The organism is Pseudomonas bijieensis (assembly GCF_013347965.1).
Classification (GTDB): domain Bacteria; phylum Pseudomonadota; class Gammaproteobacteria; order Pseudomonadales; family Pseudomonadaceae; genus Aquipseudomonas; species Aquipseudomonas bijieensis.
Window position 1 is genome coordinate 5706866 of the sequence record NZ_CP048810.1, and the last position, 56183, is coordinate 5763048.

Annotated in this window: 56 protein-coding genes and 1 pseudogene (2 of these 57 running past the window's edge); 29 read left to right on the forward strand and 28 right to left on the reverse strand. The window is 60.6% G+C overall.

The window, feature by feature from the left end:
* Positions 1–61 carry the final stretch of a lipopolysaccharide kinase InaA family protein gene (locus GN234_RS25215; protein WP_163857060.1) on the forward strand. Its footprint begins 650 nt before the window's first position, so 61 of the gene's 711 nt are visible here — the last part of the coding sequence; the start codon falls outside the window, past its left edge; it ends in the stop codon at positions 59–61.
* Between the two features lie 2 nt (positions 62–63).
* Positions 64–291 (forward strand): hypothetical protein, encoded by a 228-nt coding sequence (locus tag GN234_RS25220; RefSeq protein WP_109753868.1) that lies wholly within the window; start codon positions 64–66, stop codon positions 289–291.
* An 85-nt stretch (positions 292–376) separates the two neighbouring features.
* On the opposite strand, the gene GN234_RS25225 is transcribed toward GN234_RS25220, so the two are convergent.
* From GN234_RS25225 to GN234_RS25275, 11 genes and pseudogenes are all read right to left on the reverse strand, one after another.
* Positions 377–3403 carry a multidrug efflux RND transporter permease subunit gene (locus tag GN234_RS25225; protein WP_163857063.1) on the reverse strand — a complete coding sequence of 1009 codons (3027 nt, stop codon included), beginning with the start codon at positions 3401–3403 and terminating at the stop codon, positions 377–379.
* Between the two features lie 13 nt (positions 3404–3416).
* Positions 3417–4565, reverse strand: a complete 1149-nt coding sequence (locus tag GN234_RS25230; RefSeq protein ID WP_163857065.1) for an efflux RND transporter periplasmic adaptor subunit — start codon at positions 4563–4565, stop codon at positions 3417–3419.
* Positions 4566–4720: 155 nt separating this feature from the next.
* A complete protein-coding gene (locus GN234_RS25235) occupies positions 4721–5818 on the reverse strand; it encodes a DUF1513 domain-containing protein (RefSeq protein ID WP_176689227.1) in 1098 nt (365 codons plus the stop codon).
* 2 nt (positions 5819–5820) lie between these two features.
* A complete protein-coding gene (locus GN234_RS25240) occupies positions 5821–6885 on the reverse strand; it encodes an imelysin family protein (protein ID WP_116833304.1) in 1065 nt (354 codons plus the stop codon).
* 28 nt (positions 6886–6913) lie between these two features.
* Entirely contained in the window at positions 6914–8341 is a 1428-nt protein-coding gene (locus tag GN234_RS25245; protein ID WP_109753873.1) for a di-heme oxidoreductase family protein, read from the reverse strand.
* Between the two features lie 278 nt (positions 8342–8619).
* Complete coding sequence (locus GN234_RS25250; RefSeq protein WP_109753874.1) at positions 8620–9960, reverse strand: sensor histidine kinase; 1341 nt, start codon at positions 9958–9960, stop codon at positions 8620–8622.
* Positions 9961–10026: 66 nt separating this feature from the next.
* Entirely contained in the window at positions 10027–10464 is a 438-nt protein-coding gene (locus GN234_RS25255) for a Spy/CpxP family protein refolding chaperone (protein WP_109753875.1), read from the reverse strand.
* A 290-nt stretch (positions 10465–10754) separates the two neighbouring features.
* Positions 10755–11433, reverse strand: a pseudogene (locus GN234_RS25260) (response regulator transcription factor).
* Positions 11434–11440: 7 nt separating this feature from the next.
* Entirely contained in the window at positions 11441–11851 is a 411-nt protein-coding gene (locus GN234_RS25265) for a translation initiation factor 2 (protein WP_109753877.1), read from the reverse strand.
* A gap of 106 nt (positions 11852–11957) precedes the next feature.
* On the reverse strand, positions 11958–12257 hold the full coding sequence (locus GN234_RS25270; protein ID WP_109753878.1) for a YciI family protein: 300 nt from the start codon (positions 12255–12257) through the stop codon (positions 11958–11960).
* 1 nt (position 12258) lies between these two features.
* Entirely contained in the window at positions 12259–12855 is a 597-nt protein-coding gene (locus GN234_RS25275; RefSeq protein ID WP_109753879.1) for a septation protein A, read from the reverse strand.
* An 87-nt stretch (positions 12856–12942) separates the two neighbouring features.
* Here GN234_RS25275 and GN234_RS25280 point away from each other — a divergent pair, with 87 nt between their 5' ends.
* From GN234_RS25280 to rluB, 5 genes are all read left to right on the forward strand, one after another.
* A complete protein-coding gene (locus GN234_RS25280; RefSeq protein ID WP_109753880.1) occupies positions 12943–13806 on the forward strand; it encodes a PHP domain-containing protein in 864 nt (287 codons plus the stop codon).
* Positions 13807–13819: 13 nt separating this feature from the next.
* The gene (locus GN234_RS25285; RefSeq protein WP_109753881.1) at positions 13820–14449 is read left to right on the forward strand and encodes an L-threonylcarbamoyladenylate synthase; all 630 of its coding nucleotides are present in this window, start codon (positions 13820–13822) and stop codon (positions 14447–14449) included.
* 132 nt (positions 14450–14581) lie between these two features.
* The gene (locus GN234_RS25290; protein ID WP_165826070.1) at positions 14582–15280 is read left to right on the forward strand and encodes a segregation and condensation protein A; all 699 of its coding nucleotides are present in this window, start codon (positions 14582–14584) and stop codon (positions 15278–15280) included.
* Between the two features lie 11 nt (positions 15281–15291).
* Positions 15292–16287, forward strand: coding sequence for an SMC-Scp complex subunit ScpB (gene scpB, locus GN234_RS25295; protein ID WP_176689228.1), 996 nt, complete (start codon positions 15292–15294; stop codon positions 16285–16287).
* Positions 16288–16623: 336 nt separating this feature from the next.
* On the forward strand, positions 16624–17859 hold the full coding sequence (gene rluB / locus GN234_RS25300; protein WP_109753884.1) for a 23S rRNA pseudouridine(2605) synthase RluB: 1236 nt from the start codon (positions 16624–16626) through the stop codon (positions 17857–17859).
* 225 nt (positions 17860–18084) lie between these two features.
* On the opposite strand, the gene GN234_RS25305 is transcribed toward rluB, so the two are convergent.
* Together GN234_RS25305 and GN234_RS25310 are read right to left on the reverse strand one after the other, a co-directional pair.
* A complete protein-coding gene (locus GN234_RS25305) occupies positions 18085–19050 on the reverse strand; it encodes a M29 family metallopeptidase (protein WP_176689229.1) in 966 nt (321 codons plus the stop codon).
* Between the two features lie 92 nt (positions 19051–19142).
* Positions 19143–19280 (reverse strand): hypothetical protein, encoded by a 138-nt coding sequence (locus tag GN234_RS25310; protein ID WP_003178782.1) that lies wholly within the window; start codon positions 19278–19280, stop codon positions 19143–19145.
* Positions 19281–19927: 647 nt separating this feature from the next.
* Between GN234_RS25310 and GN234_RS25315 the strand changes: the two genes are divergently transcribed.
* Both GN234_RS25315 and arfB read left to right on the forward strand, forming a co-directional pair.
* A complete protein-coding gene (locus tag GN234_RS25315; RefSeq protein WP_176689230.1) occupies positions 19928–21349 on the forward strand; it encodes an amino acid permease in 1422 nt (473 codons plus the stop codon).
* 111 nt (positions 21350–21460) lie between these two features.
* Entirely contained in the window at positions 21461–21874 is a 414-nt protein-coding gene (gene arfB / locus GN234_RS25320; protein WP_025215135.1) for an alternative ribosome rescue aminoacyl-tRNA hydrolase ArfB, read from the forward strand.
* On the opposite strand, the gene GN234_RS25325 is transcribed toward arfB, so the two are convergent.
* From GN234_RS25325 to GN234_RS25340, 4 genes are all read right to left on the reverse strand, one after another.
* Positions 21871–23070, reverse strand: coding sequence for an MFS transporter (locus GN234_RS25325; protein ID WP_116833299.1), 1200 nt, complete (start codon positions 23068–23070; stop codon positions 21871–21873). The genes arfB and GN234_RS25325 overlap by 4 nt on opposite strands.
* Before the next feature lie 102 nt (positions 23071–23172).
* Positions 23173–23367: a hypothetical protein gene (locus GN234_RS25330; RefSeq protein WP_109753888.1), complete on the reverse strand. Its 195-nt coding sequence runs from the start codon at positions 23365–23367 to the stop codon at positions 23173–23175.
* A 77-nt stretch (positions 23368–23444) separates the two neighbouring features.
* On the reverse strand, positions 23445–23588 hold the full coding sequence (locus tag GN234_RS25335) for a hypothetical protein (protein WP_162893862.1): 144 nt from the start codon (positions 23586–23588) through the stop codon (positions 23445–23447).
* A 142-nt stretch (positions 23589–23730) separates the two neighbouring features.
* Entirely contained in the window at positions 23731–24753 is a 1023-nt protein-coding gene (locus GN234_RS25340; RefSeq protein ID WP_176689231.1) for a transporter, read from the reverse strand.
* Between the two features lie 263 nt (positions 24754–25016).
* On the opposite strand from GN234_RS25340, the gene GN234_RS25345 reads away from it, so the two are divergent.
* Positions 25017–26642 (forward strand): methyl-accepting chemotaxis protein, encoded by a 1626-nt coding sequence (locus GN234_RS25345; protein ID WP_163857079.1) that lies wholly within the window; start codon positions 25017–25019, stop codon positions 26640–26642.
* A gap of 79 nt (positions 26643–26721) precedes the next feature.
* Here the strand turns inward: GN234_RS25345 and GN234_RS25350 are convergent, their stop codons facing one another.
* Positions 26722–27027, reverse strand: coding sequence for a PepSY domain-containing protein (locus GN234_RS25350; RefSeq protein WP_053124450.1), 306 nt, complete (start codon positions 27025–27027; stop codon positions 26722–26724).
* Between the two features lie 151 nt (positions 27028–27178).
* A complete protein-coding gene (locus GN234_RS25355) occupies positions 27179–28306 on the reverse strand; it encodes a glycerophosphodiester phosphodiesterase (RefSeq protein WP_109753891.1) in 1128 nt (375 codons plus the stop codon).
* A gap of 245 nt (positions 28307–28551) precedes the next feature.
* Between GN234_RS25355 and GN234_RS25360 the strand changes: the two genes are divergently transcribed.
* On the forward strand, positions 28552–28878 hold the full coding sequence (locus GN234_RS25360; protein WP_163857086.1) for a DUF2025 family protein: 327 nt from the start codon (positions 28552–28554) through the stop codon (positions 28876–28878).
* Between the two features lie 269 nt (positions 28879–29147).
* Here the strand turns inward: GN234_RS25360 and GN234_RS25365 are convergent, their stop codons facing one another.
* Complete coding sequence (locus GN234_RS25365; protein WP_176689232.1) at positions 29148–29858, reverse strand: CTP synthase C-terminal region-related (seleno)protein; 711 nt, start codon at positions 29856–29858, stop codon at positions 29148–29150.
* 14 nt (positions 29859–29872) lie between these two features.
* Between GN234_RS25365 and GN234_RS25370 the strand changes: the two genes are divergently transcribed.
* Entirely contained in the window at positions 29873–30820 is a 948-nt protein-coding gene (locus GN234_RS25370; protein WP_176689233.1) for a LysR family transcriptional regulator, read from the forward strand.
* 92 nt (positions 30821–30912) lie between these two features.
* The gene (locus tag GN234_RS25375; RefSeq protein ID WP_109753896.1) at positions 30913–31446 is read left to right on the forward strand and encodes a DUF1003 domain-containing protein; all 534 of its coding nucleotides are present in this window, start codon (positions 30913–30915) and stop codon (positions 31444–31446) included.
* A gap of 15 nt (positions 31447–31461) precedes the next feature.
* On the opposite strand, the gene GN234_RS25380 is transcribed toward GN234_RS25375, so the two are convergent.
* On the reverse strand, positions 31462–32070 hold the full coding sequence (locus GN234_RS25380; RefSeq protein WP_109753897.1) for a TetR/AcrR family transcriptional regulator: 609 nt from the start codon (positions 32068–32070) through the stop codon (positions 31462–31464).
* A gap of 189 nt (positions 32071–32259) precedes the next feature.
* Between GN234_RS25380 and GN234_RS25385 the strand changes: the two genes are divergently transcribed.
* Positions 32260–33318, forward strand: coding sequence for an MBL fold metallo-hydrolase (locus GN234_RS25385; protein WP_116833291.1), 1059 nt, complete (start codon positions 32260–32262; stop codon positions 33316–33318).
* A gap of 17 nt (positions 33319–33335) precedes the next feature.
* Here GN234_RS25385 and GN234_RS25390 read toward each other — a convergent pair whose 3' ends face one another.
* On the reverse strand, positions 33336–33653 hold the full coding sequence (locus GN234_RS25390) for a helix-turn-helix domain-containing protein (RefSeq protein WP_060740988.1): 318 nt from the start codon (positions 33651–33653) through the stop codon (positions 33336–33338).
* A gap of 70 nt (positions 33654–33723) precedes the next feature.
* Positions 33724–34512 carry an AraC family transcriptional regulator gene (locus GN234_RS25395; RefSeq protein ID WP_176689234.1) on the reverse strand — a complete coding sequence of 263 codons (789 nt, stop codon included), beginning with the start codon at positions 34510–34512 and terminating at the stop codon, positions 33724–33726.
* A 112-nt stretch (positions 34513–34624) separates the two neighbouring features.
* Here GN234_RS25395 and GN234_RS25400 point away from each other — a divergent pair, with 112 nt between their 5' ends.
* Both GN234_RS25400 and GN234_RS25405 read left to right on the forward strand, forming a co-directional pair.
* On the forward strand, positions 34625–35437 hold the full coding sequence (locus GN234_RS25400; RefSeq protein WP_176689635.1) for a sulfite exporter TauE/SafE family protein: 813 nt from the start codon (positions 34625–34627) through the stop codon (positions 35435–35437).
* 126 nt (positions 35438–35563) lie between these two features.
* Positions 35564–36757 carry a DUF3298 domain-containing protein gene (locus GN234_RS25405; RefSeq protein WP_176689235.1) on the forward strand — a complete coding sequence of 398 codons (1194 nt, stop codon included), beginning with the start codon at positions 35564–35566 and terminating at the stop codon, positions 36755–36757.
* On the opposite strand, the gene GN234_RS25410 is transcribed toward GN234_RS25405, so the two are convergent.
* The 4 genes from GN234_RS25410 to GN234_RS25425 form a co-directional block, all read right to left on the reverse strand.
* Entirely contained in the window at positions 36758–37747 is a 990-nt protein-coding gene (locus GN234_RS25410; RefSeq protein WP_176689236.1) for a hypothetical protein, read from the reverse strand.
* Positions 37748–38049: 302 nt separating this feature from the next.
* A complete protein-coding gene (locus GN234_RS25415) occupies positions 38050–39297 on the reverse strand; it encodes a ribonucleotide-diphosphate reductase subunit beta (RefSeq protein WP_024776511.1) in 1248 nt (415 codons plus the stop codon).
* 490 nt (positions 39298–39787) lie between these two features.
* Complete coding sequence (locus GN234_RS25420; RefSeq protein WP_109753903.1) at positions 39788–40003, reverse strand: hypothetical protein; 216 nt, start codon at positions 40001–40003, stop codon at positions 39788–39790.
* Positions 40004–40034: 31 nt separating this feature from the next.
* Positions 40035–40298 carry a DUF2790 domain-containing protein gene (locus tag GN234_RS25425; protein WP_053147209.1) on the reverse strand — a complete coding sequence of 88 codons (264 nt, stop codon included), beginning with the start codon at positions 40296–40298 and terminating at the stop codon, positions 40035–40037.
* A gap of 431 nt (positions 40299–40729) precedes the next feature.
* On the opposite strand from GN234_RS25425, the gene acs reads away from it, so the two are divergent.
* The 13 genes from acs to astE all read left to right on the forward strand — a co-directional run bounded on the left by acs (position 40730) and on the right by astE (position 55859).
* Positions 40730–42685, forward strand: a complete 1956-nt coding sequence (gene acs / locus GN234_RS25430) for an acetate--CoA ligase (RefSeq protein WP_176689237.1) — start codon at positions 40730–40732, stop codon at positions 42683–42685.
* A 710-nt stretch (positions 42686–43395) separates the two neighbouring features.
* A complete protein-coding gene (locus tag GN234_RS25435; RefSeq protein WP_109753905.1) occupies positions 43396–44169 on the forward strand; it encodes an ABC transporter substrate-binding protein in 774 nt (257 codons plus the stop codon).
* Between the two features lie 90 nt (positions 44170–44259).
* On the forward strand, positions 44260–44949 hold the full coding sequence (locus tag GN234_RS25440) for an ABC transporter permease (protein ID WP_109753906.1): 690 nt from the start codon (positions 44260–44262) through the stop codon (positions 44947–44949).
* Complete coding sequence (locus tag GN234_RS25445; protein WP_109753907.1) at positions 44946–45644, forward strand: ABC transporter permease; 699 nt, start codon at positions 44946–44948, stop codon at positions 45642–45644. Before GN234_RS25440 ends, GN234_RS25445 begins: the two co-directional genes overlap by 4 nt.
* 56 nt (positions 45645–45700) lie before the next feature.
* On the forward strand, positions 45701–46465 hold the full coding sequence (locus GN234_RS25450; RefSeq protein WP_109753908.1) for an ABC transporter ATP-binding protein: 765 nt from the start codon (positions 45701–45703) through the stop codon (positions 46463–46465).
* A gap of 113 nt (positions 46466–46578) precedes the next feature.
* On the forward strand, positions 46579–47559 hold the full coding sequence (locus tag GN234_RS25455) for a GlxA family transcriptional regulator (protein ID WP_109753909.1): 981 nt from the start codon (positions 46579–46581) through the stop codon (positions 47557–47559).
* 385 nt (positions 47560–47944) lie between these two features.
* Positions 47945–49165, forward strand: a complete 1221-nt coding sequence (locus tag GN234_RS25460) for an aspartate aminotransferase family protein (protein WP_109753910.1) — start codon at positions 47945–47947, stop codon at positions 49163–49165.
* 232 nt (positions 49166–49397) lie between these two features.
* Positions 49398–50417, forward strand: coding sequence for an arginine/ornithine succinyltransferase subunit alpha (aruF, locus tag GN234_RS25465; protein WP_047228784.1), 1020 nt, complete (start codon positions 49398–49400; stop codon positions 50415–50417).
* Between the two features lie 54 nt (positions 50418–50471).
* Positions 50472–51497, forward strand: a complete 1026-nt coding sequence (gene astA, locus GN234_RS25470; RefSeq protein WP_058543460.1) for an arginine N-succinyltransferase — start codon at positions 50472–50474, stop codon at positions 51495–51497.
* Positions 51494–52963, forward strand: coding sequence for a succinylglutamate-semialdehyde dehydrogenase (astD, locus tag GN234_RS25475; protein WP_176689238.1), 1470 nt, complete (start codon positions 51494–51496; stop codon positions 52961–52963). Before astA ends, astD begins: the two co-directional genes overlap by 4 nt.
* 172 nt (positions 52964–53135) lie before the next feature.
* Entirely contained in the window at positions 53136–54482 is a 1347-nt protein-coding gene (gene astB, locus GN234_RS25480; protein WP_176689239.1) for an N-succinylarginine dihydrolase, read from the forward strand.
* A 69-nt stretch (positions 54483–54551) separates the two neighbouring features.
* Positions 54552–54839: a hypothetical protein gene (locus tag GN234_RS25485; RefSeq protein WP_003178862.1), complete on the forward strand. Its 288-nt coding sequence runs from the start codon at positions 54552–54554 to the stop codon at positions 54837–54839.
* Between the two features lie 12 nt (positions 54840–54851).
* Complete coding sequence (astE, locus tag GN234_RS25490) at positions 54852–55859, forward strand: succinylglutamate desuccinylase (protein ID WP_109753913.1); 1008 nt, start codon at positions 54852–54854, stop codon at positions 55857–55859.
* Between the two features lie 136 nt (positions 55860–55995).
* Here astE and GN234_RS25495 read toward each other — a convergent pair whose 3' ends face one another.
* Positions 55996–56183, reverse strand: the end of a protein-coding gene (locus GN234_RS25495; RefSeq protein WP_109753914.1) for a 6,7-dimethyl-8-ribityllumazine synthase. It continues 322 nt past the right edge of the window; 188 of the gene's 510 nt are visible here — the last part of the coding sequence; its start codon lies beyond the right edge, outside the window — the gene reads right to left on this strand; its stop codon occupies positions 55996–55998.

The window sequence follows — 56183 nt, forward strand, 5'->3', positions numbered from 1 at the left end:
TTGGAAAAAACTCGTCTACTTTTATGAGGCGGCGTTTGGCAGCGCTATCAAAGGTTTATAGCGATGAAACTAGAAATTGCTAGAGGTTTGTTTTTAGTCGGAGCCCTGGCAGTTGCATCGATGGCGGTGGCTGTGTGGGAACAGCCACGCTCGCAGATCCTCAGTGCTTCGAATGCTGATGCGCATTGCCCTTTGCCGCGCGTGGCAAAGGCCAGCGAGGCGATCCGACCGGACAATGATCTGCTGCTGTTCATGTTCAGCCTTTCCCAGGGGATGAGGCCGCAAAGTTGAGAGACATGAAGCCAAAATAAAGGCCTCGCTTGTGCGAGGCCTTTATTTTTGGACTTGTACAAGTGTTCAGTCGAACACAACTGCCTCAGGTTTTGTCCGGCTTGGCCAGCAGCGTGTAGACGCAGGGCAACACGAACAGCGTGAACAGGGTGCCAATCGACATCCCGGTAGCGATCACCGTACCGATGTCGAAACGGCTCACAGCCCCGGCGCCCGTGGCGAGGATTAGCGGCACCATGCCGAACACCATTGCCGCAGTGGTCATCAGCACCGGTCGCAGACGAATCGACGCGGCTTGTTCCACGGCTTCGCGCGGCGTCAGGTTCTGCTCCCTGCGCAACTGGTTGGCGAATTCGACAATCAGGATCCCGTGCTTGCTGATCAGGCCAATCAGCGTCACCAGGCCCACCTGGGTGTAGATGTTCATGCTCGACCAGCCGAGGAACAGCGGAATCAAGGCGCCGCAAATCGACAGCGGCACCGTCACCAGGATCACCAGCGGGTCCCGGAAGCTTTCGAACTGCGCGGCCAGCACCAGGAAGATGATTGCCAGGGCCAGGGCAAAGGTCACCCACAACGCGCTGCCCTCCTGTACGAATTGGCGCGAAGCCCCGGCGTAATCGAAGGCGAACCCTACCGGGGCCTCCTCCCGGGCTATCTGGCGGACGGTCTCGATGGCCTCGCCCATGCTCACGATGGGGAAGCCTGAAATCGTCACCGCATTGAGTTGCTGGAACTGGTTCAGTTGTCGCGGTCGCGCCCGGTCGCTGACCTTGATCAGGGTCGACAGCGGTAGCGATTCACCCTTGGCATTTTTCACGTAGTAGTTGTTCAACCAATCCGGGTTGTCCCGGAAAGGACGCTCGACCTGGGCAATGACCTTGTAGCTGCGCCCCTCGAGGGTGAAGCGGTTGATCTCGGCTTCACCCAACAGTGTCGCCAGGGTGCCACCCAGGTCCTGCATCGAAACGCCCATCTGGGCAGCCTTGGCGCGATCGATATCCACCACGACTTCTGGCTTGTCGAACGCAAGGTCAATGTCCATGAAGGCGAACTTGCCGGATTCCAATGCACGCTTTTTGACCCGGTCGGCAATCTCCAGCAGCGTCGCGTAGTCCTTCGGCGAGTTGATGACGAACGCGAACGGCAAGCCTTCGCCGGTGCCTGGCAGCGAAGGCAGGTTGAAACCGAAGATCTGCAAGCCAGGCACGCTTTCCAGCTTGGCCTGGACCTCTGGCAGGATTTCCATCTGGGTGCGGCTGCGTTCGTTCCAGGGTTTGAGCAGGAAACCGCCGATACCCGACTGCACGCCGTTGTAGCCATTGATCTGGAACGAGGAGTAGTACTCCGGGAACTCCTTGAAGATGGTAATGAAGTGATCGGTGTATGTGTTCAGGTAGTCGAGGTTGGTTGGCTGCGGGGCGTTGGCCATCATGAAAATGATGCCCTGGTCCTCGTCGGGGGCCAGTTCGGACTTGGTGAACATGATCAGCACCGGAATCAGCAGCAGGACGATCACCGCGAACACCAGCACCACCGGCCGGGTGTTGAGAGTGCCGTGAAGCATGCGCTGGTAACGGCTCTTCAAGCGTTCGAAGACCGTGTCCAGCCGATGAGCCAGGCCCGAGGGGTTCTCGTCGTGGCGCAGGAGCATGGCGCACATCATCGGCGACAGGGTCAGGGCGACGATCCCGGAGATCACCACCGCCCCGGCCAGGGTCAATGCGAACTCCTTGAACAAAGCGCCCGTCAGGCCCTGGAGCAGGCCGATCGGTGCATACACCGCCGCCAGGGTGATGGTCATCGAGACCACCGGCATGGCAATTTCCCGGGCACCTTCTATCGCGGCGTCGAACGGGGTCTTGCCTTCCTCGATGTGCCGGTGAATGTTCTCCACCACCACGATGGCGTCGTCCACCACCAGGCCGATGGCGAGCACCATGGCCAGCAGTGTCAGGAGGTTCATCGAGTAGCCCATCAACTGCATGAAGAACATCACGCCGATCATCGACAGCGGGATGGTCACCACCGGGATGACCACCGAACGCAGGGCCCCGAGGAACAGGAACACCACGACGATGACGATCAGCACCGCCTCGAACAGGGTTTTCACCACTTCGTCGATGGAGGCCTGGATGAACAGGGTGGCGTCGTAGGCGATCTCGGCCTTGAGGTTGGTCGGGAGCTGGGCCTCCATGTCCGGCATGATCTTGCGCACTTCCTTGATCACATCCAGCGGGTTCGCGCCGGGCGTGGCCTTGATCCCGATGTACACCGAAGGCGTGCCACCAAAGGAACTGATGGTGTCGTAGTTCTCGGCGCCCATTTCCACGCGGGCCACGTCTCGCAGCAACACGCGGCTGTCGCCGTCGGTCTTGAGCGGGATCGCGGCGAAGGCCTCGGCGGACTTGAGTTCGGTATTGGCGTTGATGCTGGTGACCACATACTCGCCTTTCACTTCACCGGCAGCGGAGAGGAAATTGTGCTGGCGCACGGCATTGGTCACGTCGGCGGCGGTCAGGCCGAAGCCGGCGAGCTTGACCGGGTCCAGCCACAGGCGCATGGCAAAGACCTGGTTGCCGAGGATCTCCGCTTCGGCCATGCCCGGCAGCGTCGCCAGTTTGGGCTGGACCACCCGTGACAGGTAGTCGGTGATCTGCGGGTTGTTCAGTTCCTTGCTGAAGAAGCTGATGTACATCAGCGCCGAGGCATCGGCGGCCTCGCGGCTGAGAACGGGGTCCTCGGCGTCCTGGGGCAACTGGTTCTTGACCTCGTTGGCCTTGGCCAGCAGTTCGGTAAAGAGCCGGTCGCTGTTGGAGCCGATACGGGCGTAGACCGAAATCACCGAGAAGTTCTGGCGACTGACCGAGGTCATGTAGTCGATGCCCTCGGCGCTGGCCAGGCTCTGCTGCATCGGCTGGGTAATGTAGCCCTGGATGGTTTCGGCGTTGGCCCCGGGGTAGGCGGTGGTCACCGTGATCAGGGCGTTCTCCATTTGCGGATACTGGCGCAAGGGCAACTTGCTCCAGGCCTGGAAGCCCAGCAGCACGATCAACAGGCTGACCACGGTGGCGAGCACCGGACGGCGGATGAATGGATCGGTAAAAGCCATGAGGGTTCCTTGATCAGTCCGCGCGCGGCGGGCTGTTCTGTTCGGTCAGGGTCTTGTCGTCGCTGATGGCGATGGGCGTACCGTTGTCGAGTTTGATCTGGCCGGCGATCACGACTTGTTCGCCACTCTGCACGCCTTTGGAAACCAGCACTTGGCCGTCACGTCGCTCGCCGGTTTCGACGAAGCGCCGTTCGGCGATCAGGACCGGCTGGCCCTTGTCGTCTTTCTCGATATTGCCGTCGGCGGCTTTCTTCTGGCTCACCACGTACATGGAGTTGCCGTAGAGGGTGTAGGTCACGGCGCTTTCCGGCACGACGATTCCGGCGGCCACCTCCGGCAGGATCACCTGCAGGTTGGCGAACATGCCGGGCAGCAGCTTGCCGTCGGGGTTGGCCAGGGTGGCGCGCACCAATACGTTGCGGGTGCTGTCCTCGACCTTGGGGTTGATCGCGCTGATGGTGCCGACGAAGTTCTGCCCGGGATAGGCCGAGACGCTGACGTTGACCGGTTGGGCAACGGCGAGCCTGGGCACGGTTTGCTCAGGGACGTAGAAGTCCACATAAAGGCTGCTGAGGTCTTGCAGGGTGGCGATCACCGTGCCGCTGGCCAGGTAGTCGCCGACGTCCACCTGGCGAATGCCGATGGTGCCGCTGAACGGCGCCAGGATGTGTTTCTTGGCCAGCGAAGCCTTGAGTTGATTGACCGTGGCCTGGTTTTTTTTCAGTTGCGCCGAGAGCCGGTCGAACTCGCCCTTGGAGATCGCCTGGCTGCCCACCAGTTGTCGGCCGCGACCGAAATCCAGTTGCGACAGGCCAAGGTCGGCCTCGGCGGTTTCCAGCAGGGCGCTTTCGACGTCGCTGTCCAGTTGCAGGAGTGGCTGGCCGGCCTTGACCTTCTGCCCGGACTGGAATTGCACCTTCTGCACGGTCCCGGCAGTTTCCAGGCTCAGGTCCACGCCTTGCAGCGCCTTGAGGCTGCCAACGGTGGGCAGGCGAGCCTCCCAGGGTTGCTGGGCGGCCGTGGCTACGGCAACGCTGACCGGTGGTTTGGGGGCAGAAAACATCTGGATCTGCTGGTAGACGGAGAAGGCCTTGTAGCCGGCGAGCAACAGCACCACCAGCAGGACAACACCCAACATGATCAGCATGCGGCGTCGCAGCATGTTCCACTTCCTTGGAAAAGAGCTGAGGGAAAATACAGATAGGCGGGCACATTACTCCGAGTGTGCGGGGTATTCCAGATGCTGGCGGGCTGGCAATGCGTGGGATTTTTCCGAAAAATCAGGGAGCTCGGCGCCGATAGGCTTCGCTCCCATGCTCAGGCCAGATGCAAATGGTTGTCCCAGAGCCCTGCCGGTAGATCCAGTGGTTTTGCAACCAGTGGTGTCTGCCGGCAATCGTAATAGCGGCAGCGTCCTTGGCCCGACGTCACGACGAAACCATCGGCCACCGCGCCTACGCCGGCGCAGTCCGGCAGCGGTGCGTCCAGGCGTACGTCGCCACTGTCCAGGTCCCAGATGAAGAAGCGGTTGCCACGAGGGGCGGTCAGGGCCACCAGGCGCAAGTCGCTGTGCACGGCGACGCTGGCGGTGTAGTGCCCCATGGCCTGCAATTGCTCTTCAGGCACCGGGAACGCCTGGAACGGTTGGCCCGGCCGCTTGATCGCCACCAGTTCCGACGACTCGTGGGCAGCGCCCATGAACTGCTGGCCGGAGACGATGGTGCCGTCGCTGGCTATGCCCAGGTGGCGCACGCTGTTCATCGACTGGGCGAGGGTTTCCTTGCTCAGCAGGGTGCCATCGCGTTGCATCAGCACCAGGCTCGGCTCCATGGCGTCGAGGTTCATTTCGACCCGGCTTTCGGCCTCGGTGCGAATGCCGCCGTTGGCGATCACCAGCGTTTCGCCATCGGGCATCCATGACACCTGGTGAGGACCGATGCCATGGGTGGAAATCTCGCCGCTGTGTACCAGCCGCTCGCCTTCGAAACGGTATACGCCCAACAGCCCGCGTCCCGGGTCGGTGGTGTCGTTCTCGGTGGCATACAGCCACTCGCCGCTTTTGTGGATCACCGCGTGGCCATAGAAATGCCGGTTCGGCAACGAGGTGATGGTTTGCAGCAGCGACCCGTCGCGCAGGTCGATCAGATAGCTTTCGGTGCCTGGACGACGGGCGACGAACAGCGCAATCGGCAGTGTTGGATGGTTGATGATGTCATGGCAACGCTGGCCGACCTGGGTGGCGAACACCCGCGTGCCGTCCAGTCGATAGCCGACGGCGTAGTGCTTGCCGTCGCCATCGTCCCGTGCCGAAAGCAGTAGCGGACTCTTGTCCTTTTGCTTGAACAGCGTCCAGCCGCCCAGGGTAACGGCGCCGAGCAGCAAGCTGCCCAGTGCCAGGACCTGACGTCGAAACATGATCAGTCACCGTCGTTGGCGTTGAAGCCCAGTTGAATGCCCAGCGCCTTGGCCAGTTCGCCTTCGTGCAGGCGATGGACGACGTTGAGGCTGTCATACAAATCGTTGAGTTGCTGGCGCCCGGCATCGTCGTTGAGCATTTCGGTCAACGAGCGCTGGCTGCTGGCGAACAATTTCAACGAGGCATCGTAGGCGGCATCGATCTTGTCGGCCAGTGGCTTCTGGTCGCTTGGCAGCAGGCCGCGCAGGCCCTTGTTGTCCACGCCGGCCCAGACGGTCCTGGCCGCGCTCAGGCTGGCCTCCAGGCCTTGCAACGACGACTGGCTGCGCCAGGCATCGGCCTGGAACGGTTGGGGTACGCCTTTGCTCTGGCGGCCCATTGGCGTGCCGAGCTTCTTCTTCAGCGTGTCCAGGGCGGTGACCTGCACACGCAGCAGGTCGGCGATGGCCTCGTGAGAATCGGCGTAGCGCTGGTTGGGGAACTTGCTCATCTGGGCGAGCATGCCGTCGTTGGTGTTCCAGCGCGACAGGATCTCTTCGGCCAGTTGTTTCTGGCGTTCGCCGATGGCGGTGAGCAGTGGGCAGTACTTGGCTTTTTGCGCACTGTCGGCCATGTCGATCTTGGCGTCGAACAGCAGGTATTCATAGGCCGAGAGGCCCTGGACCACGACGCTGGACTTGGCCAGGCCTGCGGCGTCGATCTGTGGCTCGCTGTTGACCAGTTGTTCGACCTGGCGGCCCACCAGGTTTTTCTTGTCCGGCCAGAACTGCACCTGCCAGGCGCGGTTGCCCTCGGCCAGCGGACCGATCAGCAGTGGTTGCAGCTCGGCCCAGGCTTTTTGCGCCTTGAGGAAGTCGGCGCGGGCAGTTTCCAGGTTTTCCTTGCCTTGGCAGAACGCCAGGGCGCTGCTCGCCAGTTGCCGGTCGGCATCGACCCAGCGGCTGTAGGTCGGCAGGATCACTTGCTTGGCGATGGCGGCCGAGGTGACGGCTTGCGGATCCTGGGGCGAGCAGGCGCCAAGGGCGATGGCGGCGAGGCTGGTGAACAACAGCTTGGGACGGAACATGTCGTGCTCCCACTTCTGGAAAAGGCGTTTAAAGGGAATTCAGAAAGGCCAGCAACGCGGCGCGCTGCTCGGCATTGAACGATAAAACCTGGCGCTGCGCCGCTTGTGCTTCGCCGCCATGCCATAGCACGGCTTCGAGCAAGTCACGGGCGCGACCGTCATGCAGGAACTGGGTGTGGCCGTTGACGGTTTCGGTCAGGCCGATGCCCCATAGCGGCGGGGTTCGCCAGTCACGGCCGCTGGCCTTGAATTCGCTGCGGTTGTCGGCCAGGCCTTCGCCCATGTCGTGCAGCAGCAGGTCGGTGTAGGGGCGGATGACCTGGCTTGCCAGCTCCGGTTCGGCAGCGTTGGCCGAGGTGGTGTATTTCGGTGTGTGGCAGGACTGGCAACCGGCCTGGAAAAACAGATTCTTGCCCGCCAGCACCTGGGGCGAGTTCACCTCGCGGCGTGCCGGTACGGCGAGGTTGCGGCTATAGAACAGCACCAGTCGCAGGATGTTGTCGCTGACTTCCGGTTCGCCGTCCGGGCCGTTGCCGCTGGGCGCCCGCTTGCAGTCGACTTGGCTCTCGGTGCAATCGTCGAACGGTCGCAGGCTGGTGGTCAGGCCCATGTCGCCGGAGAACGCGTGGACGTTCTGTTGGTTGAGATTGGGCTGTCCGGCCTTCCAGCCGAACCGTCCCAGGACGGTTTTTTGCTGGGCATCGTCCCAGACCTGGTTGGGACGTCCGGCGATGCCGTTTTTCTCCCGGGCCTGGGCCTCGGCGTTGGCCAGGATGGCTTCGTCGGGAATGGCCTCGAGCAACCCCAGGCCGATCATCGGCGGGGCGACGCGGGCGGAAAAACGCGTGTCCGGGTGCATTGGCCCATAGGCCAGTTGGGTGATCTGCAGGTTCGGCTTGCGCAGTTCCACGACGGTGCCGTCCTTGAAGCGCACCGGGACCGGCGTGTAATCGACCCGCACCTTGCCTTCGGGGGCGACGCCGGGCACGGACATGTCCTGCAACTGCCCACCGTAGACCGGTTCCGGCACCACGCCCAATTGTTCGATGAGCTTGGCGTAAGGCGGCGCATCGGGAATCGACAGGCGTACCAGCATCGATACCGCGCTGGTCGCGTCCGGCGCTGGCGGGTGGCCGCGACCGTCCTTGATATGGCAGTTCTGGCAGGCGTTGGTGTTGAACAAGGGCCCGAGGCCGTCCCGGGCGGTGGTGGTCGAGGGGGCGATCACCCAGGGGCTGCGGAAGAAACTGTTGCCGACGCTGAAGTCCACGCGTCGTGAGGGCGGCAGGTTGGCCGAGGGCAGGGAGAAGGCGTTCTGATCGCTCTTGCGTACCGTCGCGGCGCCACCGGAGCGGGCTTCACCCGGTTCGGCCTGGGTAAAACGCGGGGCATCATCGCAGGCACTCAGGCCCAGGGCCATGAACAGTGCACATAAACGAAGAGGCAACGACGGCATCGGGCGACCTGGGAAATGAGTGAAAACGAGGGCGCAAAGTCTAACAGGGCGGGGCTATTTGAATAAGAGGAATTATCGTTTGGTTGGTTGGAGAGCCGCTTCGATGTGAGAGAGGAAAGTACTGCTCACTCAAGGATCCGTTGTGACGAGCAAAGTTATACCGCTATGTGGGAGCAAGGCTTGCCCGCGATGAAGGCGATGCGGTCTATCAGAAATTGAGGCGCCTGTTTCGCGAGCAAGCTTTGCTCCCACAGTGGGACTGGCTTTCATCTGCGGAGTTATGGCTGGACAACCGCTCCCGGTACCAACGGCAACTCCAGTGTCGCAATGAAACCGCCTTGGGAATGATTGTCCAGCACCAGCGCGCCGCCATGACGTTCGGCGGCACGGCGGGCAATCGCCAGGCCCAGGCCATGGCCGGCGGCGGTCTGGCCGGGGGCGCGGAAGAACGGTTCGCCCAATTGCCCCAGGTGCTCGGCCTCCACGCCAGGGCCGTGGTCGCGCACGCTGATCAGGATCCGTTCGCCCTGGCGCAGCGCGCGCATCTCGATGGGTTGCCCGGCGGGATTGAAGCGCTGGGCGTTGCGCAGCAGGTTGTCCACCGCTCGCTCGATCATGGTCGGCCAGCCCTTGAGGGTCAGGTCTGCCTCGGTTTCGAGGTGCACGGTTTGTTCCGGTGAAGCCAGTTGCGCATCTTTTTGCAGGGTAACCAGCAAGCCGTTGAGTTCCACCTCTTCGGCGCTGGCGTTATCGGCATCGACCCGGGCCAATACCAGGATTTCGCTGATCAGCGCTTCCAGGCGATCGCATTCGCGGGTCAGGCGCGGCCAGAGTTTTTCGCGCTCCTCGGGGCTGGCCCGCTCAGCCAATGCCAGGGCAATGCGCAGCCGGGCCAGGGGGGAGCGCAGTTCGTGGGACACGTCTCGCAGCAGTTGCCGTTGGCTCCCGATCAAGCTTTGCAGGCGTGCGCCCATGCGGTTGAAGTCGGTGGCCAGTACGCCGAACTCGTCCCGCCGATTGGCCAGTTTGGCGAGGCTGTTCTGCTGATAGGCGGCTTGGCCCAGGTCATGCACCGCGCCGCGCAGACGGCTCAGCGGGCGAGTGATGGAGAGCGTCACCAGCAGACTGAACAGGGTCAGTACCACCAGCGCGATCCCCAGTGCACTGAGGGGCCAGAGCAGGCTGTCGCGGTGCCAGGCGTCCAGTTCGGGATGGGGAATGCGGTAGATGAACAGGTAAGTGTCGCCGGTTTTGGCGCTGGTGAATTCGTCGGTCAGTCGCCGCCAGGGCAGGCGTCGGTCGTTGTCATTCTGTCGAGCTTCGAAGGCCGCGGCGCGATGGGGGAAGGTGCCGCGTACCACCGGGTCGCCGCTTTCGTTGAACACCTGGACATCGATGTGATACTGGCGCTTGCGCTGTTGCAGGATGTCCTGCGCCGCGTCCTCGCCCTGGCTTTCGTAGGTTTGTGTCCACTCTTCGGGCAGGGTATTGAGGCCCGGGTGGCGGCTGAGGATCCAGGCGTCCTGGTTCAACATGTGGCCCATCAGGATCGAAAGTCCTGCAACCAGGGCGATGGCCAGCCAGAAACTGGCCAGGATGCGCCAGAACAATGAACGCACGGTCAATCCTCGAAAACAAAGAAAGCCCAACGGCGATCTGCCGTTGGGCTGGGGAGCTTCAGTGCATTATTGCGCTTTTTGCGGCTGTTGCGCTTTCCAGGCCTTGAACTCGGCCCACTCGGCGCGACGCTCGGCTTGCTTCTTCTGGATCGCGTCGAACTCTTTTTGCTGTTCAGGCTTGAGCAAGCTGCGGATCTGGGCGTCGACTTTCTGGTGCCGCGCTTCCATTTCATCTTGCATGGCTTTCTGGTCGGCTGGTGACAGTTTGGCCAGGTATTTCTCTACCAACTCGCGGCGTTCGTGGCGCTGTTCGCCCATGATCTGGCGGATCTGCTGGCGTTGTTCACGGCTCAGGTTCAGTTCGCTGAACGGACCTTTGTCGTGCATCATGCCGCCGTGACGCGGGCCATCCATCGGACCCATCGGGCCGGCGTCTCCAGGCATGGCCATGGCGACGGTGGGCAGGGCGGCAGCGAACATCAGAGCGATAAGGGTCTTGCGCATGGGGTATCTCCTTGTCTCATTCCCGGTCAGTTCCGGATGTGTGCAGATTACGGAGATCAAGGTCAGCGGCGGTCAGGGGTGGGTAAAGCTTGGGTAAAGACGGTTTGGTGTGGAGCTGACAAATCCGTGTGAGCCAAACACAAAATTGTGGCGAGGGGGGATTTATCCCCGCTGGGGTGCGAAGCGCCCCCCAAACTATCCCTACCACTGCGGTGTGTCAGATGAAACCGAGGGGGCCGCTACGCGCCCCAGCGGGGATAAATCCCCTCGCCACAGGGATCGGTGGTGTTCTAGAGGCTGTAGTAATAGCCACGGCTACGCAGGGCCACGATGCGCGGGCGGCCGTCGGGGTGGGGGCCGATTTTCTTGCGCAGGTTGCTCACGTGCATGTCGAGGCTGCGGTCGTACAGGGTCAGCTTGCGGCCCAGGGCGATCTGCGCCAGTTCCTGCTTGTCCAGGGGGTTCGCCCGGCTGCTTGAGCAACGCTTCGAGCAGGCGGCTTTCGGACACGGTGAGGGTCTGTTCCTGTTCATCGATGCTGACCACACCACGCACCGGGCTGAAGGTCAGGTCACCCAGTTCGATCTGGCTGGACACCGCCGCCGGGTGGCTGCGGCGCAACACGGCGCGCAGGCGGGCGGTCAGTTCTCGTGGGTCGCAGGGTTTGGCCAGGTAATCGTCGGCCCCCAGTTCGAGGCCAAGGATGCGGTCCAGCGGTTCGCCACGGGCCGAGAGCATCAGCACCGGCAGCTCCGGGTGATCGTTGCGCAGTTGCTTGAGCAGTTCCAGGCCGCTGCCGTCGGGCAGCATCACATCCAATACCACCGCCGCCGGGGCGGTTTCGGCCAGGGCCTTGCGGGCACTCTGGCCGTCGTGGCAGGCGCGAACCTGAAAACCTTCCTGGCTCAACCAACTTACGAGGAGCTCGCACAGCTCCTGGTCATCGTCTATCAGTAACAGCTCGCTCATGACTCACTCAATTTAGCCATTGCCGACGTTGTCTACGTCCACCGCTGGCAAAGATACCGCAGAGCAGGGCCAATAGCGCTACCCCGGCGCCAATGACAAACCATTGCTGTTGATCGGTCAACAGGCGAGGCAGGGGGCTTGCCTGGGCTTCCTTGAGTTGCAGCTTCAGGCGCTGGTTCTCCTGGCGCAGCCGGGCCAGCAATGCGCTCTCGCGTTCGCTGTCGGCGCTTTGCAATTGTTTGCTCAGTTCTTCGCGCTGGCGTTCGCTGTCTTTCAAGCGTTGCTGCAGTTCGGCGATCTGGCCGCCGGCGCTCAGGGACAAGGGGGTCGAATGATTGGCATCGGTGCTCTCCTCGCCATGGGCGGGTGCCCCGACCGCCAATGTGACCAATAACAGGCACAACGGACCTTTGCGCATTGCAACTCCTGAATTCCAATCGAGATTGGACAGGTTGTCGGCAGGCAAACGAGAAAAATGAGCAATTGAGCGCAATGAGCCGCGAAGGCTCATCGCGTCAGGGGGGTTACGGCATGGACTGCTTGAATGGCTTGACCACGACATTGGCGTAGACGCCGGCCGCAACGAACGGGTCGGCCTCGGCCCAGGCTTGTGCCGCAGCCAGGGAGTCGAACTCGACTACCATCAGGCTGCCACTGAAACCTGCGGCGCCCGGGTCATTGCTGTCCACCGCCGGGTGCGGGCCGGCCAGCACGACGCGGCCTTCGGCCTGGAGTTTTTGCAGGCGCTCCAAGTGCGCGGGACGAGCGGCCTGGCGTTTTTCCAGGGAGTTGGCGACGTCGGTAGCAATGATTGCGTAGAGCATGTCAGTCCTCGGTTTTTGGCGTGGTGGGGTCTGCATCGTGCAGGTGACGGGACAGGTAGATACCCTGGCCAATCAGGAACAACAGCGTCATGCCCAGGCTACCGAAGACCTTGAAGTCGACCCAGTAGTCCTGGAACGTGAACGCCACGAACAGGTTGGCAGCGCCGCAGAACAGGAAAAAAGCGATCCAGGCGATGTTCAGCCGGGTCCAGATCAGGTCCGGCAGGCTCACGGCATGGCCCATGATGCGCTTGATCAGCAGGCGGTCACCGACGAAGTGGCTGCCGATAAAGGCCAGGGCGAACAGCCAGTTGACCACCGGAGCTTTCCATTTGAGGAAGGTTTCGCTGTGGAAGGCCAGGGTCAGGCTGCCGAATACAAGGCAGGCGATCAGCGTCAGCCACTGGCTCTTCTCCAGTTTGCGCTGGGATACGAACAATGCACCGTAGACCACCAGGGAACTGATGATCAGCACCGCGGTGGCGCTGTAAATACCGCCTACAGTCAAGGAATGACCGGCGAAGTCGACGGCCCGGGGATCAAGTTTGTAGACGATGAAAAACAGCAGGAGCGGGATGAAGTCGATGAATTGTTTCACAGTGGCAGCCAGAAGCAGGATGTGGCGGCATAATAACAAACATCCTTGGCCGCGATAGGGCCAGCTGATTTGAGGTAACAAACTCTCGTGAATGTTGATTTGCACTGCCATAGCACGGCCTCCGATGGCGCCCTGGCGCCTGCGGTTCTGGTGGCGCGGGCGTTCGAGCACGGCGTGCGAGTCCTGGCCCTGACCGATCACGACACCCTCGAAGGCCTCGACGAGGCCCGCGGCGCCGCCACGGCGCTGGGCATGCAGCTGGTCAATGGGGTCGAGCTGTCCTGCACCTGGGGTGGGGCGACCATCCATGTGCTGGGCTACGGTTTCGATGTGAATGCGCCAGCGTTGGTCCAGGCCATCGCACAACTGCGCGACGGGCGCTGGCTGCGTTCCGAGGAGATCAGCCGCAAGCTGGCCCTCAAGGGCATGCCCGGTGCGTTGGACGGTGCCCGGCAGATCCAGCAGGAACTGGGTGACAGCGGCAACGCACCGGCCCGACCACACTTTGCCGACTGGATGGTGCGCGAAGGCTTCGTCAAGGATCGCGCCGAAGCGTTCCGCAAATGGTTGGGCGCCGGCAAGCTGGGGGACGTCAAGCAGCACTGGCCGACCCTGGAAGAAACCGTCGAGACCCTGCGGGCCGCTGGCGCCTGGGTCAGCCTGGCACATCCTTGGCACTATGATTTCACCCGCAGCAAGCGCCGTCGCCTGGTCGCCGACTATATTCAAGCAGGGGGCCATGCCATCGAGGTGGTCAACGGCCATCAGCCTGCCGAGCAGGTCGGCAGCCTGGCGATCCTGGCCCGTGAGTTCGGTCTGCTGGTCACCGCCGGCAGTGATTTCCATGGCCCTGGGGGCTGGTCCGAGATTGGCGAATACCGCCCGTTGCCGGAAGATCTGCCACCACTATGGTGTAGATTCAAACATGATCCCGTTACCGCCGCCGTCTGAACAGGTAGAACACGTGAGTCAATTTTTCCAGATTCATCCGGAAAACCCGCAAGCGCGCCTGATCAAACAGGCTGTGGAAATCATCCGTGGCGGGGGGGTGGTGATCTATCCCACCGATTCCGCCTACGCAATTGGTTGCCAGATCGGTGACAAGAATGCCGTGGAGCGAGTAAGACGCCTGCGTCAACTGGACGACAAGCACAACTTCGCGCTGATCTGCAGCGACCTGTCGCAGTTGGGCCTGTTCGCCAAGATCGACACCGGCACCTTCCGCCTGCTCAAGGCCCATTTGCCAGGGCCGTATACCTTCATTCTCAACGCCACCCGGGAAGTCCCGCGGCTGTTGCTGCACCCGAAAAAGCGCACCATCGGCCTGCGGGTGCCGAGCCATCCCATCGCCCTGGCGCTGCTGGCGGAGCTGGGCGAGCCGCTGATGAGCGTGACGTTGATAATGCCCGGTGAGACCGAGCCGTTGACCGATCCCTATGAGATGCGCCAGATACTCGAGCACCAGGTGGACCTGATCATCGACGGTGGTTTCGGCGGCATGTCGGCGTCCACGGTGATCAACCTGGCCGATGGCGAGCCCCAGGTGGTACGCGTCGGTTGTGGCGATCCGACGCCGTTCATGGTCGAGGCCTGAATGTCCGCCGTGGAAACCGTCGTGGACAGTGCAGACAGCCAGGCCGGCGCGCAGCAGGAACTGCCGTTCGCCATGGTCTACGGCCAGGCGGTCATGGAAATGCCCCTGGACCTGTACATTCCGCCGGATGCGCTGGAAGTGTTCCTCGAAGCCTTCGAGGGCCCGCTCGACCTGCTGCTGTACCTGATCCGCAAACAGAACATCAATATCCTCGACATCCCTGTGGCGGAAATCACCCGCCAGTACATGGGCTACGTCGAGTTGATGCAGTCGGTGCGCCTGGAACTGGCGGCCGAGTACCTGGTGATGGCGGCCATGCTGGCCGAGATCAAGTCGCGGATGCTGCTGCCACGTTCGGCCGAGGTTGAAGCGGAAGAAGACGACCCGCGCGCCGAGCTGATCCGTCGCTTGCAGGAGTACGAGCGCTTCAAGGTCGCCGCCGAAGGCCTTGATGGTTTGAACCGGGTCGGGCGCGATGTGGTGGTGCCCAAGCTCGATGCCCCCGAGGCGCGGGCGCGCAAGTTGCTGCCGGATGTGAGCCTGGAAGAGTTGCTGATGTCCATGGCCGAGGTCCTGCGCCGGGGCGATATGTTTGAAAGTCACCAGGTCAGCCGTGAAGCGCTGTCCACCCGCGAGCGCATGAGCGATGTGCTGGAGCGGCTCAAGGGCGGCGGCTTCGTGCCGTTCGTCGAGTTGTTCACCGCCGAGGAAGGGCGCTTGGGGGTGGTGGTGACGTTTATGGCGGTCCTGGAATTGGTCAAGGAATCCTTGGTCGAGCTGGTGCAGAATGAGCCGTTCGCAGCGATCCACGTGCGGGCACGAGCCGAATAACGAGCAAATCAATGAATCTGACTGAACCCCGCGAGCTGGCCCCCTTGCTTGAAGCTTTCCTGTTGGCCTCGGGAAAGCCGCAATCGATGGAAAAGCTGTTCGAACTCTTCGAAGAAGGCGAGCGGCCTGATCCGGCCGTGTTCAAGAAAGCCCTGACACTCTTGGGTAAATCCTGCGAGGGGCGGGCTTTCGAGCTCAAGGAAGTGGCGTCCGGTTATCGCCTGCAGATCCGCGAGAAGTTCGCGCCCTGGGTTGGGCGCCTGTGGGAAGAGCGGCCGCAGCGTTATTCTCGCGCCATGCTCGAAACCATGGCATTGATTGCCTATCGCCAGCCGATCACTCGGGGCGAGATCGAAGATGTGCGGGGCGTGGCGGTCAACAGTCATATCGTCAAGACGCTGCTGGAGCGCGAGTGGATCCGCGTCGTCGGCTACCGTGATGTACCGGGCAAACCGGCGATGTTCGCCACCACCAAGGCTTTTCTCGACCACTTCAACCTGAAGAACCTGGACGACTTGCCGCCGCTGGCCGAACTGCGGGAGCTGGAGCCCGAACCGATGCTGGAGTTCGACGACGTCCCGGTACCCCAGGGCCTACAGGAGCTGGCCGACGCCAGTGCGGAGCCGGAGGAGCCCAAGGAAGAGACCAGTTTCCACTCATTGTTGCTGGAGCTGGACACCATGGAGGAGGGGCTCAAGACCGATTTCGACGACTTGCTGCGTGAAGGTCCTGGCCTCGAGGGCGAGTCGGATGAGTTGGCGGAGCCCGATAGCCCGGTGGGGCCTGCACCAGAGCCAGAACCGGAATCGGAACCGGAACCGGAACCGGAACCGGAACCGGAACCGGAACCGGAAGAAGACATCCTCGGCGTCGCCGAAGCTCGGGAAAAACTGCTGGCCGCTGTCGCCGCCCTCCAGCCGCCGGAACCCGAACTGAGCGACGAAGAGGCCGAAGCTCGCGCCCTGGCTGAAGCGATCGAAAACGAACGGCGCCAGTTCGACGACTGATTCAACTGGTTTGGAAACGCTGGCTGATCCACCTCCGTCCCCTGTGGGAGCTGAGCTTGCTCGCGATGACGGAGTAACATTCAGCATCAATGCAGGCTGACCCGCCGCCATCGCGAGCAAGCTCGGCTCCCACAGGGGGCTTCATTAAGTCCCCACCAAACGGGAAGCCACCGGTCGGCGGAAAAACGCTGAGCGCGCGTCGATCAACTAGTCTTTGATGCGCAATCGCCGCAACGAGCGTATGATTCGCGACCCTTTGGCGATCCCTTCGTCGAAGACCCGTTTTCAAAGTGTCAGGCCGCGTGCCTGGCCCGACCACACCGGGAGGTGCCCAGAATGAAAGACCAAGACCAGAACGACAGCCAGGAAATCGGCCCAGCAGGCGAGAAGCTGCAAAAAGTCCTCGCCCGTATCGGCGTCGGTTCGCGCCGCGACGTGGAAGCCTGGATCACCCAGGGCCGGATCAAGGTCAACGGCAAAGATGCCACCTTGGGCCTGCGTGTCGACATGCACGATGCCATCACCATCGATGGCAAGGTGATCAAGCGTGAAGAGGCCGCCGAAACGGTGCGCCGCGTGATCATGTACAACAAGCCCGACGGCGAGATCTGCACCCGTGACGACCCGGAAGGCCGTCCGACCGTGTTCGACAAGATGCCACGTCCGAAAGAAGGCCGCTGGATCAACATCGGTCGCCTGGACATCAACACCACCGGTTTGCTGATGTTCACCACCGACGGTGAGCTGGCCAACCGTTTGATGCACCCATCCTACGAGATGGACCGCGAATACGCCGTGCGCGTACGTGGCGAAGTCGACGACGAGATGATCGAGCGCCTCAAGGCCGGCGTCGTGCTGGAAGATGGCCCGGCGCGTTTCACCGACATCAAGCAGGCGCCCGGCGGTGAAGGTTTCAACCACTGGTACCACTGCGTGGTGATGGAAGGCCGTAACCGTGAAGTGCGTCGCCTGTGGGAATCCCAGGGGTTGGTGGTCAGCCGTTTGAAGCGCGTGCGTTTCGGCCCGGTGTTCCTCAACTCCGACCTGCCGATGGGCCGCTGGCGTGAAATGAGCCAGTACGAAGTCGACATCCTGGCCGCCGAAGTGGGCCTCAAGCCGGTGGCGATGCCGCAGATGACCGCCAAGAGCAAGGACAAGCTGGAGCGGATGCAGCGTAAGTCTTCGCGTCCGATGGGCAAGACCGAGCGCGTGCGTACGCTGCGTCCGGCTGCTGAAGGTGCGCCGACCGGCCCGCGTCCTTCCCGCGAGCCGCAGATCGAAGGTGAACGCCCGGCCCGCAAGCCGGCGCCACGTCAGGACGGCGAACGCGGCCCGCGCACGCCACGCCCGGCCAATGGCCGGACTGAACGCGGTGAAGGTCGCGGTGCTCCAGCCGGTCGTGGTACGCCAGTGGCCGATCGCCCGGCCGACACCAAGCGCCCGGCCAAGCCGGCGCCGAAAAAGCGCCCGGGTATCGTCCTGGTCGACCGCGACGCGCCATCGGGCAAGCGCCGCGGGGCACCGGCGGGTTCGGGGCAACGTCCGGGGTTTGGGCGTCGCAAGCCTGAGTGAGGCAGCGGTAAGTTTCTAGCTGCTCGCGGCAAGGAAAAACGGCAACCATTGGGTTGCCGTTTTTTTTACCTGACTTTTAGTGATGCGGTATTAATAAGTCCGCCATCGCGAGCAGGCTCGCTCCGCAATGAGACGGCGCCGAGCTCGTATCCCCATTCACTGAAGATCAACTGTGGGAGCGAGCCTGCTCGCGATGGCGTCAGTAGCACCACCATTAAACTCAGCCTACAACACAAACCGCCCGTCAAACATCGGCTCATTATCCAGGGCCAACACGCCTCCCTCGAAAATCAGATCCAGGTGATGGCTACCCTTGGCCCCGCCACCGAGCCCCAGGTGCAGGCCGCAATGGCGCTCCTCGAAGCCGGCATTGCGGGCGTACAGGCTCTTGACCCCTTCGTTGGTGCCGATTCCCAGTTCTTCGATGCGACGGTTGGATGGATTGGCGTCCAGGTACTTGTTGAAGTCGTGCTCCAAACCCGGAACGTCGGTGGCGATTTTCTGGATGGTGGAGTCTTCGATCCACAGCTCCAGCGGCGATTGCAGCACACCGTATTTGCGTGCGAACGGGATGGTGCTCAGGAATGTGCCGACGAATTTCACCCGGCCATTGATGGTGTCGCTGTGGGTGGCGATTTCGCCGGGGGCCAGGTCGTAGTTGCCGAGGCCGTTGATGTCGGTCCATTTCTTCACGCTGCCCAGGGCTGTGTCGAAATACGAACCGTGGTCATCCTGGAAGCTCAGGGTCGTCGCTTGGGACATGCGCCGGATCAGGTGACTGTTGAGCCCGGCGATACGCTGGGGAATCACGCTGAAAGTGTCGTAGAAATAGTCGCCGTAATCCTTGAACAGCAGCGATTTCTTCCAGTTGTCGGCCATCACGCCTTGCAGTGCGCGGACAAAGTCCGGGCCGTCGGGTCGAGGGTTGGGCAGGGTGGAGGAGTCGTAGAAGAAAATATACAGATCGCTGTCGGCAATGGCCTTGGACAGGCGTTCCGTGGATTCAAGGTCCAGGCGCATGGCACTGAACCGGAAGGGCGAACAGCTACCAGCCTGTTCGGCGATGGCGCCGGTCAGCGCTTCGTAGTCAGCCGTATGGCCGAGCAGCACCTTGGCGGGCTGGATGCCGGCCAGTGCGGGATGGTGTTCGAGGTAGTAAAGGAAATGTGAGATGGCTTGTTGTGTGTCCATGCTTATTCTTCCCTGACAAGTTCATTAACTTCCCTGACAACCGGCAAAAAGTGGCGGAGTCGACCGGCCGGATCGCCTCCGCCGGGCGATGCCTACAGAGGCCACATCGCCGTGCCGAATGGAACGACGGCGTCGGCTTGCATCATTTCAACGGCGGCTTCATGGGTTGGGGCTTCAAACCATTCGTCCAGTTGCAGTTCGGTTTCCAAGTCTTTGTCCAGTGCTTGCATAGTGAATCTCCTAGATGACTTTTACGGAAATTAGCGGCTCGATTCGGCGAGTGGAAACAGGCCGGCAACGGCACCGCAGAACTTGTCGGCACGATGCCTTGGCAAGTCGCTGAAAACCTAGTCGAGGGTTTTTTGGATTGCAAAAAAATAATTTTATTTTTTTCGTTTGAACTTTTTGTTCCATTTTCGCCGTAAAAATTACTCATTCAAAAACAGTTGGCTGTGTAGTTTTTTGCTTAGGTAGCTAGCTACCGTCAATTTGCAGTCGGCTTACAGAAAATTCCCACATGGAAATTTTGCGTTACGTCTTGTAAAGAAATGCTGACGATTTTTGCCTATCAAGCCGGCCTGTACCGGTGTTTGGCTGCGCTGTAAGAAAAAGCTGCCGAAGAGGTCGGTTTGACGGGTTTTCCGACACTTCGCAGCGCTTGTTTCAAACCGGCGGGACGGGTCAGATGCGCGGCAGACCTGATGTACGGGGTGCGCGGGTGTCTGGTCGCGGTGGGGCAGCGGTGTACAATGCGCCGCGTTTTACTGTGACCCTTCGCGTACCCACGCATTTTCAAGGTTATCCGCCTTGTTCACTCCGCCACGCCACGAGCGTGTCGGGTTCGATTTCGTCACAGATAAAAACAAATAGGTGACGCATGACCGTTGTAGAAAATACGCATTCAGGCGAGCTGAAGCGCGGCCTGAAAAATCGCCACATTCAACTGATCGCCCTCGGCGGCGCGATCGGTACCGGCCTGTTCCTCGGTTCGGCGGGCGTACTGAAATCGGCCGGCCCATCGATGATCCTCGGCTACGCCATTTGTGGTCTCATCGCTTTCATGATCATGCGCCAGCTGGGTGAAATGATCGTCGAAGAACCCGTGGCCGGTTCCTTCAGTCACTTTGCCCACAAGTACTGGGGTGGTTTCGCCGGTTTCCTGTCGGGCTGGAACTGCTGGATTCTTTACATCCTGGTGGGCATGTCCGAGCTGACCGCGGTCGGCAAGTACATCCATTACTGGGCCCCGGAGATCCCGACCTGGGCTTCGGCAGCCGCGTTTTTCATCCTGATCAACGCCATCAACCTGGCCAACGTCAAAGTCTTCGGCGAAGCCGAATTCTGGTTCGCGATCATCAAGGTCGTGGCGATTGTCGGCATGATTGCCCTGGGCAGCTACCTGCTGGTCAGTGGCCATGGCGGCCCGCAAGCGTCGGTGACCAACCTGTGGTCCCACGGTGGATTCTTCCCCAACGGCGTGAGCGGGTTGGTGATGGCCATGGCGATCATCATGTTCTCCTTCGGTGGCCTGGAAATGCTCGGTTTTACCGCCGCCGAGGCCGACAAGCCGAAAACCGTGATCCCCAAGGCCATCAACCAGGTGATCTACCGGATCCTGATTTTCTATATCGGCGCACTCGTGGTGCTGCTGTCCCTGACCCCTTGGGACAGCCTGCTGACCACCCTCAACGCTTCCGGCGATGCCTACAGCGGCAGCCCGTTCGTGCAGGTGTTCTCGATGCTGGGCAGCAACACCGCCGCGCACATCCTCAACTTCGTCGTGCTGACCGCCGCGCTGTCGGTGTACAACAGCGGCACCTATTGCAACAGCCGCATGCTGCTGGGCATGGCCGAGCAGGGCGATGCGCCCAAGGTCTTGGCCAAGATCGACAAGCGCGGCGTGCCGGTGCGTTCGATCCTCGCCTCGGCGGCCGTGACGCTGGTGGCGGTGCTGCTGAACTACCTGATCCCGCAACATGCGCTGGAGCTGCTGATGTCGCTGGTGGTCGCGACCCTGGTGATCAACTGGGCGATGATCAGCTACTCGCACTTCAAGTTCCGCCAGCACATGAACCAGACCCGTCAGACACCGCTGTTCAAGGCGCTGTGGTATCCGTACGGCAACTTCATTTGCCTGGCGTTCGTGGTGTTCATCCTCGGCGTAATGTTGCTGATCCCCGGCATCCAGATTTCGGTCTATGCGATTCCGGTGTGGGTGGTGTTCATGTGGGGGTGCTACGTCATCAAGAACAAGCGCAGTGCCCGGCATGAGCTGGCTGTGGCGGCTGCCGCCAAGTAAGCGATCCCCTAAAACAACAAACCCGGCCGAGCGCCGGGTTTGTTGTTTTAGGGGAAGGTGTTGTCCGGGGGATTCGCGGTATCCTGTGGGGCCTGATACCGGACGCTTTCCATGCTGGCGATTTCCAACACCGTGCACATCCCCGACGCCGAGATCGAGCTGACGGCCATCCGTGCCCAGGGTGCAGGTGGGCAGAACGTCAACAAGGTTTCCAGCGCCGTGCACTTGCGCTTCGACATTCCGGCCTCGTCGCTGCCTGAATTCTACAAGGAGCGGCTGCTGGCCCTGCGCGACAGCCGCATCACCAGCGACGGTGTGCTGATTATCAAGGCACAGCAATATCGCACGCAGGAACAGAACCGGGCCGATGCCCTGGAGCGTCTGGTCGAACTGATCCTCAGCGCCACCAAGGTCGAAAAGAAACGCCGCCCGACCAAGCCGACCCTGGGTTCGAAAAAGCGTCGCCTGGAATCCAAGACCAAGCGCGGTTCGATCAAGGCTGGGCGCGGCAAAGTGGATTTCTAGTTTCTTTCCCGTTCCTGGCGATGCTTTGGCGCCTGTCGGTACAGGTAGATGCTCAATGCCAGGCCACCCAGGGCCGCCAGTGCGGCGAACAAGAAGATCGAGGCAAAGCCAAAACCTGCTGCAATCGCGCCGGCCAATGGCCCGGTGATCCCCAACGACAAGTCAATGAACAGCGAATAAGCGCCCACCGCCGCGCCACGGCTGGAGGCCGGCACCAGGTTGACCGCTTCCACGCCCAGCGCCGGAAACACCAGGGAAAAACCGAAGCCGCTCAACGCCGCGCCCGCCAAGGCCCAATGGGCATCCGGAGCGAGCCACAGCAGCAACAACCCCAGGGTTTCCACCGACAGGCAGGCAATCGCCACGCGAAAGCCGCCCAGGCGGTTGATCAGGTTGCCAAAGAGCAAACGCGCGCCGATGAAGCTGGCGCCGAACAGGCTCAGGCACAGCACCGCGTTGTCCCAGTGCTGCGTTGCGTAATACAGGGTGATGAACGTGGCGATGGTGCCAAACCCGATGGAGCCCAGGGCCAGGCCACAGCCGTGGGGCAGGACGCGTCCCAGCACGTGCATGAACGGCAGGCGCTCGCCTGCGACGATGGGCGCGGCGGTTTTGCGCCAGGCCAGTGCCAGGCCCAGCAAGCCCAACAAGATAATACTGACGCCCATGCTCCACAGTCCCAACGCATTGACCAGCCACACACCCAGCGGCGCGCCAATTGCCAGCGCGCCGTAGCTGGCGATGCCGTTCCAGGAAATCACCTTCGCGGTATTCGCCGCGCCGACCCGGCCAATGCCCCAGCCAATCGAACCGGAGCCCACCAGGCTTTCCGCGCTGCCCAGCACCAGGCGACCGATCAACAGGCTGATCAGGCTGAACACTGGCAGATGGGGCGTCCAGGCAGACACCAGCATGAACACACCGCTCAGACCGCAGCCGGCGAGGCCGAACATGACCGCACGCTTGCTCCCCAGGTTGTCGATGATCTTTCCTGCATAAGGACGGCTGAGCAGGGTGGCCAGGTACTGCACGCTGATCACCAGCCCGGCGATCACCGCGCCGAAACCCAGCTCGCCGTGGACATATCCAGGTAGCACGGCCAGGGGAATACCGATGTTCAGGTAGCCAATGAATGTGAACAGGACGATGGAGACGACTTGCAGCGTGACCGCCAGGGGGCGCTGGGAATCTGACATGAGGAAAAGGTCCACGGAGCAGCAGGATAGATAGGCTGCTTATGATAACGGCGAGCGTGGTGGCTGGTCTTGGAAAAGTAAAACTATTTGCCCAATGGTTGCTCAGCGATCGTTTTGTCCGGCGACCAGGTGCGTGGTGACCAGTGCGGCGAGGGCGTTTTCTTCGGTGCCGAAACGAGCCAGCAGGGCAGCTTGTTTCTCGGGAGAAAGGCGTGTCCAGATCTCGACCATTTTCTCGGCGGTGCCGATCAGTACGCTGGCCTGGGCTTCGCTGAAGGTCGGGGTGTCATCGGTCATGGTGCGGGGGCTCGGGATTCAGGCAGTGTGGAAAGCGCATATTAGCGCTTTCCACACGGTCTGGTGGTGCGGGTGAATCAGTCTTCGCTGTCGGCCTGGCGGCGTTCAGTGGCTTCTTTCGGCTCGGGTTGCTGGGCGTCTGGTTGCCCCCCGGCTTGTAGCGTGGTCGTCTGCTCAGTGTCGTGCAGGCTTGGGAAGGGGAGATTAGGGATCTCGTGCATATCGCGCTCCTCGCAAAGTCTGTTGATAGATCTGGTAGATCCGCGCTTTTAAAAAGCCTGGGCAGGATACCCCAGGAGAAATGACAAAAAGACTTTTAAATCCTGGTGTGCCGACAAAAGGGGTTGTCTGGACAGGTCATGCTCAATAGTCGCGGCGCTTGCGAAAGGCCCAGCGGCCAGCAATCAACGTGAAGGTCGCCACCAGCGCCACCAGGATCCAGAAGCCTTCGGGATCACCGGCAAGCGGCACGCCACCGACGTTCATGCCAAAGAACCCGGCAATGATGTTGATGGGCAACGCCAACACTGTGACCACTGTCAGGGTGAACAGGGTGCGGTTGCTTTGTTCGTTGAGGTTGGCGGCGATTTCTTCCTGCAACAGCTTGATCCGTTCGCTCAACGCGGTGAGGTCGTTGATGATCAGGGCGAATTCCTCGGTGGATTTGCGCAGTTCCTTGACGTCTTCTTTCTGCAACCATTGCGGCGGGCGGTTGAGCAGGCGCAGCAACGAACCCGGCTCCAGGGCCAGCAGGCGTTGCAGGCGCACCAGTACCCGGCGGTTGCTGCCCAGCTCGGCGCGGTTGGTGGACAGCCGCGAGGACAGCAACTGATCTTCGACCAGGTCGACGCTGAGGCTGGTCTTGCGCACGATCTGGGTCAGCACTTCGCCCTGGTCGCGCAGCAAGTGCACGAGTAATTCCACTGGCGAGCGAAAGCACTCGCCGGCCTTGACCGACGAGCGCAGCTTGTCGACCGAGTGCAGGGGCTGCAAGCGCGCGCTGACGATCAACCGACTGTGCACGCACACCCACAATGTGGAGACATCCGAGGACACCATGTTGCTGAGGTTGAACACGACGTCGTTCACCACGGCCAGCAACGCCGAGTCGACATGCTCGATGCGGGTCGAGCGTGAACCTTCGTGCAAGGCTTCGAAAAACTCCTGAGGCAGGGCCAGGTGATTTTTCATCCAACGCTCGCATGCGGCATGAGCCAGGTTCAGGTGCAGCCAGAGGAATTCATCGGCGTCTTGCGGGTGTTGCAGGCTTTGCAGGGCCTGGGCCGAATCGATCTCCCGGCCACGTTCGCCAGGTCGAAAACGAAACCCGTAAAGCAGGCCGAACAGGTCCGGATCGCGATGGCTTTGGTCGATGCTGTGGTTCATGAAGTCTCGCTGGCGGGAAGTGCCTGTCGCAGCGGCCACAGGTTCACTTGTAGGCATCATCGCAAGCTTTCTTGAAGGTTTTGTGACGATTCCATGGGCACCGCCCAACTGGCCCTACCGGTGGTCGCCAAGGCTCAAGCGTGCCCCAGACAGGCCGATGGCTTGTACATATCCCCCCGTATTCGGGTTGCGACGCGGTGTGTTGCGGACATGGAGGTCGGGACATCGTTCCTGTTCTTTTCGCTGCTTAGAGATTGCTCCCCATGTTTTTACAGAAATCCCTCAGAGCCCAGATCCTTGCCCTGTTGAGCGGCAGCCTGTTGGCGATGTTGCTGATCGCCCTGGCGTCCTTTCATTTCCTTTCCAACGGTGTCCAGAACTATCACAACTTGATCGAGGGTCCGTTGCGTGCCTCGCAGTTGATCGATGAGGCCAACCTGCAGTTCAAGGTGCAGGTGCAGGAATGGAAAAACGTCCTGCTGCGCGGCAAGCAGCCGGCGGATCTGGATAAATACTGGAAGCAGTTCGAGGAGCGTCAGCGTGATGTCCAAGGCATCCTCGGCGAATTGATCGGGCGTGCTGGTGTGCCGGCCCCCGTCAAGACGCGTATCGAGGCCCTGCGCGATGAGCATCGTCAGTTGGGCGCGGCTTACCAAAAGGGCCGTGATGCCTTTGTCGCCTCCGGTGGCGATCCAGCGGCGGGCGATGCGGCGGTCAAGGGCGTGGACCGTGCGGCCAGTGAGCAAATGAGTGCGCTGGTGGTGGAGCTGCGCAAGCTGGGCACCGAGCAATCGATGCTGATCAGCGCCGGTGCCGATCGCACGATCATGCTCGGCACGGTGATCATGCTGGTGTCGGGCATGTTGATTGGGTTGTTCAGCCTGTGGTTGGTCAATCGCAACCTGGTTCAACCGATCCGTAACCTGATCGAATACGTGACCCGACTCAGTCATGGGCGTTTCGCCGAACGTGTGACGAGCAACCGTCAGGACGAACTGGGCAATCTGGCGGTAGCGGCCAACACACTGCGTGATTTCCTTGCCGAAACCTTTACCCGCCTGCAACGCAGTGCCACGGAACTGGACAGTGCCAGCGGTGAGCTCAATGCCATCGCCAGCCTGATGAGCCAGGGCACCAGCGAGCAATTCGAACGCACCGATCAGGTGGCGACGGCGATGAACGAAATGTCCGCCACGGCCCAGGAAGTGGCCCGCCATGCCGCCGACGCGGCGCGGGCGGCCGATGATGCCGATCAATCGGCGCAACAGGGCGAGCAGGTCATGCAAGGGACCATTCGCACTATTACCCAAATGCGCGGTGAGATCGCCAACACGGCCACGGTCATCCGTCAGTTGGAAACCGACAGCGGGCGCATCGGCAAGGTGCTGGAGGTGATCCGCGGGATTGCCGAGCAGACCAACCTGCTGGCCCTCAACGCTGCCATTGAAGCGGCGCGGGCCGGGGAGGCGGGACGCGGTTTCGCGGTGGTTGCCGATGAGGTGCGTAGCCTGGCCCAGCGCACTGCGTCGTCGATCATCGAGATCAACCAGATCATCCAGACTGTACAAACCGGTGCGGTGGACGCGGCCCACGCCATTGAGAGTGGACAGTCCCGCAGCGAAGAAAGCGTGGAGCAAGTGACCCAGGCCGGTGCGATGCTCGAGCGCATCACCCAGGCAGTCGAAGCCATTCGCGACATGAACCGCCAGATCGCCACCGCTGCCGAGGAGCAGACTTCCGTGGCCGAAGACATTTCGCGCAACCTGACTGAAATCACCTGCATAGCCAGCACTAACCTGGACAATGTGCAACGCACCGAAGCCGCCAGTCGGGATCTGCATGGCTTGTCGGGGCAGTTGAATGAAGTGACGGCACGGTTGAGTGCCTGACGGTAGTTCGCGTTAGTTATCGATAAACGCAAAAGAGCCGCGCAACCCCAAGGTTACGCGGCTCTTTTCTACTGATGGATCAAGTGTCTTGCTTGTTGCTCAAGACCTTGCCGGTCGTGGCATCAAAGTCCACGTCGAATTCTTTACCGTCGGCGGTTTTCAATTCGACTTCATACTCATAACCGTTGAAATGATTGTCCAGGTCGGTGTCGGTGATGGTCGCGCCCGGGTGCAACTTCAGGGCTTCTTCGTTCATCGATTCAAGGGACTTGATCTTGCCTTCCTTGACCAGTTGTGGGATCTGGTCGATGCGCACATCGGCCTGGGCCAGGCCAGCGGTGAGGGTCAGGGCGGCAGCGGTGAACAGGGCAGTCAAAGTTTTCATAAGTTCTTTCCTTGGTGTCATTAAGGGAGGAGTCGTTTAAGTGGTGCCAGATTATCTGTGGCAACTTAATTCACCCTTAATTCGAAAAAACTTCTGAAGTGCCGAGTGGGGGCCTATGGGGCAAAGTCCTCCCCCATAGGCGTGTTCGGGTTCAGTAGCCGTTCTTTTCCAGTAACTGCGCGACGCTGCCAGTCTCGGGGCGCTTGAAGTAGTTGAGCAGTTCACTGGCGCGGTTGGTGAAGATGCCATCGACGCCGGCATCCATGACTTTCTTGAAGTCCACCGCTTCATCCACGGTGTAGACATGCACCAGCAGACCCTGGTCATGGGTGTACTGGTTCATCCACGGTTGCACCAGGTCCGAGTAACTCTGGCTACCGCCGTGGGTCAAGGCGGCGGACGGTCCGGTGCCTATCGCACCCTGAGCCTTGGCGTACTGGACCCACTTTTCGAATTCGGCCTTGTCCTTGGGTTCCTGCTTGGCGTAATAGACCGCCTTGTCCGTTTCACCGGATTGGGCAAAAGGCACCTTGGACTTGGGCTCGATGTTGCCTTCGCCCACCCACAACAGCAGGATCTTCGGCACTTTCGGCATCTCTTTGTGCAGCAGTTCGAGGCTGCTCTTTTCAAAGGTCTGCAAGACCACCTTGCCCTTGCCCTGGCCGACCCCGGTGGCGCGTTTGGCCAGTTTCGACCCGGCTGGGCTCAGCCAGCCGCGGTCCTGTAATTTGTCCTTCAGATCACGTTCGATGCCGGGGAACAGCTTCGGCTCCTTGGTCTCGATGTACAGCCCTGGTTTGTGCAGCGGGTTGCCCTCGGCGATGTCGATCACTTCATCCAGGGTGAGGATTTTCAGGCCGGCGAATGAAGGGCGGGCACGGTCCGGGTAGGCGGTGTTGAACCAGCTGCCGGCATCGAGAGTCTTGAGTTCCGCCATGGTGAACTGGTTGGCGGTGCTGTCCTTGCGTTCGGGAAACTTGGCCGCGACATCCGTGGTGCGCAGCAGGCTGTCGTCATGCAGGACGAACAACACACCGTCCTTGCTGCGTTGCAGGTCCAGTTCCAGATAGTCGGCGCCCAGGTCGCGGGCCAGTTTGTAGGCGGCGGCAGTGGATTCCGGCGCATCGAACGAGGCACCACGGTGGGCGATGACCGCCGGGTGCGGAATGCCCTGGAGGGCTGCCAGCGCCTTGGGGGGCGGGGCCTCGGAGGCTTGTGTCTGGCCGAAGCCGAGCAACAGGCTCAGCACCAAGGCGCTGCGGGTAAAAGTGACAGGCATGCTCGAAATCCTTTCGTGGGTGTGTGCAAAAACCTATCTTTTAGCAACTGAACGCTGTCGGCGCTATCGCCATACCGACATAAACGTGTGCAAAGCAGAATTTTCCCACGCATTTCCAGGATGCTTTGCAGTACCCTTGGCAGCACCAGTTTCCCCGGCAGAGGGAAACCCGAAACCATCGTTCACTTGCCCTGCGTGTAAACCATCGATCAGACGTCCCGAGGGACGCATCCATGAGGTTTACCATGCGCACCACTTCGACATTCATCTGCCAGGCCGCCGACCAGCTCAAGGGGTTTGTCGGTCTGAACCGCAAGACCGGCCACTACATCGTACGTTTCAGCGAAGACGCCTTTGGCATGGACGTGGCCGACGACGGCATCATTCCCGCCAGCGAGTTTGTCTGGGCTGAGGTGGCAGACGGCACCATGGCCCTCAAGCGCGAGCGCATCCAGTTGTTGCTGGACCAGCACATCGACGACCGCATCAACCTCACCGAACCTTTACGGGTGTACATGGCCCGCAGCGACCTGCCGGAAATCGTGGCGGTGCGGCAGTTGGTGGAAGGCTGAACCCCGATCTTGAGTTGAACAAAGACACTGTGGGAGCAAGGCTTGCCCGCGATGGCGGCGGCACATTCAGTATTGATCCAAACTGACCCACCGCTATCGCGAGCAAGCTCAGCTCCCACAGGGGATTTGTGGTGAAGGCAGGATCTGTGAACACCCGAGATTCAGTGTGGGATCGGGGGGACACAGGATCTGCGTCCACCTCATATCCATGTGGGAGCCGAGCTTGCTCGCGATGGCGGCGTCACAGTCAACATCAATGCAAGCTGCGCTCATGGCCTTGTCCTCGCGCAGGCCTCCACAAACGCAGCAACCAACGGCGGCACACGACCCTCCAGCGCAGCGCGTTCCGGCTGAAATAGCGTAGCGACAAAGAATGGATGGTCACGCAATTCCACGGCCCGCAGATCGCCGGCCGAATCCCGGGCAACGGCGTGCAGGCGCTGGTTCAGCAAATCCTTTTCAAAATCCGGATTGACCCCGAAGCGGCAGTGATAGCCCTCGAAAACCGTCTGGCGACCATAGGCCCTGGCGATCAGGGAACCCGCTTCGAGTTGAAGGCTATCGATGGTTTCGACCAAGGCGCAGCTCAGCGGCGTCAACAGGGCCCGCTCAGCCTCGGGAGCGGTTTCGCCATGGGCGGCATCGGCCCAGCCCATCACGTTACGGGCGTATTCCAGTACGGCATGCTGAAAGCCGCCGCAGGTGCCGAGGAAAGGGCGACGCTGTTCCCGGGCAAAACGAATCGCGTGCAAGGCGCCGTCTTCACTTCGGTAAGGACTGCCGGGCACGCACCAGACGCCATCGAAGTCATCCAGAACGTTGTTGTCGGCGATGGCGTCGGTTGCCAACCACTGGCAGCTACTCTCTTGTCCGGTTTGCCTGGCGATGAGCTCAAGGGCGCGGGGGATCGCCCGACGGGCCGTTATCTGTGGGTCATAGTCGCCGACCAGAGCGATGTGTAAAGAACGCTGGTTTTCCATGGGATGTTCGCCGCTTGTTGATTGCTGGTCGCCACTATAGATTGGCGTTCACGCAATCAATATTGGCGTTTATCCAAGTGTTCAATGCATCGACGCACTATCGTCTGGACTACCCGGATCTGTCCCTGATCCTCGCGCTGGTCCGTGGTGGCTCACTGGCTCGGGCTGCGCGACTGCTGCAAGTGGATGTGTCCACGGTATTCCGCTCGGTACGCCGACTCGAGGCGGCCCTGGGCCAACCCTTGTTCGAAAAAAGTCGTTCTGGATACCTGCCCACGAGCCTGGCCCAAGCATTGGCTGAGCAGGCCGAGCGCGCGGAGCAGGCTTTGGAGGCAGCGCGGATCGGTGTGGAGCAGGGGGGCGAGGTCGTCAGCGGCACGGTACGACTGACGTGCACCGACTCGGTCCTGCAAGCATTGCTGCTGCCGGCGTTGGCGAGGTTCATGCCCGACTACCCGGCATTGACCCTTGAGCTGAGCACCTCGAACGACTTCGCCAACCTGAGCCGCCGTGATGCCGACATTGCGTTGCGTTTGACCCGTACGCCGCCGGAACACCTGGTTGGGCGAAATCTGGGGCGCGTGACTTACCGGGTATGTGCCGGCACTACGTATCTGCGCGCGGGGAGTCCGGATGATTTGGCCTCCATGACCTGGATCGCGCCGGACGACTTCCTTCCCGATCACCCCACCGTGGCCTGGCGCCGCCAATCTCTACCCGGCGTGGTGCCTGCTTATCGCTGCAACAGCATGCTTTCGATCACCGAGCTGGTGCGAGCCGGCTTGGGCGTTGCGGCGCTGCCGGACTTTCTGATCGATGAGCGCCAGGGCCTGATGCCCCTTGGCGAACCGCTGGAGGGATATGACACGGCCCTGTGGCTCCTGACTCGTCCGGACTGCCGGGCCTTGCGTTCGGTGGTGACCTTGTTCGATGAGCTGGGGCGCAATCTGCGCTGGCGCTGACTTTCAACGGGGCAGGGTGCGCATGACTCTGGATGACGGTCCCCCAACGGTTATAGTGCGCTGAGCACCCGCCCTTGGCAGAGAACATCACGATGACGAAGTCTTCCCAACCCACCCCATCCGCACCCGTTGACCACTTGCGTTTTCATCGCCCTCACGCTCATCTGGCGCCGACCTTTGGCAATGACCGCTTTGCGTTGAGAGCAGAGGCTTTCGCGCGTTTTTTCGGGACTCCGATGTTCCTCGGCGCGCAAACAGTGATCGTTTTGATATGGGTCAGCCTGAACCTGTTGGGCGTCGTCCATTTCGATGCCTACCCGTTCATCTTGCTGAACCTGGCGTTCAGCCTGCAGTCGGCCTATGCCGCGCCGCTGATTTTGCTGGCGCAGACCCGCCAGGCAGCTCGGGACAAAGCCCAGGCGGAAGCCGATGCGCAACATCGCGAAGCCTTGGCCATCGCCAACAGCGAGCGCCAGGCCCAGGCCGCGCAGAATACGGCGCAGTTGCTCGAATTGTTGGAACAGAACACCCGCCTGACGGAAATGACCAAGGCATTGACCGAGCGTATCGACAGCTTGACTACCGAACTGCATCAGAAGGTCATGCACAACCCATCGATGCAGTAGTCCTCCATTGGCTGATCAGGCTTGGTAACGGCTCAGGAACATGTCGAGGGCCGACTCGATAACCTGGGTCTGCTCATCCAGGGTCAGGCTTGGTTGTCCCATCGAAACCTGCGGCCAAAAGGCGAACGTCTTGAGTAGCCCATGCATTTGTTGGGCGGCAAATGCCGGTTCCACGGGCTTCAAGCGGCCATCGGCCTGGGCCATGCGAATCCAGGCAGTCAAGCCTTCCTCACGTTGTCCCATGCGCGCAACCATGTCTTGGGCGCGCTCGGGGGAGTGGATAGTCGCGGCGATGGCGATGCGCGCCAGGTCGAGGAAGTTCTCGTCTGCGAGCATGTGCAGTTTGGCTTGCAGCAACGTTTGGAGCTGATCCCGTAGCGGCTTTTGCGGGCTGTAGGGCATGTCCTGTTCTGCGGTAATGCTGTTCCATAACCGATTCAGAATTTCGGCAAACAACTCTTCCTTGCTCGGGAAATGGTTGTACACCGTACGTTTCGATACGCCGGCTGTCGCTGCGATCTTGTCCATGCTGGTGATCTCGAAACCGCTGCTACGGAATTCAGCAATCGCGGCCTGGAGGATGGCTTCGCGTTTTCGCTCGGTAAGGCGCTGCGGTGCGGTCATGGGCAATTCGTCGGTTGAGATGATAGAAATTACACTCGGAAGTTTACTTGCTCTCGGGATTCATGCAATCTAGAAACTACACCGAGTGGTGTAGTTTTGAGTCAGACGGCTGAGCGTGCATGCAACGGCCATCCAGCGTCCCACAACGGCGAAGCGCAATTGCGACGACGTCCTTGGAGTTATCGCACCATGACCATTCCCTCTTTTTCCACCGACAGCCCGTCTGCCTTCCCTTCATCCCGGCAGGAACAGGGCAAGTATCGCAACCACGCCTTCACTCCTCGGGAAGGCTTTGGTACCACCCTACGCATCATCTGGAACATGATCTTCCACAAGCCGCGCACCACCCGGCCTGCGGGCGCCATCGAGGTTCAACCGTTGACGCGCGCCGCGCTGTTGGCCGCGCCTAACAACAGCGTCTGGCGCCTCGGCCATTCCACTGTTCTGCTCAAGCTGCGGGACAAATTCTGGCTGACTGACCCGGTTTTTTCCGAACGCGCCTCGCCCGTGCAATGGGTCGGCCCCAAGCGTTTTCATCAGCCGCCCATCAGCCTTGAAGAGCTGCCGCCGATCGAAGCAGTGATCCTTTCCCATGATCATTACGACCACCTCGATCATCAGGCCATCCTCAAGCTGGCGACCAAGACTCGCCACTTCCTGACGCCTCTTGGCGTGGGTGACACCCTGATCAAATGGGGCATCGACGCCGACAAGGTGCAGCAGTTGGACTGGTGGCAAGGTACCGAGGTGGACGGTATCGAGTTCATCGCTACGCCGTCCCAGCACTTTTCCGGACGCGGCCTGTTCGATAGCAACAGCACCTTGTGGGCCTCGTGGGTGATGATCGACGGCGCCAGCCGAATTTTCTTCAGCGGCGATACCGGCTATTTCGACGGTTTCAAACGCATCGGCGCGCAATACGGGCCCTTTGACCTGACGCTGATGGAAACCGGCGCCTACAACGTCGATTGGCCCCATGTGCACATGCAACCGGAGCAGACACTGCAGGCTCATATCGATCTCAAGGGCCGTTGGTTGCTGCCGATCCACAACGGCACGTTCGACCTGGCGATGCATGCCTGGTACGAACCCTTCGACCGCATCCTGGCCCTGGCCTGGGAGCGCAACGTCTGCATCACCACGCCGCAAATGGGCGAGGCATTCACCCTGACGCAGCCGCAACGTGGCCGGGCCTGGTGGCTGGACGTGGAGCCCTCGGCGTATCAGGACCAGGCAGGCATCGCGTAGCGCACGCGGAGCCTGCGCTATTCAATCATTGCGTAATCGGGTCGCCCCATGGGATCCGGCGTCGCGCCCTTGATATTCATGCCGCGACCCGGTGCGAAGCCGGGGAAGAACACCAGGCCCTCGGCTTCCAGGCGAAACGCCAGGGCCAGGCGAGTCACATCGAGCAACTCGCCGCCGGCCTCGAAGCGGCGGATGGCCTGGACCGAGACACCGGATTGGCGGGACAGCTCCTCGACACTCCAGCCCAGCATAGCTCGGGCCTGTGCACTGTGGGCGGGGGTGAATTGATAGACAGCGATGCGTTCCAGAGTGGTTTTGATTGCGAGAGAGGCCATGGGAGTTCTCCAAAGCTGTGGATTCAAAAATACTGTGTTTTTGTACAGTTGTTTTGAACCCGGATCAATCTCATTTTTTTGATCGGTGACCAGTGGTCTTTTCTAACCAGGCACTCGGGGCGTGGCCCAGGACCCGACGGAACATGGTGGAGAACGCAGCGGGGCTGTCGTAGCCCAGATCAAGGGCTATTCGCGTCACTGCATCACCTTCGGCCAGGCGGGCCAACGCCGCCATGACACACGCTTGCTGCCGCCACTGGCTGAAACTCAGCGTGGTTTGCCGGCTGAACAGACGATTGAACGACCGTAGGCTGATATGCAATTGCGCCGCCCATTCCACGGGCGAGACATGGGCATCGGGATGCTTGAGGAACGCTTGGCACAGGCCGAGCAGGCGTGAATCCTTGGGCAGTGGAAGGTGCAGCGGCAGATGTGCGCTGCGCAGCAGTTCGTGCAGCAACAGATTGATCAGCGCACCGTCCCGCCCAGCCTCGTCGTAATCAGGCGCAAGCTCCACGGCTTCCAACAGCAGCTGGCGCATCAGGGGCGACACATTGATGACCTGGCAGCGGGCATCCATGGCCGTCACCGCCGCCGGCTCGATGTACAGACTGCGGGTGCTGACGCCCAGCATCAGCACTTCATGGGCCACCCCTGGCGGAATCCACACCGCTCGTTGCGGCGGCACCACCCAATTGCCGTCCTCGGTGCTGACCTGCATCACGCCAGTGGCGCCATACAGTAACTGCGCCCGGCGATGGTGGTGCAGCGGCAATAAATGTCCGTGGGGATAATCGGTGCCGATGGCGACGACAGCCCTGGGTGTCGCATCCAATAAATCGATCGAGGTGTTGCGCATCGATGAGCCATTCGTGATTGGCGTAAATGCGAACATTATTGGCTGGTTTGCTACAGCAGGCCAGGCTTCGCTTACCTATCGTGGGCGCCTCCCTTTTCATGGATTCGCCTCGATGTTCTATGTATTGCTCGCGTGCTTCGGTTGCCTGAGTGGCGTGACGGCGGTGCTGTTCGGTTTCGGTGGTGGCTTCGTCGTGGTGCCCTTGATGTATCGCATGCTTACAGCTAGCCACGGTGTTGACGACCCCATCGGCCAATCGGCGATGCACATTGCTGTGGCCACCTCCACCTGCGTGATGGTGGTCAACGGGCTGATCGCCACCGCAAAGCATCACCGCGCCGGTAACCTCCTTCGCCGCTACCTTTGGCCGTTGGCCGGCTATATCGGCCTGGGCGCAGTCGTTGGAGCCGTGGCAGCGATTTGGGCGAGCGGCGAAGTGATTCGCTATGGTTTCATCGTTTATCTGGGAATCACGATTCTGGACTGCCTGTTCAGACGCGGTTTTCTTACACACTCTGACGCTGTAGCCCCACGTCCATTGGGCAGGGCAGAAGTATGGGGAGGTGGAGTCGTCATCGGCGCCATTGCTACGTTTTTGGGCGTAGGAGGTAGCGTCATGACTGTGCCGTTGCTGCGTCGTCGTGGGCTGAGTATGTCCCAGGCAACATCTATGGCGAACCCATTGAGTTTGCCGGTCGCGGTGGTCGGAACGCTGACTTACATGGCCATGGCGGGGATTACCAGGGATTTGGGGCCCTGGTTTGTCGGGTATCTGGATTTGCAGGCGTTCGCGGTTTTGACGATAGGATCGTTAGTGGGGATTCGCTTTGCTACACCTTGGATCGGGCGCATACCGGACCGACTTCACGCTTGGGTCTATCTCGGGTTGCTAGTGGTCGTGATGCTGGGCATATCGGTGCAGTAACTCGCTACGCGGCGTTGTTTGAAATCCCATGATAAGGAGTGAAATATCGATTCCGGAGTTCAGATTCGCCATACTCCGCGCCACTCTTTTCCCAAGCGAGCACTCGCTTCTTTCCAGGAAGATTCCATGTTCAAAGGACTGTTACTCCTCGCATCCAGCGCCACGTGCCTGCTCGCGCTCTGTTCGACAGCCAGTGCCGAAGGAAGCAGCCGCGTCTTTACCGGAACCTTGGGCAAGATGCCGATTGTGCTGGGACTCAACACCGCTCAAGAGGACGAAGTCATCGGTCGCTATTTCTATGAGAAATACCATCGTGACTTGGGGTTGAGCGGTTCGCTGCAAGAAAAGACCCTGACGCTGGTCGAGGGCGGTACCCGTTACGACGACGGCCAATCGCTGCCAACTCTGACGCTGCAAAAAACGGCCAACGGCTGGCAGGGTGAATGGAAAAGTCTCAAGGGCAAAGTTCTGCCCGTGCAGTTGACCGAAGCCAGGCTCCCGGCACCTGGGGCCGATCTTCCCCCCGTTATCGCCGAGCTGCAAAAAAGTGACCCTTATGAGTATCTCCGTCTGCAAGGTTTGAAACTCAAACCGGGCAAGAAAGAATCTTTCATGGGCCATGACTTGCAATGGTGGACGGAGCCACAATCCGGTATTTCCATGTTCAGCGTCGAGTCCGGCTACTCGAAAGATGAGCTGCAGCGGGTCAATCGGCAATTGTTGGGGCGCCTCTGGACCGAAGTCATCAGCTACTACGGTTGTTTGTTGCAGGGGGCCGATAATGCCGAGTTCGACCAAGGCGTCGCGCCCAAATACCTATCGCCCGATGTGATCAGCCTGAACATTTCCACCAGCTATTACTGCGGCGGCGTCCACCCGGATTTTGGCAATTCGCCGCTCACGCTCGACGCGCACACCGGCCACACTCTGTCGCTGGAAGACGTGCTCTGGGTTGGCACAGACAAGCCACCGCTGCACGCCGGCCACGACGACGCGGGTGATGCCCCTTTGACCGATGAAGAGAGCAGGGCGCGATACACTTACCAACGCGAAGTATTCGCGCCATGGCTGATCAGGCAATTCACCACGCTGTACCCCGACGAGATGCTGAAACCAACGGATGAGGACAGCTGCGACTACACCGATGAGGGCGTCTGGGGCTATTCCAATTGGTACTTCACCGAAAAAGGTTTGTACCTGGGACCGTTCTTCGCCCGCGCGCAACGCGTCTGTGATGACCCTGGCTGGTCGGTGCTGCCGTATGCTGTCGTAAAGCAACACCCCGGTGCGGTCAAACTTCAATTGCCCCAGGACGAGTGACTAGCCCTCAGTCAACCCCGGCGCTTCCCGAACAATGAAGTGATCCAGGTTCTCGATGTTGGCGCTGAACACCCCGAATGTCTGTTCGGGGTTTTTCTTGCTTGGCACTTGTTTCAACTCCGGCGTCACGCCATAAAAGAAGCAATACAACGGCGCATTACTGTCGACAGCATGCTTGATCTCTTCCAGAAACGCTTTGCGCTTGCGGTAGTTGTCGATCAGCTTCTTGCTCAGGTAAACGTTGACCGAGTAAGGCTTCTTCTTCGCCTCGTCCGGTTGCTTGAACCAGACCTTGGCTTCGAAGTCGATGCGAAAGCTCTGGGTGTAATCCTTGATCTCCTTGATCTTGCCCCAGTAAATCAATCCCTTGTTGTCCAGCAGGTAATCGATCTTCTTGAAGAACGAGGCATAGGGCGCCGTGTGCTCGCCAATCTTCAGCGGCATGCGCTTGAGCAGGTCCTTGTTATCGAAGTTCGAGACGAAACACTCCACTGGATGGGCGAAGACGCTGGTCTTGTCGGGTGTCGAATCATGGGCGGAACGAGTGTCATCACCGTGGGACGATAGATTGGGCGACGTAGGCTGATTCGCTTCGACGTCCTTCAACTGATTGAGCGGTTTACGCACGTACTGACGCCGAGTCAGCAACAGCTCCGACGGAAAATGTTCCTCACGGTCGTCATCCGATTCCGCTTCGCCACTCTCCGCACCCAACCCCGGCGTTTTCGGACTGACATAAGGGCAGCCCTCGATATGCTGGGTCGTTGGCTGATTCTTGAAATGCGGCGTGCGGATGTAATTGACGTTCTTGGCGTTGAATGTCGTTAGCCGATTGTCCTCATCAAACGCCGCCCGGCAGGCATCGTTGGGGCACTGAAAGCGCTCCTTGGCTGAATCGAAGGCCATGGTCTCGTCGAAATTCAGATCCCGAACGTCATAGATCGAAAGCTTGGCATCGAGGCTGAGGCAGTAGGCGGTGTCGAATTTCATCGGGGCTCGGGTCCGTGAGAGGAAGTGTATTAATACCGAAGGGCGCGGCGGGCTGCACCCCTTGTTTGAATCCACCACAAACCCTGTGGGAGCGAGCCTGCTCGCGATTCCCAATGACACAACACAACCATCAGCCTGGCCCCGACTGGTGGCGAGGGAGCTTGCTCCCGCTGGGCCCTGAGATAACCCACAAGTCACCCATATCGAATAATCTCGACCCAATAAAAAGCCCCGATCGGATCGGGGCTTTTATTTACGTTTCGACGCAGGTAACCATCGTCAAATCGTTATGAGCTCAGGTATCAATCCCAGCTCAAAGCCCCACCCGTCTGATACTCAATCACCCGAGTCTCAAAGAAGTTCTTCTCTTTCTTCAAGTCCATGATCTCGCTCATCCAAGGGAACGGGTTAGTCGTCCCTGGGTACTCTTCCTTCAGACCAATCTGCGACAGGCGACGGTTAGCGATGAACTTCAGATAGTCTTCCATCATCGCCGCGTTCATGCCCAGCACGCCGCGAGGCATGGTGTCACGGGCGTATTCGATCTCCAGCTGGGTCCCTTGCAGGATCATCTGGGTCGCTTCTTCCTTCATCTCGGCATCCCACAGGTGTGGGTTTTCGATTTTGATCTGGTTGATCACGTCGATGCCGAAGTTCAGGTGCATGGATTCGTCGCGCAGGATGTATTGGAACTGCTCGGCGACGCCGGTCATCTTGTTGCGGCGGCCCATGGAGAGGATCTGGGTGAAGCCGCAGTAGAAGAAGATGCCTTCCAGGACGCAGTAGTAGGCGATCAGGTTGCGCAGCAGTTCTTTGTCGGTTTCCGGGGTGCCGGTTTCGAACTTCGGATCGGAGATCGAACGGGTGTATTTCAGGCCCCAGGCGGCTTTTTTCGCGACCGATGGGATCTCGTGGTACATGTTGAAGATTTCGCCTTCATCCATGGCCAGCGATTCGATGCAGTACTGGTAGGCGTGGGTGTGGATCGCCTCTTCGAAAGCCTGGCGCAGGATGTACTGGCGGCATTCGGGGTTGGTGATCAGGCGGTACACGGCCAGGACCAGGTTGTTGGCAACCAGGGAGTCGGCGGTGGAGAAGAAGCCCAGGTTGCGCATCACGATGCGGCGCTCGTCGTCGGTCAGGCCTTCCGGGTTTTTCCAGAGGGCGATGTCGGCGGTCATGTTGACTTCTTGCGGCATCCAGTGGTTTGCGCAGCCGTCCAGGTACTTCTGCCAGGCCCAGTCGTATTTGAACGGCACGAGCTGGTTGAGGTCGGCGCGGCAGTTGATCATGCGTTTTTCATCGACGGCGACACGGGCGGAGGCGCCTTCGAGTTCGGCGAGGCCTTCGGCGACGTCGAGTTTGTCGAGGGCGGCCTTGGCGCGAATGATCGCGGCCGAGTCGCTGGCCGTCACGGCCCGGGCTTCGAGGGCGGCGGCACCGCCGGCACTGTCGAGGCGGTCCATGTTGGCTTCAGAAGCGTGGCCGGCGTTGGCGCCTTTGACAGCGACTTCGCCGTCTTCTTTGTCGAATTCGTCCCAGCTCAGCATGACGTGTCGTCTCCTGCGTGAGGGCCAGATGCCCGATGAAGGCCTACTGGCCGCGGTGGATCTTGAAAAATCGTTTGTTGCGGCAGCTGACGCAGGCAATAAACAGAAAAATGTACGGGTCATTCTGAAGCGGCGGTGAACGCAAGGAGGTGAATTGGTCCTGGCGTGGGCTTCAGGCTGGCTTGATTCCCTGTAAGGGAATATTGCAGGCCCGTTTGAGGCGGCATTATAAGGACTTTTTTGCCTACGTGCTGCGGCGAAATGGCTCACAGAAGGGACTGCGAAGGGCATACCCGCTTGGGAGCGAGTGTTTACAAGGCTTTGGCCGCCGAAGATTTTTTTTGCATGGATCGGATGGCGGTTTTTTTTGATCAAAAAACGAGCGTTTTTTGCGGTTTTACACTACATGTTGTGTTTGTGGAGGGTTTTCGGCGGTTGCAGACACAACCAGGCTCGATCGAAATCGGGCCATGGAAAATGCCAGTAATGATCAATCGGTATGGGCGGAACCGGTGTGATCGCTGCCATCTGAGGCGACAGTGGTTGGTGTCGTGGTGGTGTAGTCGTCAGTCGCGATGATGGCGGAATCCGCCACGTCGTACCGACTGATCGCGGCGGCTGAACCGGTGCGATCGAACCCGTCGGCAGCGAAGGTGTTGGTGGCCAGTACGGATAGGGTCAAGGCGAGGATCAGTGGGGCTTTCATGGTGGTTGCTCCTGATTCGTTCAAAGATTGATCAGCCGTTGGAGCAACCGTTGCCCATGACGCTGTAGCGCAGGATGTGGCGCTGGCCCTTGGAGTCGTCGTATTCCATTTTCGCCGGGACCACTTCGCAGACATTGGGGATTTCGCTCATGGAGATGACTTTGGCGATGTCCAGGTGGGTGGAGTAGGTGTACTCCTCAATGGCCGGTTTTTGCTGTGCGACGTCGGTCGGGGCCTCGTCTGCCATCGCGGTGGCGCAAAGGCTGCCGAGGACCAGAACCCATAAAGCTTTCATCTAATTCACCTTTCTTGAGGTCGAGTGGGGGCACGCAACCTTTTTGGGGTTGCGTGTGGAGCAAGTTTTGGAAGTTGGATTAACGGCCTTCGTGGGGGCTGTGTTGCGTTAATCGTGTTTGCCGGTTGGCGAGATGGATTTTAGGGGGAAGGGGTGATCGCAAAAAGACCGGGTTTTGATAAACACTGTTGGTTGATCTGGTAATAATCGCTGCAGGTGGCGGGTGTTGTCTGTTGCATCTATGTTGGATTTGCCGCCGCCATCGCGAGCAGGCTCGCTCCCACACAGGAAAACCCCCGCAGGCAGAGCCTTGCACGTTAGTACCGACATTTTGTAGGGACTTGTTACTACCATCGTCGAATGGTTCTATAGGCCCGCCCCGGGCTACAACGGGACCATACAAAAACAACTATGTCTCCGAGGTAAGAAAGATGAGTGCGGCTTCTGTGTATCCCGTTCGCCCCGAGGTTGCGGCTAATACGCTGACTGACGAGGCGACCTACAAGGCTATGTACCAGCAGTCGGTCGTCAACCCGGACGGCTTCTGGCGTGAGCAGGCCAAGCGCCTCGATTGGATCAAGCCTTTCACCACGGTGAAGCAGACGTCCTTCGATGATCACCATGTCGACATCAAGTGGTTCGCCGACGGCACCTTGAACGTTTCCTACAACTGCCTCGACCGTCATCTGGTCGAGCGCGGTGATCAGGTTGCGATTATCTGGGAGGGCGATGACCCGTCCGAGAGCCGCAACATTACCTATCGCGAGCTGCATGAAGAAGTCTGCAAGTTCGCCAACGCTTTGCGTGGCCAGGACGTGCATCGCGGCGACGTGGTGACGATCTACATGCCGATGATCCCTGAAGCCGTGGTCGCCATGCTGGCCTGTGCCCGGATTGGTGCGATCCACTCGGTGGTGTTCGGCGGTTTCTCGCCTGAAGCGCTGGCCGGCCGGATCATCGACTGCAAATCCAAAGTAGTCATCACTGCCGACGAAGGTATTCGCGCCGGCAAGAAGATTCCACTCAAGGCCAACGTCGATGACGCATTGACCAACCCGGAAACCAGCAGCATCCAGAAAGTCATTGTGTGCAAGCGCACCGCTGGCAACATCAAGTGGAACCAGCACCGCGACATCTGGTACGAAGACCTGATGAAAGTGGCCGGCACCGTTTGCGCGCCGAAGGAAATGGGCGCTGAAGAAGCGCTGTTCATCCTCTACACCTCCGGTTCCACCGGCAAGCCCAAGGGGGTGCAGCACACCACGGCCGGCTATTTGCTGTACGCGGCGCTGACCCATGAGCGAGTGTTCGACTACAAGCCGGGCGAAGTCTACTGGTGCACCGCCGACGTCGGTTGGGTCACCGGCCACAGCTATATCGTCTACGGCCCGCTGGCCAATGGCGCGACCACGCTGCTGTTCGAAGGCGTGCCGAACTACCCGGATATCACTCGGGTGGCCAAGGTCGTCGACAAGCATAAGGTCAGCATCCTCTACACCGCGCCGACCGCCATCCGCGCGATGATGGCCTCGGGCACCGCCGCTGTCGAAGGCGCCGATGGCAGCAGCCTGCGCCTGTTGGGCTCAGTGGGCGAGCCGATCAATCCGGAAGCCTGGGACTGGTACTACAAGAATGTCGGCAAGGAACGTTGCCCGATCGTCGACACCTGGTGGCAGACCGAAACCGGTGGCGTGCTGATCAGCCCACTGCCGGGCGCCACGGCGTTGAAACCAGGCTCGGCCACGCGTCCGTTCTTCGGTGTGGTGCCGGCGCTGGTGGACAACCTCGGCAACCTGATCGAAGGCCCGGCCGAAGGCAACCTGGTCATCCTCGATTCGTGGCCAGGCCAGGCACGTACGCTGTACGGCGACCACGACCGTTTTGTCGACACCTACTTCAAGACCTTCAGCGGCATGTACTTTACCGGTGACGGTGCGCGTCGTGACGAGGATGGCTACTACTGGATCACCGGGCGGGTGGATGACGTGCTCAACGTGTCCGGCCACCGCATGGGGACGGCCGAGATCGAGAGCGCCATGGTCGCCCACCCGAAAGTCGCCGAAGCGGCGGTGGTGGGTGTGCCGCACGACATCAAGGGGCAGGGGATCTATGTCTACGTGACCCTCAATGCTGGCGAGGAAACCAGCGAAGCCCTGCGCCTGGAGCTGAAGAACTGGGTGCGCAAGGAGATCGGTCCGATTGCTTCGCCGGACGTTATCCAGTGGGCCCCGGGGCTGCCGAAAACCCGCTCCGGCAAGATCATGCGCCGCATCCTGCGCAAGATCGCCACGGCGGAATACGATGGGTTGGGTGATATTTCCACCCTGGCCGATCCGGGCGTGGTGGCGCATCTGATCGAGACGCACAAGACCATGAACGTGGCCTGACGGTCGCCAGTAACACCGAAAAGCCCCGCCCGGTATTTGCCGGGTGGGGCTTTTTTATGGTCGCTAGCGCTAGGAGGGCTTGAAGTGTGGTGCCTTTGTGGCGAGGGAGCTTGCTCTCGCTCGGCTGCGCAGCAGTCGTAAACCGGCCAACGCGGTATGACTGAACGACCGCGCTGCCTGGCTTTGGGGCTGCTTCGAAGCCCAGCGGGAGCAAGCTCCCTCGCCACGGGGTCGGTGGATGAATAAATATCGGCGTTTAAAGTAAGAGCTGTCTGAACGTTACCGGTGTTTCGAAATGTGTAACCAAAGGCGCCACAACGGGGCGATGTGAAACGCCAAGCCCCGTCATAGGGCGGCTCCAGGCGTCTTGAAAAATAAGCCGACACGCTGTGCTTGCCGGATTAGAAGGGTTTGCGAATAATGGGCCCGCTATTTGCAGCATAGATCGGTTTCCCTTCTTTTGCTCTTGCATGAATTTGCGAGGCTGTCAATGAGCCTGAACCGCTTTCTCGGTGCTTCTGTAATTTGTTGTCGCATTGAAGAAATATCGGCTTCGGGCCTGTCGTTAGAATGCCGATCACTCGCTCGTCGTGGCTCGCGTTGAATAAACGTGAGCTTCCTAGGACGCAGCACCAAAGTTCGTTCCACCATTCGCATATTGGGCTGTTGCTCACTCTGCCGTTTTCGCCCTTTACCGATGGAGTTCCAAGATGAAGAAACTTGTGCTGCTTGGCGCCCTGGCACTGTCCGTGCTGTCCCTGCCTACCTTCGCTGATGAGAAGCCCCTGAAGATTGGTATCGAAGCGGCTTACCCTCCGTTCGCCTCGAAAGCTCCGGATGGCAGTATCGTCGGTTTCGACTACGACATCGGCAACGCGCTGTGCGAAGAGATGAAGGTCAAGTGCGTGTGGGTCGAGCAAGAGTTCGACGGTCTGATCCCGGCGCTCAAGGTGCGCAAGATCGATGCGATCCTGTCGTCCATGTCGATTACTGAAGACCGCAAGAAGTCCGTTGATTTCACCAACAAGTACTACAACACCCCGGCCCGTCTGGTGATGAAGGCTGGCACCCAGGTCGGCGACAACCTGGCCGAGCTCAAGGGCAAGAACATTGGCGTACAGCGCGGTTCGATCCACGAGCGTTTCGCCCGTGAAGTCCTGGCCCCGCTGGGTGCCGAGATCAAGCCGTACGGTTCGCAGAACGAGATCTACCTGGACGTGGCTGCCGGCCGTCTCGACGGTACCGTGGCAGACGCCACGCTGTTGGATGACGGTTTCCTGAAAACCGACGCCGGCAAAGGCTTTGCGTTCGTCGGCCCGGCCTTCACCGATGAGAAATACTTCGGCGACGGTATTGGAATCGCGGTTCGCAAGGGCGATGCGCTGAAAGACAAGATCAATGGCGCGATCACCGCCATCCGCGAGAACGGCAAATACAAGCAAATCCAAGACAAGTACTTCGCTTTCGACATCTACGGCAAGTAACGACGTCCCGCCACTCGTGCGAAATGGCGCAAGCAACAGGATCTCTGCGGTTTGCGCCATTTTTTCATCCTACTTTCGAGGACCTGAATCATGTTGAAAGGCTACGGGGCTGTCATCCTCGATGGCGCATGGTTGACGCTTCAGCTCGCCTTGTCGTCCATGGCCCTGGCCATCGTCCTGGGGCTGATCGGGGTCGCATTGCGCCTCTCGCCGGTGCGTTGGCTGGCGTGGCTGGGCGACCTGTATGCCACGGTCATTCGCGGTATTCCGGACCTGGTGCTGATCCTGCTGATTTTCTACGGTGGTCAGGACTTGCTCAATCGCTTGGCGCCGATGCTCGGCTATGACGACTACATCGACCTGAACCCGCTGGCGGCCGGTATCGGCACCCTGGGCTTCATCTTCGGTGCCTATTTGTCGGAAACCTTTCGCGGTGCATTCATGGCGATCCCCAAGGGCCAGGCCGAGGCGGGCATGGCGTACGGCATGAACGGGTTCCAGGTGTTCTTCCGGGTGCTGGTGCCGCAGATGATTCGCCTGGCGATCCCGGGCTTCACCAACAACTGGTTGGTATTGACCAAGGCCACCGCGCTGATTTCCGTGGTGGGCCTGCAAGACATGATGTTCAAGGCCAAGCAGGCGGCGGATGCCACTCGCGAGCCTTTCACCTTCTTCCTCGCAGTGGCGGCGATGTACCTGGTGATTACCAGTGTCTCGTTGCTGGCATTGCGTCACCTCGAGAAGCGCTACTCGGTAGGCGTAAGGGCGGCTGATCTATGATCTTCGACTACAACGTCATCTACGAAGCCTTGCCGCTGTACTTCAGTGGCCTGCTGACCACCTTGAAGCTGCTGGCGCTGTCGCTGTTCTTCGGCTTGCTGGCGGCGCTGCCCCTGGGGCTGATGCGCGTCTCGAAGCAGCCGCTCGTCAACATGACGGCGTGGCTCTACACCTACGTGATTCGCGGCACGCCGATGCTGGTGCAGCTGTTCCTGATCTATTACGGGTTGGCGCAGTTCGCGATCGTGCGTGAAAGCTTCCTCTGGCCGTGGCTGTCCAGCGCGACCTTCTGTGCATGCCTGGCGTTCGCTATCAACACCAGTGCCTACACCGCCGAAATCATCGCCGGCAGCCTGCGGGCCACGCCTAACGGTGAGATCGAAGCGGCCAAGGCCATGGGCATGTCGCGCTATAAGTTGTATCGCCGGATCCTGCTGCCATCGGCCTTGCGCCGGGCGCTGCCGCAATACAGCAACGAAGTGATCATGATGTTGCAGACCACCAGCCTGGCGTCCATCGTGACCCTGATCGACATCACCGGTGCCGCGCGCACGGTGAATGCGCAGTACTACTTGCCGTTCGAGGCTTACATCACGGCCGGCGTTTTCTACCTGTGCCTGACCTTCATCCTGGTGCGCCTGTTCAAACTGGCCGAACGCCGCTGGCTGGGTTACCTGGCCCCGCGCAAGCACTGATAACGCATCGATCCGATCGACTGCTCAACGACTGACGTTTTGTGAGAACCGACCGCATGTACAAGCTTGAAGTCCAAGACCTGCATAAACGCTATGGCAGTCACGAAGTGCTCAAGGGCGTGTCCCTGAAAGCCGCCGCCGGCGATGTGATCAGCATCATCGGTTCCAGTGGTTCCGGCAAAAGTACCTTCCTGCGCTGTATCAACCTGCTTGAGCAACCCCACGCCGGCAAGATTCTGCTCAACAACGAAGAGCTGAAGCTGGTGGCCGGCAAGGACGGCGCCTTGAAGGCTGCGGACGCCAAGCAGTTGCAGCGCATGCGTTCGCGACTATCGATGGTGTTCCAGCATTTCAACCTGTGGTCCCACATGACCGCGCTGGAAAACATCATGGAAGCGCCGGTGCATGTGTTGGGCGTGGCCAAGGCCGAGGCTCGCGAAAAAGCTGAGTATTACCTGAACAAGGTTGGCGTGGCGCATCGCAAGGACGCTTACCCGGGCCATATGTCCGGCGGCGAACAGCAGCGCGTGGCGATTGCCCGTGCGCTGGCGGTGGAGCCAGAGGTGATGCTGTTCGATGAGCCGACCTCGGCCCTCGACCCGGAACTGGTGGGCGACGTGCTCAAAGTGATGCAGGCCCTGGCCCTGGAAGGCCGGACCATGGTGGTGGTGACCCACGAAATGGGTTTTGCCCGTGAAGTGTCGAACCAGTTGGTATTCCTGCACAAAGGTCTCGTCGAAGAAAGCGGCAACCCGCGCGAAGTGCTGGTCAATCCGCAATCGGAGCGCTTGCAACAATTTCTTTCGGGCAGCCTCAAGTAATCGCTCCCGTTACGCACCTGATTTGGGTCATGCTGCGCACCGCGCGCCAGATGGTCTAATTTGGTTGCAGCCGCTTTTGGCTTTAACACTGTTTTCGCTTCGGATTGCCCGCCATGACTGCCCATCGAATAGGTTTCCTGATTTGGCCCAGCACTAAAGCCTTGACGCTGGCGCTGGCCGAGGAGGCCTTGCGTGTCGCGCAGCGGGTGCATCCGGACGTGGTCTACGAATTGTCGTTCTTGCAGGCCGAGCCGCCGGTCGACGGCGCCTGGCAACTGCCGGGCGAGCCCTGGGCCGGCAAGCTCGAGGGTTTCCAGAAGCTGTTCCTGCTGGCCGATGAGCCGCCGACCGCGCTGGCCTCGCCCCTGAGCAGTGCCCTCAAGCAACTGGTGCGCGCCGGTTGTGTGATCGGTGGTTTGTCCGCGGGTGTCTATCCCTTGGCTCAGTTGGGTTTGCTCGACGGTTACCGTGCCGCCGTGCACTGGCGCTGGCAGGATGACTTCTCCGAGCGCTTCCCCAAGGTCATTGCCACCAGTCATCTGTTCGACTGGGACCGCGATCGTCTGAGCGCTTGCGGCGGCATGTCGGTGCTGGACCTGTTGCTGGCGGTGTTGGCTCGCGATCATGGCGCGGAACTGGCCGGCGCGGTGTCCGAAGAGTTGGTGGTCGAGCGCATCCGCGAGGGCGGCGAGCGCCAGCGCATCCCGCTGCAGAATCGTCTCGGCTCCAGCCATCCGAAGCTCACCCAGGCCGTGTTGCTGATGGAAGCCAACATCGAAGAGCCGCTGACCACCGACGAAATCGCCCAGCATGTGTGCGTGTCCCGTCGACAACTGGAGCGGATCTTCAAGCAATACCTCAACCGCGTGCCAAGCCAGTACTACCTGGAGCTGCGCCTGAACAAGGCCCGGCAGATGCTGATGCAGACCAGCAAGTCCATCATCCAGATCGGCCTGTCCTGCGGGTTCTCTTCAGGGCCGCATTTCTCCAGCGCCTACCGCAACTTCTTCGGCGCCACGCCCCGGGAAGATCGGAACCAGCGGCGCAGCAGCAGCCCGTTCGAACTGTCGTCGGTGCCGTCCGAGCGGGGCTAGGGTTGACACAGCCGCCTTGTGGTGAGTGGGTCTGTGGGAGCAAGGCTTGCCCGCGATGCAGGCGCCACGTTTGTGCAGGCTAACCGAGTTATCGTTCATCGCGAGCAAGCTTTGCTCCCACAGATAAATCCCCTCGCCACAAGTGTTGTGCCTGGCAAGGGGGAAGCGTCTGAATCAAATCTCGAGGCGGGCGCCTCAAATCCGCTGCCAACGTTTAAACTGCGCCTTTGCGACGCTATTTGTCGCATTGCCGTAAACCCGCGAAAAACGTGGGTTGGCGCTATAAGAAGTTGTCGCTTGGCGGCAAGGCCGGGCTGAAAACTGTCCTTACAATCCTTACCAAGCCCGCCAGTTCCAGGCGGGTGTTCCTCATCAGGAGACTCCGATGTCCGTTGAGCAAGCCGCGGTACAACGCGCCGATTTTGACCAGGTTATGGTTCCCAACTATGCACCTGCTGCCTTCATACCTGTGCGTGGTGCCGGTTCCCGCGTATGGGATCAGTCCGGTCGCGAGTTGATCGACTTTGCTGGCGGTATCGCAGTCAACGTACTGGGCCATGCCCACCCGGCACTGGTCGGCGCACTGACCGAACAGGCCAACAAGTTGTGGCACGTGTCCAATGTCTTCACCAATGAGCCGGCCCTGCGCCTGGCCCATAAACTGGTCGACGCAACCTTTGCCGAGCGCGCGTTCTTCTGTAACTCCGGCGCCGAAGCCAACGAGGCCGCCTTCAAGCTGGCCCGTCGTGTCGCGTTCGATCGTTTCGGCAGCGAGAAGTACGAAATCATCGCCGCGCTCAACAGCTTCCACGGTCGGACCCTGTTTACCGTCAACGTCGGCGGACAGTCGAAGTACTCCGACGGTTTCGGGCCTAAAATTACTGGCATCACCCACGTTCCTTACAACGACCTGGCCGCTTTGAAAGCGGCTGTTTCGGACAAGACCTGCGCCGTGGTGCTGGAACCGATCCAGGGCGAGGGCGGTGTGCTGCCGGCTGAACTGGCTTATCTGCAAGGTGCTCGTGACCTGTGCGATGCGCACGACGCGCTGCTGGTCTTCGACGAAGTGCAGACCGGCATGGGCCGCACTGGCGAGCTGTTCGCCTACATGCACTACGGCGTGATCCCGGACATCCTCACCAGTGCCAAGAGCCTGGGCGGTGGTTTCCCGATCGCGGCGATGCTCACCACCGAAGCACTGGCCAAGCACTTGGTCGTCGGCACTCACGGCACGACGTATGGCGGCAACCCGCTGGCCTGCGCGGTAGCCGAAGCGGTGATCGATGTGGTCAATACCCCTGAAGTGCTCGCCGGCGTCAAGGCCAAGCACGACAAGTTCAAGACGCGTCTGGAGCAGATCGGTGCGAAATATGGCCTGTTCACCCAAGTGCGCGGCCTGGGCCTGTTGATCGGCTGCGTGCTGAACGATGCCTGGAAGGGCAAGGCCAAGGACATTTTCAACGCTGCCGAACAGGAAGGCCTGATGATCCTGCAAGCCGGCCCGGACGTGATTCGCTTCGCCCCGAGCCTGGTGGTGGAAGACGCCGACATCGATGCCGGCCTGGACCGTTTCGAGCGGGCCGCGGCGAAGCTGACGCAAGCCTGATTGTTTACAGACTGTACCGGCTCCAATGTGGAGCCGGGCTTTTGTGGGAGCAAAGCTTGCTCGCGACGGATCGCCTCGGCCTTGCAGGTAGAACTCATTGCCTGCATCGCGAGCAAGCTTTGCTCCCACAAACCTGCTCCCACTTTTGAGTCAATAGGGAGGCAGGTCCGGTATTTTTTCTCTTTGTCGACCCAACGGTCGAACCCTTTATTTCAAGTTAAGGAGTGACACCATGCTGGTGATGCGCCCCGCGCAAATGGCTGATCTGGGCGAGGTACAGCGTCTGGCTGCGGACAGTCCGATCGGTGTCACTTCCTTGCCGGATGACGTGGAACGCCTGAGCGACAAGATCGCCGCAAGCGAAGCCTCGTTTGCCGCCGAAGTCAGCTTCAACGGCGAAGAGAGCTATTTCTTTGTGCTAGAAGACACCGCGACCGGCAAGCTGGCGGGCTGTTCGGCTATCGTTGCTTCGGCCGGTTATTCCGAACCGTTCTACAGCTTTCGCAACGAGACCTTCGTTCACGCCTCCCGTGAGCTGAAGATCCACAACAAGATCCACGTGCTCTCCCAATGCCACGACCTGACTGGCAACAGTCTGCTGACCAGTTTCTACGTGGTTCCTGAGTTGGTCGGCTCGCCATGGTCGGAACTCAATTCCCGCGGGCGCCTGCTGTTCGTCGCCAGCCATCCGGAGCGGTTTGCCGATTCGGTGGTGACCGAAATCGTCGGCTACAGCGATGAGAATGGCGACTCGCCGTTCTGGGACGCCATCGGTCGCAACTTCTTCGACCTGAACTATGCCGCCGCCGAGCGTTTGTGCGGGCTGAAAAGCCGCACCTTCCTCGCCGAGCTGATGCCTCATTACCCGATCTACGTGCCGCTGTTGCCGGACGCGGCCCAGGAAGCCATGGGCCAGGTCCATCCGCGAGCGCAGATCACCTTCGACATCCTGATGCGCGAGGGTTTCGAAACCGATCACTACATCGACATCTTCGACGGTGGCCCGACCCTGCATGCCCGTGTCTCGGGGATCCGCTCGATTGCCCAGAGCCGCGTGGTGCCGGTCAAGCTCGGTGAGCCGGTCAAGGGGGCGGGCCGGCAATACCTGGTGGCCAACGCCCAGTTGCAGGATTACCGCGCCGTATTACTGGAGCTCGACTACGCGCCGGGCAAGCCGGTGACCCTGGACATGGAAGCGGCCGAAGCCCTGGGCGTTGGCGAGGGTGCCAGCGTGCGCCTGGTAGCGGTTTAACGCCTTACGGCTGAGTTTCGCGGGTGGCGTGAGCGACCCGTTTGAGGAGATAGCATGATCGTTCGTCCCGTACGCAGCAGCGATTTACCCGCTCTGATCGCCCTGGCCCGCAGCACTGGCACCGGCCTGACCACCTTGCCGGCCAATGAAGAGCGCCTGGCCCATCGGGTCGGCTGGGCCGAGAAGACCTTTCGCGGCGAAGCCGGGCGCGGTGACGCGGACTACCTGTTCGTGCTCGAAGACGATGACGGTCGCGTGGTCGGTATTTCCGCCATCGCAGGTGCTGTGGGGCTGCGTGAGCCCTGGTACAACTTCAGGGTAGGCCTGACGGTCAGCGCGTCCCAGGAATTGAACATCTATCGGGAAATCCCGACCCTGTTCCTGGCCAACGACCTGACTGGCAATTCCGAGCTGTGCTCGTTGTTCCTCCATGCCGATTTCCGCAGTGGCCTCAATGGTCGGATGCTGGCCAAGGCGCGGCTGCTGTTCATTGCTGAGTTCCCACAACTGTTCGGCAACAAGATCATCGCCGAGATGCGTGGCATGTCCGACGACAACGGTCGTTCGCCGTTCTGGGAAAGCCTGGGCCGGCACTTCTTCAAGATGGAATTCAGCCAGGCCGATTACCTGACCGGTGTGGGCAACAAGGCGTTCATCGCCGAGCTGATGCCCAAGTTCCCGCTGTACACCTGTTTCTTGTCCGAAGATGCCCGGGCCGTGATCGGCCAGGTTCACCCTGACACCGAGCCTGCGCTGTCGATGCTCAAGAGCGAAGGTTTCAGTTACCAGGGGTACGTCGACATCTTCGACGCCGGCCCAGCGGTGGAGTGTGAAACCGGCAAGATCCGCGCGATTCGCGACAGCCAGGCGCTGGTCCTGGCCATCGGCACGCCGGGCGATGACGCCACGCCGTTCCTCATCCATAACCGCAAGCGCGAAGACTGCCGCATCACCGCCGCACCGGCGCGCTTGGCCGCTGGTACGCTGGTGGTCGATCCGCTGACCGCCAAACGTCTTCAACTCAACGCCGGCGATCAGGTGCGTGCCGTCGCGTTGTCCGCTGCACGGGAGTCGAAATGATGAAGTCGCTGTATATCGCAGGAAGCTGGCTGGAAGGTCAGGGCGACCTCTTTGAGTCGTTGAACCCGGTGACTCAACAGGTGTTGTGGTCGGGCAACGGCGCCACGGCGGCGCAAGTGGAGTCGGCGGTGCAGGCTGCGCGCCAGGCGTTCCCGGACTGGGCACGGCGTACTTTGGACGAGCGCATCCAGGTGCTGGAAGCCTTTGCCGCGAGCCTGAAAAAACACGCTGACGAACTGGCCCATTGCATCGGTGAAGAAACTGGCAAACCGTTGTGGGAAGCGGCTACCGAAGTGACCAGCATGGTCAACAAAGTCGCCATTTCGGTGCAAAGCTACCGTGAGCGGACTGGCGAGAAGAGCGGCCCCCTGGGCGACGCCACCGCCGTGTTGCGCCACAAGCCTCACGGCGTGGTAGCGGTGTTCGGCCCCTACAACTTCCCCGGCCATTTGCCCAACGGCCACATCGTGCCAGCCCTGCTGGCCGGCAACAGCGTATTGTTCAAGCCGAGCGAGCTGACGCCGAAAGTCGCCGAGCTGACGGTCAAGTGCTGGGTCGAGGCCGGGCTGCCGGCGGGCGTGCTGAACCTGCTGCAAGGCGCCCGGGAAACCGGCATCGCCCTGGCGGCCAATCCGGGCATCGATGGGCTGTTTTTCACCGGCTCCAGCCGTACCGGCAATCTGTTGCACCAACAATTTTCCGGGCGCCCGGACAAGATCCTCGCGCTGGAAATGGGCGGTAACAATCCACTGGTGGTGGATGAGGTGGCGGACGTCGATGCGGCGGTCTACACCATTATCCAGTCCGCTTTCATTTCCGCCGGGCAGCGTTGCACCTGTGCGCGCCGCCTGCTGGTGCCGGAAGGCGCCTGGGGCGATGCCTTGCTGGCGCGCCTGGTGGCGGTCAGCTCGACCATCGAAGTGGGGGCCTTTGACCAGCAGCCAGCGCCGTTCATGGGCTCGGTGATTTCCCTGGGCGCGGCGAAGGCGCTGATGGATGCGCAAAACCATTTGCTGGGCAAGGGCGCCGTGCCCCTGTTGAGCATGACCCAGCCGCAGGCCCAGGCTGCATTGCTGACGCCGGGTATCCTGGACGTGACGGCAGTGGCCGAGCGACCTGATGAAGAACTGTTCGGGCCGTTGTTGCAAGTGATCCGCTACAAGGATTTCGCCGCGGCAATCACCGAGGCCAACAATACGCAATATGGCTTGGCCGCCGGCTTGCTGTCCGATTCCCAGGAGCGTTACCAGCAGTTCTGGCTGCAAAGCCGTGCCGGTATCGTCAACTGGAACAAACAGCTGACGGGTGCGGCCAGTAGCGCACCGTTCGGCGGTGTCGGCGCTTCGGGCAACCATCGCGCCAGCGCTTATTACGCGGCGGATTATTGCGCCTACCCGGTGGCGTCCCTGGAAACCCCGAGCCTTGTCATGCCGGCTGCCCTGACCCCCGGCGTGCGCATGTCTTGAGACCGCCATCGCGGGCAAGCCTTGCTCCCACAGGCGTTATGAAAACCAGTGGGAGTAGAGCTTGCTCCCACAGGAGCTATGCAAAACCTGTGGGAGCAAGGCTTGCCCGCGATAGCCGCGACTCGGTTGTTATTGATGCCTATAAAAAACAGATTCTCGTGGAGCCTCGCTGATGAAATCCTATGAAGTCAACTTTGACGGTCTAGTGGGGCCGACCCATAACTACGGCGGGCTCTCGTACGGCAACGTCGCGTCCCAGAGCAACAGCCAGCAGTCCTCCAACCCCAAGGAAGCGGCGTTGCAGGGCCTGGCGAAAATGAAAGCGCTGATGGACATGGGTTTCCAGCAAGGGGTGCTGGCACCACAGGAGCGCCCGGACGTGGCGGCCCTGCGCCGTTTGGGCTTTGCCGGCAGCGATGCCCAGGTCATCCAGCAGGCCGCGAAAGAAGCGATGCCGCTGCTGGTTGCCAGTTGCTCGGCCTCCAGCATGTGGGTGGCCAACGCCGCCACGGTCAGCCCGAGCGCCGACACCGCTGACGGTCGCGTGCATTTCACCGCCGCCAACCTGAACTGCAAGTACCACCGCAGCATCGAACACCCGACCACCAGTCGCGTGCTGGGGGCGATGTTTGCCAATCAGCAGCACTTCGCCCATCACGCCGCGTTGCCGGCGGTGGCGCAGTTCGGTGACGAAGGCGCGGCCAACCACACCCGTTTCTGCCGCGCCTACGGCGAGGCCGGTGTCGAATTCTTCGTGTTCGGTCGCAGTGCCTTTGATACCCGCTATCCCGCGCCGCAGAAATACCCGGCGCGCCAGACCCTGGAAGCTTCCCAGGCCGTTGCCCGCCTGCACGGGCTGAGGGAGGAGAGCGTGGTGTACGCCCAACAGAATCCATCGGTGATCGACCAGGGTGTATTCCACAACGACGTGATCGCGGTGGGCAATGGCGAAGTTCTGTTCTATCACGAGGACGCGTTTCTCGAGACCGACAAGATGCTGGCCGAATTGAGCAGCAAACTCGCCAAGGTCGGTGGGAAATTTCAGTCGGTGTGTGTACCGCGTTCAGCGGTGACGGTCGATGACGCCGTGCGTTCCTACCTGTTCAATAGCCAGTTGCTGTCGCGTCCCGACGGTTCGATGCTGTTGATCGTGCCGGAAGAATGCCGCAGCAACGAACGCGTCTGGCAGTATCTGCAAGGCCTGACGGGCGCTGGCGGGGTGATTCGCGAGGTGAAAGTCTTCGATCTCAAGCAAAGCATGCAGAACGGCGGCGGCCCAGCCTGCCTGCGGTTGCGCGTGGCCCTCAATGAAACCGAGCTGGCAGCCGTCAACCCAGGGGTTATCATGACCGCGCCGTTGTACGATTCGCTGACCCAATGGGTCGAGCGGCACTACCGCGACCGCATGACCGAAAACGACCTGGCAGACCCGCAGTTGCTGCTCGAATGCCGTGCGGCGCTGGATGAACTGACACAAATCCTTAAACTTGGCGCGGTTTATCCTTTCCAGATCAATTGAAAGCGCGCGTGACCTGACTACAGTCAAAGCAGGGCGCGTTGCCTTATCCCCAGACGAGAACGTAAAGACATGAGCGATACCCTGCAGCTGATCCTTGAAGACACCGACGGCACCCAACTGGAAACCTCCTGCACCCGCGTCGCGGTAATGTGGCAAGGCAAGGAGTTGTGGATCCAGCAGGACGGTCGCGGCCAGTTGCTGATCGGCGTGGACGTCGAGGAAGGGGACGAGGAATACGCCAACCTGTTGTTGCGTCCATTGGCGACCAACCTGGTCAGCCTGCAACTGGAAATGGAACCGGCGGACGTCGGCGACGATGACCATGTCCATGGCCCGGATTGCGGCCACGACCATTAAGGAAACCGCGCTATGCTCGCCCTCGGCAAACTGCTTGAACTGACCCTCGCCGGCCGTGAACCGGCGGAGAAGACTCAACTGACTGTCGAAGGCGTACGGATGCGCTGGTTGAGCGAGGGCGCGCTGGAGGTCAAGCCGCCCGAAGCCCGGGATAACGGCCTGGACCTGCTGCTGTCGGCCGGTATCCACGGCAACGAAACCGCGCCGATCGAATTGCTCGACCGCTTGCTGCATGACATTGCTCGTGGCGACCTGAAGCCACGGGCACGCATTCTGTTCCTGTTCGGCAACCCCGAGGCCATCCGGCGCGGTGAGCGCTTTGTCGAACAAGACGTCAACCGATTGTTCAATGGTCGCCATGAGCTGAGCGGTGGACCTGAAGCGCTACGGGCTTGTGAGCTGGAGCGGCTGGCTGCGAGTTTCTTCAGTCGGCCAGAACGCAGTCGCCTGCACTACGACCTGCATACGGCCATTCGCGGTTCGAAGATCGAGCAGTTCGCCTTGTACCCGTGGAAGGACGGTCGCCAGCACTCACGCCGTGAATTGGCTCGCCTGCGTGCCGCGGGCATGGAGGCGGTGTTGCTGCAGAACAAGCCGTCCATCGTGTTCAGTGCCTACACCTACGATCAGCTCGGCGCCGAGTCTTTTACCCTGGAACTGGGCAAGGCCCGGCCATTCGGGCAAAACGACGGCGTCAACGTCAGCCTGTTGGAAACCCGCCTGCAACAGATCATCGAGGGCAACGAGCCGGAGCTGGATGAAGGGCTCGATGGCTTGCAGCTGTTCAGCGTGGCCCGGGAAATCATCAAGCACAGCGACAGTTTCCGCCTGAACCTGCCGGCGGACATCGAGAACTTTTCGGAACTGGGCAAAGGCTATGTGCTAGCCGAGGACATCGCCCAGACGCGCTGGGTGATCGAAGAAGAGGGCGCGCGGATCATCTTCCCCAACCCCAAGGTCAAGAATGGCTTGCGGGCGGGAATCCTGATTGTGCCGGCGACAGATGAAAACCTGGCCTGACTCAGTTTCAAACTGACCCAAGACCCCTGTGGGAGCGAGCCTGCTCGCGATAGCGGTATATCAGCCGACATCTATAGCGACTGACACTCCGTCATCGCGAGCAGGCTCGCTCCCACATTTGGATCTGCGTCCAGCCTTAGACCGCTACCGCCCGCTGCTCACTGCGCCGCAACACCCGGGTCTTGTGCAACGTATCGGCACAGGTCTTCGCCGCTTCCTGGCCCTTGTGCACGAAATGCTCGAAGAAGAATTTCTGATGCTCTTCCCCTGCATGGAAGTGATGCGGCGTAAGCACGACCGAGAATACCGGCACTTCGGTTTCCA

What these genes read in the sequence shown, in the direction of transcription:
- GN234_RS25425 (WP_053147209.1), bottom strand. Translation starts at nt 40,298, where the DNA reads ATGAAAGCTTTATGGGTTCTGGTCCTCGGCAGCCTTTGCGCCACCGCG.
- GN234_RS25415 (WP_024776511.1), bottom strand. Translation starts at nt 39,297, where the DNA reads ATGCTGAGCTGGGACGAATTCGACAAAGAAGACGGCGAAGTCGCTGTC.
- GN234_RS25390 (WP_060740988.1), bottom strand. Translation starts at nt 33,653, where the DNA reads ATGGCCTCTCTCGCAATCAAAACCACTCTGGAACGCATCGCTGTCTAT.
- scpB (WP_176689228.1), top strand. Translation starts at nt 15,292, where the DNA reads ATGAATCTGACTGAACCCCGCGAGCTGGCCCCCTTGCTTGAAGCTTTC.
- GN234_RS25445 (WP_109753907.1), top strand. Translation starts at nt 44,946, where the DNA reads ATGATCTTCGACTACAACGTCATCTACGAAGCCTTGCCGCTGTACTTC.
- GN234_RS25455 (WP_109753909.1), top strand. Translation starts at nt 46,579, where the DNA reads ATGACTGCCCATCGAATAGGTTTCCTGATTTGGCCCAGCACTAAAGCC.
- astA (WP_058543460.1), top strand. Translation starts at nt 50,472, where the DNA reads ATGATCGTTCGTCCCGTACGCAGCAGCGATTTACCCGCTCTGATCGCC.
- GN234_RS25340 (WP_176689231.1), bottom strand. Translation starts at nt 24,753, where the DNA reads ATGAACCACAGCATCGACCAAAGCCATCGCGATCCGGACCTGTTCGGC.
- GN234_RS25365 (WP_176689232.1), bottom strand. Translation starts at nt 29,858, where the DNA reads ATGGAAAACCAGCGTTCTTTACACATCGCTCTGGTCGGCGACTATGAC.
- GN234_RS25440 (WP_109753906.1), top strand. Translation starts at nt 44,260, where the DNA reads ATGTTGAAAGGCTACGGGGCTGTCATCCTCGATGGCGCATGGTTGACG.
- GN234_RS25265 (WP_109753877.1), bottom strand. Translation starts at nt 11,851, where the DNA reads ATGCGCAAAGGTCCGTTGTGCCTGTTATTGGTCACATTGGCGGTCGGG.
- astD (WP_176689238.1), top strand. Translation starts at nt 51,494, where the DNA reads ATGATGAAGTCGCTGTATATCGCAGGAAGCTGGCTGGAAGGTCAGGGC.
- GN234_RS25255 (WP_109753875.1), bottom strand. Translation starts at nt 10,464, where the DNA reads ATGCGCAAGACCCTTATCGCTCTGATGTTCGCTGCCGCCCTGCCCACC.
- GN234_RS25235 (WP_176689227.1), bottom strand. Translation starts at nt 5,818, where the DNA reads ATGTTTCGACGTCAGGTCCTGGCACTGGGCAGCTTGCTGCTCGGCGCC.
- GN234_RS25405 (WP_176689235.1), top strand. Translation starts at nt 35,564, where the DNA reads ATGTTCAAAGGACTGTTACTCCTCGCATCCAGCGCCACGTGCCTGCTC.
- GN234_RS25400 (WP_176689635.1), top strand. Translation starts at nt 34,625, where the DNA reads ATGTTCTATGTATTGCTCGCGTGCTTCGGTTGCCTGAGTGGCGTGACG.
- GN234_RS25335 (WP_162893862.1), bottom strand. Translation starts at nt 23,588, where the DNA reads ATGCACGAGATCCCTAATCTCCCCTTCCCAAGCCTGCACGACACTGAG.
- GN234_RS25245 (WP_109753873.1), bottom strand. Translation starts at nt 8,341, where the DNA reads ATGCCGTCGTTGCCTCTTCGTTTATGTGCACTGTTCATGGCCCTGGGC.
- GN234_RS25485 (WP_003178862.1), top strand. Translation starts at nt 54,552, where the DNA reads ATGAGCGATACCCTGCAGCTGATCCTTGAAGACACCGACGGCACCCAA.
- GN234_RS25345 (WP_163857079.1), top strand. Translation starts at nt 25,017, where the DNA reads ATGTTTTTACAGAAATCCCTCAGAGCCCAGATCCTTGCCCTGTTGAGC.
- GN234_RS25460 (WP_109753910.1), top strand. Translation starts at nt 47,945, where the DNA reads ATGTCCGTTGAGCAAGCCGCGGTACAACGCGCCGATTTTGACCAGGTT.
- GN234_RS25330 (WP_109753888.1), bottom strand. Translation starts at nt 23,367, where the DNA reads ATGACCGATGACACCCCGACCTTCAGCGAAGCCCAGGCCAGCGTACTG.
- GN234_RS25410 (WP_176689236.1), bottom strand. Translation starts at nt 37,747, where the DNA reads ATGAAATTCGACACCGCCTACTGCCTCAGCCTCGATGCCAAGCTTTCG.
- GN234_RS25220 (WP_109753868.1), top strand. Translation starts at nt 64, where the DNA reads ATGAAACTAGAAATTGCTAGAGGTTTGTTTTTAGTCGGAGCCCTGGCA.
- GN234_RS25395 (WP_176689234.1), bottom strand. Translation starts at nt 34,512, where the DNA reads ATGCGCAACACCTCGATCGATTTATTGGATGCGACACCCAGGGCTGTC.
- GN234_RS25350 (WP_053124450.1), bottom strand. Translation starts at nt 27,027, where the DNA reads ATGAAAACTTTGACTGCCCTGTTCACCGCTGCCGCCCTGACCCTCACC.
- GN234_RS25385 (WP_116833291.1), top strand. Translation starts at nt 32,260, where the DNA reads ATGACCATTCCCTCTTTTTCCACCGACAGCCCGTCTGCCTTCCCTTCA.
- GN234_RS25325 (WP_116833299.1), bottom strand. Translation starts at nt 23,070, where the DNA reads ATGTCAGATTCCCAGCGCCCCCTGGCGGTCACGCTGCAAGTCGTCTCC.
- GN234_RS25310 (WP_003178782.1), bottom strand. Translation starts at nt 19,280, where the DNA reads ATGCAAGCACTGGACAAAGACTTGGAAACCGAACTGCAACTGGACGAA.
- arfB (WP_025215135.1), top strand. Translation starts at nt 21,461, where the DNA reads ATGCTGGCGATTTCCAACACCGTGCACATCCCCGACGCCGAGATCGAG.
- GN234_RS25270 (WP_109753878.1), bottom strand. Translation starts at nt 12,257, where the DNA reads ATGCTCTACGCAATCATTGCTACCGACGTCGCCAACTCCCTGGAAAAA.
- GN234_RS25315 (WP_176689230.1), top strand. Translation starts at nt 19,928, where the DNA reads ATGACCGTTGTAGAAAATACGCATTCAGGCGAGCTGAAGCGCGGCCTG.
- acs (WP_176689237.1), top strand. Translation starts at nt 40,730, where the DNA reads ATGAGTGCGGCTTCTGTGTATCCCGTTCGCCCCGAGGTTGCGGCTAAT.
- astB (WP_176689239.1), top strand. Translation starts at nt 53,136, where the DNA reads ATGAAATCCTATGAAGTCAACTTTGACGGTCTAGTGGGGCCGACCCAT.
- GN234_RS25435 (WP_109753905.1), top strand. Translation starts at nt 43,396, where the DNA reads ATGAAGAAACTTGTGCTGCTTGGCGCCCTGGCACTGTCCGTGCTGTCC.
- astE (WP_109753913.1), top strand. Translation starts at nt 54,852, where the DNA reads ATGCTCGCCCTCGGCAAACTGCTTGAACTGACCCTCGCCGGCCGTGAA.
- GN234_RS25355 (WP_109753891.1), bottom strand. Translation starts at nt 28,306, where the DNA reads ATGCCTGTCACTTTTACCCGCAGCGCCTTGGTGCTGAGCCTGTTGCTC.
- aruF (WP_047228784.1), top strand. Translation starts at nt 49,398, where the DNA reads ATGCTGGTGATGCGCCCCGCGCAAATGGCTGATCTGGGCGAGGTACAG.
- GN234_RS25230 (WP_163857065.1), bottom strand. Translation starts at nt 4,565, where the DNA reads ATGCTGCGACGCCGCATGCTGATCATGTTGGGTGTTGTCCTGCTGGTG.
- GN234_RS25360 (WP_163857086.1), top strand. Translation starts at nt 28,552, where the DNA reads ATGCGCACCACTTCGACATTCATCTGCCAGGCCGCCGACCAGCTCAAG.
- GN234_RS25450 (WP_109753908.1), top strand. Translation starts at nt 45,701, where the DNA reads ATGTACAAGCTTGAAGTCCAAGACCTGCATAAACGCTATGGCAGTCAC.
- GN234_RS25420 (WP_109753903.1), bottom strand. Translation starts at nt 40,003, where the DNA reads ATGAAAGCCCCACTGATCCTCGCCTTGACCCTATCCGTACTGGCCACC.
- rluB (WP_109753884.1), top strand. Translation starts at nt 16,624, where the DNA reads ATGAAAGACCAAGACCAGAACGACAGCCAGGAAATCGGCCCAGCAGGC.
- GN234_RS25380 (WP_109753897.1), bottom strand. Translation starts at nt 32,070, where the DNA reads ATGACCGCACCGCAGCGCCTTACCGAGCGAAAACGCGAAGCCATCCTC.
- GN234_RS25225 (WP_163857063.1), bottom strand. Translation starts at nt 3,403, where the DNA reads ATGGCTTTTACCGATCCATTCATCCGCCGTCCGGTGCTCGCCACCGTG.
- GN234_RS25375 (WP_109753896.1), top strand. Translation starts at nt 30,913, where the DNA reads ATGACGAAGTCTTCCCAACCCACCCCATCCGCACCCGTTGACCACTTG.
- GN234_RS25305 (WP_176689229.1), bottom strand. Translation starts at nt 19,050, where the DNA reads ATGGACACACAACAAGCCATCTCACATTTCCTTTACTACCTCGAACAC.
- GN234_RS25240 (WP_116833304.1), bottom strand. Translation starts at nt 6,885, where the DNA reads ATGTTCCGTCCCAAGCTGTTGTTCACCAGCCTCGCCGCCATCGCCCTT.